This is a genomic window from Exiguobacterium sp. CH10 (assembly GCF_018617635.1).
GTDB lineage: Bacteria > Bacillota > Bacilli > Exiguobacteriales > Exiguobacteriaceae > Exiguobacterium > Exiguobacterium aestuarii_A.
On sequence record NZ_JACSKO010000001.1, the window covers coordinates 518,018 to 575,688 of the forward strand.

The 57,671-nt window shown below is 48.1% G+C and carries 57 protein-coding genes, 1 pseudogene and 1 riboswitch (2 of these 59 running past the window's edge); of the genes and pseudogenes, 13 read left to right on the forward strand and 45 right to left on the reverse strand.

Annotated features, from left to right (window positions below; translation table 11 throughout):
• The 8 genes from KNP04_RS02695 to KNP04_RS02730 form a co-directional block, all read right to left on the reverse strand.
• A protein-coding gene (locus tag KNP04_RS02695; RefSeq protein ID WP_214874583.1) for a Gfo/Idh/MocA family protein crosses the window boundary here: on the reverse strand, nt 1-538 show its 5' portion. The gene continues 455 nt to the left of window position 1, outside the view; 538 of the gene's 993 nt are visible here — the first part of the coding sequence; its start codon is at nt 536-538; its stop codon lies beyond the left edge, outside the window.
• A gap of 100 nt (nt 539-638) precedes the next feature.
• The gene (yugI, locus tag KNP04_RS02700; RefSeq protein ID WP_074033496.1) at nt 639-1,031 is read right to left on the reverse strand and encodes a S1 domain-containing post-transcriptional regulator GSP13; all 393 of its coding nucleotides are present in this window, start codon (nt 1,029-1,031) and stop codon (nt 639-641) included.
• A gap of 197 nt (nt 1,032-1,228) precedes the next feature.
• Nucleotides 1,229-2,473, reverse strand: coding sequence for a lysine N(6)-hydroxylase/L-ornithine N(5)-oxygenase family protein (locus KNP04_RS02705; protein ID WP_214874584.1), 1,245 nt, complete (start codon nt 2,471-2,473; stop codon nt 1,229-1,231).
• Between the two features lie 58 nt (nt 2,474-2,531).
• The gene (locus KNP04_RS02710) at nt 2,532-3,716 is read right to left on the reverse strand and encodes an aminotransferase (RefSeq protein WP_214782077.1); all 1,185 of its coding nucleotides are present in this window, start codon (nt 3,714-3,716) and stop codon (nt 2,532-2,534) included.
• Entirely contained in the window at nt 3,713-4,207 is a 495-nt protein-coding gene (locus KNP04_RS02715) for an Lrp/AsnC family transcriptional regulator (protein ID WP_074033499.1), read from the reverse strand. The genes KNP04_RS02710 and KNP04_RS02715 overlap by 4 nt, the downstream gene beginning before the upstream one ends.
• Before the next feature lie 2 nt (nt 4,208-4,209).
• Entirely contained in the window at nt 4,210-5,010 is an 801-nt protein-coding gene (locus tag KNP04_RS02720) for a glycosyltransferase family 2 protein (protein ID WP_214874585.1), read from the reverse strand.
• On the reverse strand, nt 5,007-5,255 hold the full coding sequence (locus tag KNP04_RS02725) for a NifU N-terminal domain-containing protein (RefSeq protein ID WP_012726804.1): 249 nt from the start codon (nt 5,253-5,255) through the stop codon (nt 5,007-5,009). The genes KNP04_RS02720 and KNP04_RS02725 overlap by 4 nt, the downstream gene beginning before the upstream one ends.
• Before the next feature lie 12 nt (nt 5,256-5,267).
• Complete coding sequence (locus KNP04_RS02730) at nt 5,268-5,498, reverse strand: DUF1871 family protein (RefSeq protein ID WP_214874586.1); 231 nt, start codon at nt 5,496-5,498, stop codon at nt 5,268-5,270.
• 546 nt (nt 5,499-6,044) lie between these two features.
• Between KNP04_RS02730 and KNP04_RS02735 the strand changes: the two genes are divergently transcribed.
• The 3 genes from KNP04_RS02735 to KNP04_RS02745 are packed head-to-tail and all read left to right on the forward strand — an operon-like array spanning nt 6,045 to nt 9,838.
• Entirely contained in the window at nt 6,045-8,285 is a 2,241-nt protein-coding gene (locus tag KNP04_RS02735) for a ribonucleoside-diphosphate reductase subunit alpha (RefSeq protein WP_214694010.1), read from the forward strand.
• A gap of 49 nt (nt 8,286-8,334) precedes the next feature.
• On the forward strand, nt 8,335-8,841 hold the full coding sequence (locus KNP04_RS02740) for a flavodoxin domain-containing protein (RefSeq protein WP_214693399.1): 507 nt from the start codon (nt 8,335-8,337) through the stop codon (nt 8,839-8,841).
• Nucleotides 8,798-9,838, forward strand: coding sequence for a ribonucleotide-diphosphate reductase subunit beta (locus KNP04_RS02745; RefSeq protein WP_074033504.1), 1,041 nt, complete (start codon nt 8,798-8,800; stop codon nt 9,836-9,838). Before KNP04_RS02740 ends, KNP04_RS02745 begins: the two co-directional genes overlap by 44 nt.
• A gap of 87 nt (nt 9,839-9,925) precedes the next feature.
• On the opposite strand, the gene KNP04_RS02750 is transcribed toward KNP04_RS02745, so the two are convergent.
• The gene (locus tag KNP04_RS02750; RefSeq protein WP_251129810.1) at nt 9,926-11,833 is read right to left on the reverse strand and encodes an N-acetylmuramoyl-L-alanine amidase family protein; all 1,908 of its coding nucleotides are present in this window, start codon (nt 11,831-11,833) and stop codon (nt 9,926-9,928) included.
• A 132-nt stretch (nt 11,834-11,965) separates the two neighbouring features.
• The gene (locus KNP04_RS02755) at nt 11,966-12,748 is read right to left on the reverse strand and encodes a MazG nucleotide pyrophosphohydrolase domain-containing protein (protein ID WP_251129811.1); all 783 of its coding nucleotides are present in this window, start codon (nt 12,746-12,748) and stop codon (nt 11,966-11,968) included.
• 85 nt (nt 12,749-12,833) lie between these two features.
• Between KNP04_RS02755 and ytvI the strand changes: the two genes are divergently transcribed.
• Nucleotides 12,834-13,967, forward strand: coding sequence for a sporulation integral membrane protein YtvI (gene ytvI, locus KNP04_RS02760; protein ID WP_214874589.1), 1,134 nt, complete (start codon nt 12,834-12,836; stop codon nt 13,965-13,967).
• Nucleotides 13,968-13,977: 10 nt separating this feature from the next.
• Here ytvI and KNP04_RS02765 read toward each other — a convergent pair whose 3' ends face one another.
• Both KNP04_RS02765 and KNP04_RS02770 read right to left on the reverse strand, forming a co-directional pair.
• Nucleotides 13,978-14,637: a DUF429 domain-containing protein gene (locus KNP04_RS02765; protein WP_214874590.1), complete on the reverse strand. Its 660-nt coding sequence runs from the start codon at nt 14,635-14,637 to the stop codon at nt 13,978-13,980.
• Nucleotides 14,638-14,769: 132 nt separating this feature from the next.
• A complete protein-coding gene (locus KNP04_RS02770) occupies nt 14,770-16,212 on the reverse strand; it encodes a leucyl aminopeptidase (protein WP_214874591.1) in 1,443 nt (480 codons plus the stop codon).
• A 325-nt stretch (nt 16,213-16,537) separates the two neighbouring features.
• Here KNP04_RS02770 and ptsP point away from each other — a divergent pair, with 325 nt between their 5' ends.
• Complete coding sequence (gene ptsP / locus KNP04_RS02775) at nt 16,538-18,256, forward strand: phosphoenolpyruvate--protein phosphotransferase (protein WP_074033510.1); 1,719 nt, start codon at nt 16,538-16,540, stop codon at nt 18,254-18,256.
• A 50-nt stretch (nt 18,257-18,306) separates the two neighbouring features.
• Here the strand turns inward: ptsP and KNP04_RS02780 are convergent, their stop codons facing one another.
• The 6 genes and pseudogenes from KNP04_RS02780 to KNP04_RS02805 all read right to left on the reverse strand — a co-directional run bounded on the left by KNP04_RS02780 (nt 18,307) and on the right by KNP04_RS02805 (nt 25,770).
• Complete coding sequence (locus KNP04_RS02780) at nt 18,307-19,140, reverse strand: aldo/keto reductase (RefSeq protein ID WP_214874592.1); 834 nt, start codon at nt 19,138-19,140, stop codon at nt 18,307-18,309.
• 127 nt (nt 19,141-19,267) lie between these two features.
• Nucleotides 19,268-21,307 (reverse strand): glucose-specific PTS transporter subunit IIBC, encoded by a 2,040-nt coding sequence (gene ptsG / locus KNP04_RS02785; protein ID WP_214746287.1) that lies wholly within the window; start codon nt 21,305-21,307, stop codon nt 19,268-19,270.
• A 136-nt stretch (nt 21,308-21,443) separates the two neighbouring features.
• Nucleotides 21,444-22,943, reverse strand: a pseudogene (gene ptsG / locus KNP04_RS02790) (glucose-specific PTS transporter subunit IIBC); the annotation flags it as partial.
• Between the two features lie 221 nt (nt 22,944-23,164).
• Complete coding sequence (glcT, locus tag KNP04_RS02795; RefSeq protein ID WP_481804559.1) at nt 23,165-23,998, reverse strand: glucose PTS transporter transcription antiterminator GlcT; 834 nt, start codon at nt 23,996-23,998, stop codon at nt 23,165-23,167.
• 115 nt (nt 23,999-24,113) lie between these two features.
• On the reverse strand, nt 24,114-24,431 hold the full coding sequence (locus tag KNP04_RS02800) for a YuiB family protein (protein WP_012726819.1): 318 nt from the start codon (nt 24,429-24,431) through the stop codon (nt 24,114-24,116).
• A gap of 127 nt (nt 24,432-24,558) precedes the next feature.
• Nucleotides 24,559-25,770 (reverse strand): NAD(P)/FAD-dependent oxidoreductase, encoded by a 1,212-nt coding sequence (locus KNP04_RS02805; RefSeq protein WP_214746276.1) that lies wholly within the window; start codon nt 25,768-25,770, stop codon nt 24,559-24,561.
• A gap of 263 nt (nt 25,771-26,033) precedes the next feature.
• On the opposite strand from KNP04_RS02805, the gene KNP04_RS02810 reads away from it, so the two are divergent.
• On the forward strand, nt 26,034-27,011 hold the full coding sequence (locus tag KNP04_RS02810) for an NAD(P)/FAD-dependent oxidoreductase (RefSeq protein WP_074033516.1): 978 nt from the start codon (nt 26,034-26,036) through the stop codon (nt 27,009-27,011).
• A 39-nt stretch (nt 27,012-27,050) separates the two neighbouring features.
• Here the strand turns inward: KNP04_RS02810 and KNP04_RS02815 are convergent, their stop codons facing one another.
• Nucleotides 27,051-27,905, reverse strand: coding sequence for an NAD-dependent epimerase/dehydratase family protein (locus tag KNP04_RS02815; RefSeq protein WP_214874594.1), 855 nt, complete (start codon nt 27,903-27,905; stop codon nt 27,051-27,053).
• A gap of 112 nt (nt 27,906-28,017) precedes the next feature.
• Nucleotides 28,018-28,374, reverse strand: coding sequence for a HesB/IscA family protein (locus KNP04_RS02820; protein ID WP_074033519.1), 357 nt, complete (start codon nt 28,372-28,374; stop codon nt 28,018-28,020).
• A 98-nt stretch (nt 28,375-28,472) separates the two neighbouring features.
• A riboswitch (FMN riboswitch) is annotated at nt 28,473-28,615 on the forward strand.
• Between the two features lie 163 nt (nt 28,616-28,778).
• Between KNP04_RS02820 and KNP04_RS02825 the strand changes: the two genes are divergently transcribed.
• A complete protein-coding gene (locus KNP04_RS02825; protein WP_214693438.1) occupies nt 28,779-29,366 on the forward strand; it encodes an ECF transporter S component in 588 nt (195 codons plus the stop codon).
• A 70-nt stretch (nt 29,367-29,436) separates the two neighbouring features.
• The gene (locus KNP04_RS02830; protein ID WP_214874595.1) at nt 29,437-30,009 is read left to right on the forward strand and encodes a nucleotidyltransferase family protein; all 573 of its coding nucleotides are present in this window, start codon (nt 29,437-29,439) and stop codon (nt 30,007-30,009) included.
• A 40-nt stretch (nt 30,010-30,049) separates the two neighbouring features.
• Here KNP04_RS02830 and KNP04_RS02835 read toward each other — a convergent pair whose 3' ends face one another.
• Nucleotides 30,050-31,261, reverse strand: a complete 1,212-nt coding sequence (locus tag KNP04_RS02835) for a NupC/NupG family nucleoside CNT transporter (protein ID WP_214874596.1) — start codon at nt 31,259-31,261, stop codon at nt 30,050-30,052.
• A gap of 202 nt (nt 31,262-31,463) precedes the next feature.
• On the reverse strand, nt 31,464-31,700 hold the full coding sequence (locus KNP04_RS02840) for a YuzB family protein (RefSeq protein ID WP_074033523.1): 237 nt from the start codon (nt 31,698-31,700) through the stop codon (nt 31,464-31,466).
• 98 nt (nt 31,701-31,798) lie between these two features.
• Here KNP04_RS02840 and KNP04_RS02845 point away from each other — a divergent pair, with 98 nt between their 5' ends.
• Nucleotides 31,799-32,854: an NAD(P)/FAD-dependent oxidoreductase gene (locus KNP04_RS02845; protein WP_214746262.1), complete on the forward strand. Its 1,056-nt coding sequence runs from the start codon at nt 31,799-31,801 to the stop codon at nt 32,852-32,854.
• Between the two features lie 242 nt (nt 32,855-33,096).
• Nucleotides 33,097-34,527, forward strand: coding sequence for a S8 family serine peptidase (locus KNP04_RS02850; protein WP_214874597.1), 1,431 nt, complete (start codon nt 33,097-33,099; stop codon nt 34,525-34,527).
• 91 nt (nt 34,528-34,618) lie between these two features.
• Here KNP04_RS02850 and KNP04_RS02855 read toward each other — a convergent pair whose 3' ends face one another.
• Both KNP04_RS02855 and KNP04_RS02860 read right to left on the reverse strand, forming a co-directional pair.
• Nucleotides 34,619-35,905, reverse strand: coding sequence for a globin-coupled sensor protein (locus KNP04_RS02855; RefSeq protein WP_214820536.1), 1,287 nt, complete (start codon nt 35,903-35,905; stop codon nt 34,619-34,621).
• 174 nt (nt 35,906-36,079) lie between these two features.
• Nucleotides 36,080-36,367, reverse strand: coding sequence for a YuzD family protein (locus KNP04_RS02860; RefSeq protein ID WP_214874598.1), 288 nt, complete (start codon nt 36,365-36,367; stop codon nt 36,080-36,082).
• Between the two features lie 128 nt (nt 36,368-36,495).
• On the opposite strand from KNP04_RS02860, the gene KNP04_RS02865 reads away from it, so the two are divergent.
• Nucleotides 36,496-36,723, forward strand: a complete 228-nt coding sequence (locus KNP04_RS02865; protein ID WP_012726833.1) for a NifU family protein — start codon at nt 36,496-36,498, stop codon at nt 36,721-36,723.
• A gap of 19 nt (nt 36,724-36,742) precedes the next feature.
• On the opposite strand, the gene KNP04_RS02870 is transcribed toward KNP04_RS02865, so the two are convergent.
• Both KNP04_RS02870 and KNP04_RS02875 read right to left on the reverse strand, forming a co-directional pair.
• The gene (locus tag KNP04_RS02870; protein WP_214693457.1) at nt 36,743-37,522 is read right to left on the reverse strand and encodes a TIGR01457 family HAD-type hydrolase; all 780 of its coding nucleotides are present in this window, start codon (nt 37,520-37,522) and stop codon (nt 36,743-36,745) included.
• A 4-nt stretch (nt 37,523-37,526) separates the two neighbouring features.
• Nucleotides 37,527-37,970 (reverse strand): DUF86 domain-containing protein, encoded by a 444-nt coding sequence (locus KNP04_RS02875; RefSeq protein WP_074033528.1) that lies wholly within the window; start codon nt 37,968-37,970, stop codon nt 37,527-37,529.
• 158 nt (nt 37,971-38,128) lie between these two features.
• Between KNP04_RS02875 and glpX the strand changes: the two genes are divergently transcribed.
• A complete protein-coding gene (glpX, locus tag KNP04_RS02880; RefSeq protein ID WP_047795127.1) occupies nt 38,129-39,109 on the forward strand; it encodes a class II fructose-bisphosphatase in 981 nt (326 codons plus the stop codon).
• Between the two features lie 43 nt (nt 39,110-39,152).
• Here glpX and KNP04_RS02885 read toward each other — a convergent pair whose 3' ends face one another.
• The 8 genes from KNP04_RS02885 to KNP04_RS02920 all read right to left on the reverse strand — a co-directional run bounded on the left by KNP04_RS02885 (nt 39,153) and on the right by KNP04_RS02920 (nt 46,101).
• The gene (locus KNP04_RS02885) at nt 39,153-39,824 is read right to left on the reverse strand and encodes a DUF975 family protein (RefSeq protein WP_214874599.1); all 672 of its coding nucleotides are present in this window, start codon (nt 39,822-39,824) and stop codon (nt 39,153-39,155) included.
• A gap of 103 nt (nt 39,825-39,927) precedes the next feature.
• On the reverse strand, nt 39,928-40,233 hold the full coding sequence (locus tag KNP04_RS02890) for a hypothetical protein (RefSeq protein WP_074033530.1): 306 nt from the start codon (nt 40,231-40,233) through the stop codon (nt 39,928-39,930).
• 155 nt (nt 40,234-40,388) lie between these two features.
• Entirely contained in the window at nt 40,389-40,757 is a 369-nt protein-coding gene (locus KNP04_RS02895) for a YutD family protein (protein WP_074033531.1), read from the reverse strand.
• Nucleotides 40,758-40,805: 48 nt separating this feature from the next.
• A complete protein-coding gene (locus tag KNP04_RS02900; protein WP_214874600.1) occupies nt 40,806-42,152 on the reverse strand; it encodes a bifunctional metallophosphatase/5'-nucleotidase in 1,347 nt (448 codons plus the stop codon).
• A gap of 9 nt (nt 42,153-42,161) precedes the next feature.
• Nucleotides 42,162-43,007: a DUF72 domain-containing protein gene (locus tag KNP04_RS02905; RefSeq protein ID WP_214874601.1), complete on the reverse strand. Its 846-nt coding sequence runs from the start codon at nt 43,005-43,007 to the stop codon at nt 42,162-42,164.
• Between the two features lie 11 nt (nt 43,008-43,018).
• Nucleotides 43,019-44,200, reverse strand: a complete 1,182-nt coding sequence (locus tag KNP04_RS02910; protein WP_214874602.1) for an MFS transporter — start codon at nt 44,198-44,200, stop codon at nt 43,019-43,021.
• A 105-nt stretch (nt 44,201-44,305) separates the two neighbouring features.
• Nucleotides 44,306-45,625 carry a branched-chain amino acid transport system II carrier protein gene (gene brnQ / locus KNP04_RS02915; protein ID WP_214746231.1) on the reverse strand — a complete coding sequence of 440 codons (1,320 nt, stop codon included), beginning with the start codon at nt 45,623-45,625 and terminating at the stop codon, nt 44,306-44,308.
• A 203-nt stretch (nt 45,626-45,828) separates the two neighbouring features.
• Nucleotides 45,829-46,101, reverse strand: a complete 273-nt coding sequence (locus KNP04_RS02920) for an acylphosphatase (RefSeq protein ID WP_214820552.1) — start codon at nt 46,099-46,101, stop codon at nt 45,829-45,831.
• A 92-nt stretch (nt 46,102-46,193) separates the two neighbouring features.
• Between KNP04_RS02920 and KNP04_RS02925 the strand changes: the two genes are divergently transcribed.
• Nucleotides 46,194-47,576, forward strand: coding sequence for an alanine/glycine:cation symporter family protein (locus KNP04_RS02925; protein WP_214874603.1), 1,383 nt, complete (start codon nt 46,194-46,196; stop codon nt 47,574-47,576).
• 36 nt (nt 47,577-47,612) lie between these two features.
• Here the strand turns inward: KNP04_RS02925 and KNP04_RS02930 are convergent, their stop codons facing one another.
• The 11 genes from KNP04_RS02930 to KNP04_RS02980 all read right to left on the reverse strand — a co-directional run.
• Nucleotides 47,613-48,596, reverse strand: a complete 984-nt coding sequence (locus tag KNP04_RS02930; RefSeq protein WP_214874604.1) for an L-lactate dehydrogenase — start codon at nt 48,594-48,596, stop codon at nt 47,613-47,615.
• Nucleotides 48,597-48,699: 103 nt separating this feature from the next.
• On the reverse strand, nt 48,700-49,122 hold the full coding sequence (locus KNP04_RS02935; RefSeq protein ID WP_251129812.1) for a DUF6678 family protein: 423 nt from the start codon (nt 49,120-49,122) through the stop codon (nt 48,700-48,702).
• Complete coding sequence (locus KNP04_RS02940) at nt 49,119-49,553, reverse strand: hypothetical protein (RefSeq protein ID WP_214874605.1); 435 nt, start codon at nt 49,551-49,553, stop codon at nt 49,119-49,121. The genes KNP04_RS02935 and KNP04_RS02940 overlap by 4 nt, the downstream gene beginning before the upstream one ends.
• Before the next feature lie 69 nt (nt 49,554-49,622).
• Nucleotides 49,623-51,020, reverse strand: coding sequence for a Fe-S cluster assembly protein SufB (gene sufB, locus KNP04_RS02945; protein ID WP_047795116.1), 1,398 nt, complete (start codon nt 51,018-51,020; stop codon nt 49,623-49,625).
• A 19-nt stretch (nt 51,021-51,039) separates the two neighbouring features.
• Nucleotides 51,040-51,474 (reverse strand): Fe-S cluster assembly sulfur transfer protein SufU, encoded by a 435-nt coding sequence (gene sufU / locus KNP04_RS02950; protein ID WP_026825487.1) that lies wholly within the window; start codon nt 51,472-51,474, stop codon nt 51,040-51,042.
• Nucleotides 51,464-52,684, reverse strand: coding sequence for a cysteine desulfurase (locus KNP04_RS02955; protein WP_214874606.1), 1,221 nt, complete (start codon nt 52,682-52,684; stop codon nt 51,464-51,466). The genes sufU and KNP04_RS02955 overlap by 11 nt, the downstream gene beginning before the upstream one ends.
• A 1-nt stretch (nt 52,685) precedes the next feature.
• Entirely contained in the window at nt 52,686-53,954 is a 1,269-nt protein-coding gene (gene sufD, locus KNP04_RS02960) for a Fe-S cluster assembly protein SufD (RefSeq protein ID WP_214693478.1), read from the reverse strand.
• A gap of 12 nt (nt 53,955-53,966) precedes the next feature.
• Nucleotides 53,967-54,728: a Fe-S cluster assembly ATPase SufC gene (gene sufC, locus KNP04_RS02965; protein WP_143180266.1), complete on the reverse strand. Its 762-nt coding sequence runs from the start codon at nt 54,726-54,728 to the stop codon at nt 53,967-53,969.
• A gap of 178 nt (nt 54,729-54,906) precedes the next feature.
• Entirely contained in the window at nt 54,907-56,121 is a 1,215-nt protein-coding gene (locus tag KNP04_RS02970) for an MDR family MFS transporter (protein ID WP_214874607.1), read from the reverse strand.
• A 100-nt stretch (nt 56,122-56,221) separates the two neighbouring features.
• Entirely contained in the window at nt 56,222-57,055 is an 834-nt protein-coding gene (locus tag KNP04_RS02975) for a MetQ/NlpA family ABC transporter substrate-binding protein (RefSeq protein WP_214874608.1), read from the reverse strand.
• 30 nt (nt 57,056-57,085) lie between these two features.
• Nucleotides 57,086-57,671: the 3' portion of a methionine ABC transporter permease gene (locus KNP04_RS02980; protein WP_012726857.1), read on the reverse strand. Its footprint extends 77 nt past the window's final position; 586 of the gene's 663 nt are visible here — the last part of the coding sequence; the start codon falls outside the window, past its right edge; it ends in the stop codon at nt 57,086-57,088.

The window sequence follows — 57,671 nt, forward strand, 5'->3', positions numbered from 1 at the left end:
TATGGACGCCGATATCGAGTAGTGCCCCTCCGCCTTGTAGTTCCTTGTTCGTAAACACGCCCCATCCAGGAATGCCGCGTCGGCGAAGGGCAAGTGCCGTTGTTGCATAGATGTCGCCCATCTCTCCTGCGTCAATCATCCGTTTCAAGAGAACCGTGTCGGCACGGTGCCGATAATGGAATCCATAATGGAGCGTCTTCCCCGCTCGTTTCGCCGCTTCTAACATCTCCACCGCTTCATCTTCCGATATGCCCGGGGGCTTCTCACAGAGCACGTGGCATCCCGCTTCTAGTGCAAGAAGCACTTGCTCTTTATGTAAGGCGTTCGGCGTACAGATACTGACCACATCGAGCTGTTCGTGCGCGAGCATCTCTTCGACCTTCTCATAGACGTTCGGGATGTTAAACTGTCGTGCGACACGTTCCCCATTCGCCCGTGTCCGGTTCATGACCGCTACCACATCCATCCCTGCTTTTACATAATTCGGAATGTGAGCGCTCGTCGCAATCCCGCCCGTTCCGATGATTCCAATCTTCATCTAATCTCCTCCTATTCGAGTTACAGTTTCGTCATATTCCCCACCGATTCCTGTAAAACAAAAAAAGGTGACCCGTATAAAACGGGTCACCTCGGAACACTTACTTCTTGAAGTTTGTGTTTTTGATCCAGTCTTCAAGTTTGTCCTTGAGGACTGTGAATCCTGGAGCTTCTTCTTGCTTGAAGTTTGAAGATGCTTCGTTGCGGCGTGGCGCACGACGAGCTGGCTTCGCAGACTTCTCGCGTTTTGGAGCTTCTTGAGTCGCTTTCATTGAAAGCTTGATTTTTTTAGAAGCTTCGTCCACTTCAAGGATTTTCACTTCAACTTCTTGACCAACTTGAACGTAATCGTTTACGTCTTTTACGTAGTCGTGTGAGATTTCTGAAATGTGTACAAGACCTTGAGTCTCGTCATCGAGTGCTACGAAAGCACCGAAAGGTTGAATTCCTGTTACTTTACCTGTTAATACTTGATCTTTTTCGTATTTTGCCATTACAAACAACTCCTATGCTAAATTCATCAACTTACTATAACATACTTTTTTCGATAAAGTGTACAAATTAGTAAAAAAGATTATTTTCGACGTGTTGATATGTTTTAAAGTCGAAGCGCGGGGTAAATACAAATCAAGCAAGACTTCAAGTATTCCCCCCTGATTCCGCTAGGCTACTCGCCTAGCCCTTTTTTTGTTCAAAAGGTCGTGAATGGCTTTTGATGGCGAATCGGATAGACCGTTTCCCCAGCCATTTCGTTCAACATCACCGCATTTCGATAGACGGCCATCCCTAGATTCGTTGCTGCGGGGCCATGGGAATGCTCCAAGTTCGTATGTGTGAACAACTTCCCACCTAACGACTCGCTCATCACCACTTCATATGTGTCATGCACTGCCCATTCTCCCTCTTCTTCCCATACTACCGGAAGCTTATCGACCCAAGATGGGATTACCGGGCGATACCCTGTCGCCACAACGACGAGGTCGTACTCTTTCTCAATCACTTCTCCTGTATAGCGCTGCGTCCCCTTCAAACGATGCGTCAACCAGTCATAGGAAATGGATTCCACCTCGACTTGCGTCAGCATCTCTGCTCGCTTCGGCTCACCTTCTGCAGTCCTGTGATAGAGCGCCTCATAAATCGCCGTCATCGTCTCAGGGTTGACGCCATGGCGGAAACGTTCAAATGACTGAAGCAATTTCTGACGTGCTTCGTAAGGTAAGCCGTGAAAATATTCGATGTAGTCCACACTAAAAATCTCGTCCCCAATCTTTCCTGCTTCAAGTGACTCGAAATGATCAGAACGTGTGATCCAGTCGACACGTTGTTCATCCGTCGCTTCACGAAACAGATCAAGAAACACTTCTGCCGCACTCTGTCCACTGCCGACGACCGCGACGCGATAACGATCTCGAAGGACGTCCCGATAGGTCAAATACTCGCTCGTATGGATAACTTGTTCAAAACCTTCCGGCACAAACGGTTCTGCCCCAGTTCCAAGAACGACATGTGTAGCTTGAACTTGAGTCGTTTCACCGTTTGATTCGACCGTCACGAGAAAACCATTTTCCTCGATCAACACATCCGTCACCTCGTGATTGAAGTGGATGTTCGACAACCGTTCAGCGACCCAACGCAAATATCGATTGTATTCCGTCCGAGGAATCTTATCCTGTTCTTGCGTGATGAACGTCTGGAGACGGCCTGTCTCACTCAAGTAGTTTAAGAAACTCGATGGGTTAGTCGGATCCGCGAGCGACACAAGATCTTGTAAGTAATGTGTTTGCATCGTCATCCCTTCGATGAGCATCCCTTCATGCCACATCATTTCCTCCCGCTTTTCAAAGCAAATTCCACGTAATGAAGCCTTTTCCGCGAGAGCCATTAACCCAAGATTGTAAGGTCCACATCCGATTGCCACAAAGTCAACTTGTTTCATTTTCTTCACCTCGCCCGTCTTTTCCCTTTCATTATATCGCTAAAACGGCAAAAGACCCTCACGAATGAGAGTCCTTGACCGCTGTGACTTCGAATTGCTGCATGAATCGGTGGATCCGTCGAATCGCTTCTTGTAACTGTTCGAGCGACGTCGCATAGCTCGCCCGAACGAATCCTTCCCCACTCTCGCCGAAGGCGTTTCCTGGGACGACGGCGACCCGTTCTTCAAGCAAGAGACGTTCCGCAAATTCTTCACTCGTCAACCCTGTGTGTCGAATCGACGGGAAAGCATAGAAAGCCCCACCCGGCACGTGTGTCGGGAGACCTGCCTCATTTAGCGCCTGGATGAAATAGTTCCGACGTTGACGATAGCTCTTCACCATGTTCGGTACGTGTTGATGACGTGAACGAAGTGCCTCGAGTCCGCCGAATTGAACAAGCGTCGGGGCACACATCATGCCATATTGATGAACCTTCAACATTTCCCGCGTCACGACTTCAGGGGCACAGGTGAAACCGAGGCGCCATCCGGTCATCGCGAACGCTTTTGAGAAACCATTGATGACGATTGTTCGATCCCGCATATCGTGAAGTGTCGCGAAACTCGTGAACGGCTCGTCATAGCAAAGTTCTGCATAAATCTCGTCACTGACAACCCAAAGGTCATACTTGGTCGCGAGTTCTGCGATTTGCGCGAGCTCGTCGGCGTTCATCGTCGCTCCCGTCGGATTGGACGGGAAGCAGAGGAGAATCGCCTTCGTCCGCTCGGTGATCACGCGCTCGACATCATCACGGTCGAGGCGAAAACCCTTTTCAGGACGACAGGCGACAGGAACAACTTTCCCACCCGCCATCTCGATGAGCGGTCCGTAAGATACGAAGGCAGGTTCGACGACGATGACTTCATCTCCTGGGTTCAGGAGGGCACGGAATGCGATATCGAGCGCCTGTGAGGCACCTGTCGTCACAATTAATTCCGATGCCGGATCGTATTTGACTGAAAATCGTTCTTTCATATAAGTAGCAATCTCTTCACGTAATTCGATGAGTCCTGCATTGGCACTATACGCCGTATATCCTTGTTCGAGTGCGACATAGCTCGCTTCCCGAACGTTCCAAGGCGTGATGAAATCCGGTTCCCCCACCCCGAGAGAGACCACGTTTTCCATCGTTTGCGCCAAATCAAAGAAACGACGGATGCCTGATGGCTTCATCGAGACGACTTGATTGGATAATGACTTCATGGCGTGATGTTCAACCGCTTGTCTTCAGTTTGTGGGGTAAACAAAATCCCGTCGTGCTTGTACGTCTTCAATTTGAAGTGTGTCGTCGTCGATAAGACCGAGTCAAGCGGTGACAACTTGTCGGAGACGAACGAAGCTACGTCCTGAAGCGAGCTCGCTTGAATGACGACTTGAAGATCGTAAGCACCTGACATCAAATAAAGGGCCGTCACTTCCGGGAAACGATAAATACGCTCGGCCACATCATCAAATCCGCGGCCTCGTTTCGGCGCAACTTTGACGTCAATAAAGGCCGTGACATCATGCCGGTTGATTTTTTGCCAATTGACCATCGCCCGAAAACCAAGCAAAATCCCATCTTGTTTGAACTTCTCGAGCATCGACTCAATCGTCTCTTCATCGAGCGCCAACAAATCAGCCAACATCTTCGTCTCCAGATAGCCCTTTTCTTCTAACAACTCTAATAGTTCAAGTTCTTTTGATGAATACATACTTATTCTCCTTCCGTCCGACCAGGTAACACGCCTGTGAACGTTCTCTCTGTCTGCCTCACATATGGACGTCGTTCCTCTTGGACCATATGGAAATTCTTCATCCCCATGTCTGTCAGCCCATGCTTCTGACAAAAGCGGTCAAAGTAACGACGTCTCGTTTCGTCTTGTTTTGCCGATAGGTTGTCCGTTCCATTGAATGCGTAGAGAACCGTCGCGCGAGCGGGATGGGACACGGTGAACGTCTCCATGACCCTCAAGAAGAAATCCCAGTCCCAATAATTATAGACGTCTTCATCGAAGAGACCGATTGTGTCATGGATTGATTTGCGATACATCGTACCGGACGGGATAAACGTCGAGTCCTTTCGCATTCGCTCACGGTCGAAGTCATATGCGAACGGTTCCCAGTCCGTCACTACTCGACGTCCGCCTTCCCATGTAAAACGGAATAGCTCGGCATCCGTATAGACGAAGTCCGCTTCTTGAAGATCGTGCAAACCGTCCTCGAGGTGAGTCGGCATAAGCAAATCATCATCGTCTAACAGTAAGATGACGTTCCCTTTCGCTTCGAGTACGCCACGATTCCGCGCACGGACGTGATGATTCTCCCCGACTTCAATGACACGCACATCCAATTGATTCAAAAAAGGCGCCAAAATATGCTGTTTTGGCGGCCCTTCATTATTCATGACCAAGACTTCGAACTGCTGAAACGTTTGGACCGTTAAGCTTTCAAGCAGCTCCGTCAATTCCATCTCGCGCTTATAGGCTGGAATGACGATCGAGACAATCGGGTTCATCCGCGATATGCCGTCTCAACGTGTGGAAGGATTGCTTCCCAACTCACACCATTCTCTTTTGAAACGGTTACAAAGTCGCCGTATGCGAATACACTCTCGACGCCTTCGATCTCGACAAGTTTCGCAAGGAGCGGCTGATCTGTCGCTTCTCCTGCTTTCACACTTTGGCTTTTTGCGCCGAATACGTTCTCTGGAAGTGTGACTTTCATTGCATTCGGGTTTGGTGTTGGATCAATTCGTAACATTATTCTTCCTCCTTATAGTTGGCAAGATGACGACGCGAATAGTTGCTGCGCCATCTTCATGATTTCTTGTTCAGGGGGAGACTCATCGAACGCCTCAAGAAGCGTGCGGCGAATCACCTCGGTCAATTGTTCTGGGGATTCGACATAGGTCAATGCCATCATCACCTCATCGAACTCCGGTCCGTATGAACCTGTTCCATAACCGAGCGGGTCCCATGTTAATAATAAGTCTTCTGTACGCACTTGTTAAACCCTTCTTTTCGTTGAAATCCGTGTCCTACCTCATCAATCTACCTTACTTTTTGCTCGGATACCAGCCTTGACAAATGGATTCATTCGTCACGGTTTGACGAAACACTATATCTAGTATTGATCGATTCATGCAGGTATTCTGATGATCGACGTCAAATACAATACATTCGTGCCTACATATAGCATTCAAATATCCCTTTTTTGCTGATGAAGTCGAATACATTTTTTGTGAAGAAACGCGCAATTAGAATCTATAAAAATTTTTCATCTCATTTCTTCGTCTCAAATCGGGCCATAAAGCCCTTTTCGAACAAAAGCAAAAGAGCGACTCGCACATTCGCGAATGTCAAGGATTGAAAAACTAAATATAGGTGTTTTATGATTAAAAAGATTAAAATGTGTCAATATATAGTTAACAGCTATTTTGGTCGTTGACACATTATTGTGACAGGTTAGGAAGTTCTTATTATACTTTCATAACGTCTACATCTATTAAAGGAGTGATCGATTTTGACATCCCCTATCCACCACGAGACGATGCTACCAGCGGCGCCAACGCTTGCTGATGTCTCTTCTCTTATTCAATCTATCCAAACACGGTATCCTCATTTAAGTGTACAGCGTTACGAGGAACGCGCGATTCGGGCGCTCGAGACGAAGACGCTGACACAAGATGTAGTATATGACTTATTGACGATGCATGCGCTCGATATGTTGAAAGCCGAAGAACCGGACTGGACGTTCGTGGCGACAGAGATGTATTTGAACCGTCTCTATCTCGAGGCGGCACGCAATCGTGGCTATGATGCGTCGATGCGCTACGGCAACTTCCATCACTTGATCGAGACGTTGACATCAAAACGCATCTTCACTTCAGCACTAATTGATACGTATTCAAAAGAAGATATGGACCACCTCGAGACATTGATTGACCCGTCTCGCGACCGTCTCTTCACCTACATCGGACTTCGCACGTTATCGGACCGTTACCTCGGCCGCGACCATGTGAAGAACTTATACGAGCTTCCACAAGAGCGCTTCATGGTCATCGCGATGACCCTCATGCAAAAAGAGGATGAGAAAACACGCCTCAAACTCGTCGAAGAAGCGTACTGGGCGCTCTCAAACCTTTATATGACCGTCGCGACACCGACGTTATCGAACGCCGGTAAGTCATACGGTCAGCTTAGCTCTTGCTTCATCGATACAGTCGACGACTCACTTCGCGGCATTTACGACTCTAACACCGACGTGGCGACCCTTTCAAAAGGCGGTGGCGGAATCGGTGTCTATCTCGGTAAAATCCGCTCACGCGGAAGTGACATCAAAGGATTCAAAGGCGTCTCGAGCGGTGCCCTTCCTTGGATGAAACAATTGAACAACACGGCCGTCTCTGTCGACCAACTCGGCATGCGCCAAGGTTCAATCGCCGTATATCTCGACATCTGGCATAAAGATATCTTCGAATTCTTAGATGCGAAGTTGAACAACGGGGACGAGCGTCTTCGGACACATGACTTGTTCACAGGAGTCTGTTTACCGGACCTCTTCATGCGTACGGTCGAGGCACGCGGTGAATGGCACTTATTCGACCCGCATGAGATTCGCACGGTGATGGGATATAGCCTTGAGGACTACTTCGACGAAACGGAAAACGGCGGTAGCTTCACCGAAAAATACATGGAGTGCGTCAATACACCTGAGCTATCACGTGTGACTGTACCTGCTATCGACCTCGTGAAGCGTTACATGCGCTCACAGCTTGAGACAGGTACGCCGTACATGTTCTTCCGTGACGCTGTGAACCGGGCAAACCCAAACAAACACGCCGGTATGATCTATAGCTCGAACCTCTGTTCAGAAATCGCACAAAACATGTCGGCAACGACGATTGAAGAAGAGTACACACAAGACGGAAAAATCGTCATCACGAAAACACCAGGTGATTTCGTCGTCTGTAACTTGAGCTCAATCGCACTCGCCCGTGCGGTGAAAGCGGACGTGCTCGAACGCCTAATCCCGATTCAAATGCGTATGCTCGACAACGTCATCGACTTGAACACCATTGAAGTGCCACAGGCGATGATCACGAACCAGAAGTATCGTGCGGTCGGTCTCGGCACATTCGGATGGCATCATTTGCTTGCCCTCGAAGGAATCCGCTGGGAATCGGTCGACGCCGTTCAATACGCAGAGAAACTTTATGAGAAGATTGCTTACCTCACGATTCAAGCTTCGATGGAACTCGCGAAGGAGAAAGGCGCGTTCGGCGTCTTCGAAGGATCGGAATGGCATACAGGGGAATACTTCAAGCGCCGGAACTATCGCTCGCACGATGATTTGGATTGGGATGGTCTCGCAGAAGCCGTCCACCAAAACGGTGTCCGTAACGCCTATATGATGGCTGTGGCACCGAACTCGTCGACTGCTATCATCGCGGGTAGTACCGCTTCGATTGACCCGGTCTATAAGAAAGTCTACTCAGAAGAGAAGAAGAACTATAAGATTCCAGTCACGGTGCCAGATTTGACACCTGAGACGAACTGGTTCTATAAATCAGCTTTCGAAGTCGATCAACTATGGAGCATCCGTCAAAACGCATCGCGTCAACGTCACATTGACCAGGCAATCAGCTTCAACTTGTACGTGAAGAACGATGTGAAAGCGACAGAGCTTCTCGCGATGCACTTAGAAGCTTGGTCTCTCGGTATGAAATCGATTTATTACACACGTTCAACGACCGTTGAAGTAGATGAATGTGAGTCTTGTGCTTCATAACTTGTTCGATTCATCATTAGTCCGTTTTTAATGAAAGGTGGTTAACGACATGAACATTGCAATCATTTGTCATTCGATGAGCGGAAACACGGAAGAAGTGGCGACGCTCATCGAGTCGACCCACCATCATCGTGGTGACCACGTTGTCCGCTACGACGCGGATCGGGTCGGATATCGGGAAGCCCAGTCTCTCGCGTCATGTGACCTCGTCTATTTCGGGTCTTACACATGGGCAGACGGCATCTTGCCGGATGAAATGAAGGACACGTTCCGTCTCGTGCTGAAAGAATTGAATGTACCGATTCGTCAGGCAGCCGTATTCGGAACAGGTGATAAAATGTTTGTTCACTTCTGTCGAGCGGTCGATGAGATGGCGTACCACCTTTCAAAATACGGAATCCCACTAGCCGGTGAACTGCTTAAAATCGAGCAGTCGCCTCGCAACCAACCGTTCAACGTCCAGCACTGGGCAGAACGGATGGCTCAGAATGTAGAAGAAGGAGTCATGCACCATGTCGATTCAGAAAATCAAATTATTGTCGCCCAAACATCCTAACCGGGCAACCGCCATCATCGGTGGCGAAACAAGCTCAATCGTGAACTGGAACGATATCGCATATCCTCAGTTTTATACGATTTATAAGCAGTTGCTTTCAAACTTTTGGATCCCAGATGAGATTTCGATGTCGAAAGACATGCAACAGTGGCCGCAACTAACGGAACGTGAACAAGACGCGTTCAAACGGATCATCGGACTATTATCGATTCTCGACTCTGTCCAGACACGATACATCCTCGAGTCGTCGATGTTCTCGTCAGACTCATCCGTGCACGCCGTACTTGCCGTCATCGCGCAACAGGAAGTCGTACACAATCAATCGTACAGTTACGTTTTATCAAGCCTTGTCCCACTCGCTGAACAAAATCGTATTTTTGATATTGCGAAAGATGACGAGATGGTCATGAAACGTAACCAATTCATCCTGGACTTATATGAAGAGTTCCGCGACACGCCAAACGCAGAGAATTTCGCAAAATCACTTGTAGCCTCGGTCATTTTGGAAGGCATCAACTTCTATTCTGGCTTCGCCTACTTCTATAACTTGGCCCGTCATCAAAAAATGGTCGGGACGTCAACGATGATCAGTTATATCCAGCGTGACGAGATGCAACATTCTTACTTCATCAGCCAGTTGCTCCGTGCCGTTTTGACTGAAAATCCAAAGATTGATGCGGATGGACAGTTCAGCCAATTCGTATACGATACGATGGCAGAGGCCGTCGACCTTGAGATTGAGTGGTGTGAATACGTCCTTCGCGACCTCGATGGACTCGACGTCAGTGAGATGCGTGACTACGTCAAATACTTGGCAAACAAACGCTTACGTGTAATCGGTCTGAACGATTTGTACGAAGGATATGACGAAGATGTCATGCCTTGGATTCGTGCATACTCAGACGACTCGCTCAACGCAACAAAATCTGATTTCTTCGAACAAAAATCGCGTTCGTATGCGAAAGTGACAGACGCCAACGGTTTCGACGATTTGTAAGATACGCGATCAACCGAACCTTTACATGGTTCGGTTTTTTTGTTGCATCAAAAAAACCTTAGACACGTTCGTCTAAGGTTTTTCGAATTAATGATAAGTTTGTACGTATTTAGCGATTCCTTCCGCAACACCCTCTGCCATACGTTGGCGGGATGCGTCACTGCGAAGATACGTCAAATCCGTTGGAGAAGAGATGAATCCGAGCTCTACGAGAGCTGATGGCATCGTATTATACGTAATGACGTAATAGTTTGCCGTCTTAACGCCTCGGTTTGACATCCCACTCATCTTTCCGACTAGGTTGCTTTGAATGTTCGAGGCCAACACGCTACTACGTGCACTGTGGGCCGAACGTGTCGAATAGAATGTTTCCAATCCTTTTGCCGCTGACGAACCTGCTGCGTTGACGTGCATACTCACGAATAAGTCACCACGCAACGACTTCGCTGCAGCGACACGTTGATCAAGTGTCAAGTAAACGTCTGTCGAACGTGTCAGACGAACTGTATAGCCGTATTTCGAACGAAGGTAGGCTTCCACACGTTGTGATACATCTAATACAATCGTCTTTTCATAGAGCGAACCGTTCAGTGCCCCTGGGTCTTTCCCGCCATGTCCAGGATCAAGAACGATGACAGCTCCAGAAGATTCACTCGGTTTCGATGCTGTGACGAAAGCTGAAGAAACGTAAGCATCTTTTCCATTGTATTTGATTTTGTGGAAACCATTTACCGTCCCATAATGAGCGACAGCCGTGCCATGATCGAGTTTCCCTACTACGCTTGAGTTAAGACTCGCTTGAGAACGAACATTCAACACATCACCTGGCGTGTTAATATATACCGTTCCTTTCGGTGCCGCTTCAGGCTCAGCCGGAGCTTTCCCAGCAGTCAACCATGAGCTTGCCGTGTAGTAGACTTTCGACCCGATGTGAACCGTCGACCAGCTTCCATTATACGATTTGTATGATACAGCTGTGTATTTCGGAAGCACAAGTTGCACTGGCGAACTTTGATGCGTTCTTCCGAACAAGTTGACGTTTCGGTTAGCATATCCCTGAGTCAATCCGTCGTTTGGTTCCGTTGTTGTAGGTGGTTGTGTTTCCGTTTTAGAAGTTGAGATCCAAGCTGTCGGTGTATAATATGTCGCATTCCCGATATACACGGTCGACCAACTTGAATTGTACTTACTTGAAACGACTGCAGTATTGATTGGCAATACTTTCGCTACGCTAGAACTTTGGCTTCGCATCACAAAAAGTTTTAACTCTCGGTTTGCGTATCCATTCTCTTTGACAATCTGTGGTTTGAGCGATCCAGGCGTAATCCACGCTGTCGGCGTATAGTATGTCGCGTTTCCGATATACACGGTCGACCAGCTCGAGTTGTATTTGCTCGAAGTGACGACTGTATGTTTCGGTAACACCTTCTGCACAGCTGAACTTTGACTCCGCATCGCAAACAGTTTCATTTCACGGTTTGCGTAACCTTCCGTTCGGTTCACTGTTGCATCTGTCAATTTTGGTGCAATGTACATCTTCGCAGCATAGTATGTCTTTCCGTTCAAATAGACTTTCGCCCACGAAGAGTTATGAACGGCATACTTGACTTCTGTCCCTTTTTTCAACGTCGTGACAATGCTGGCTGCACGATGTGATGTGACACGGATGTTTAAGTTTTCGGTTGTCACACCTGTTGAAGTTGCTGACTGAGTCGTCAACGAACTCGAAGGAGAAGAAAGTTTGCGGATGTATTGAGCCGATGCATAATATGTACGACTATCGACATACACTTTATGCCAGGACTGATTATACGTCCCGTATTTCACTTTCGTGCCTTTCGGCAATGTCTTGACGACTGTCCCGCTCAAACTTGGTGTTGAACGAATATTCAAATTCACAGTCGTCTCCCCATCGTACGTTGCGGCTTCAACTGAAGGAAGTTGCATTCCAAATAAGAGAACCGTTAAGATGAGTGCGATTTTTACAAGCTTCATTTTCATCCAAAATATTCCTTTCTTCTAGCGGCATTTCCTACTAACAACAACTTCATATTAGCATAATGCTTTTTTAAAAAAAGTAAATATTTGAAAAAAAGATGAATGTTTTTGATAAAAAGGTAAATGTTTTTATTGTTGGGGTTTGATGACTAAGAATTGATGATTTTCGTAAGTTTCTTCTACAATATGAAAGGTTTCAGGAATCCGATATTCATAACCATCTTCATATAAAAGACCATCTTTTGATTGTTGAATCACAAATCCATCAAGTCCCTCAATATGAGCAATTTTCAAAAAACGTTCGACGTGTTTCTCTCTCTCCATATATCGGTCAAACCGCTCAAAAGGTTTAGGATCAATCCCACCCCAATAGCGTCCAGACTGATACGTGACGTAGGTTCTGACGGAAGTTTCCGTAATCGGATCCGGTGTATGATCGAAACGCCCAAAGTCACGGGTCGATTTTTCATCAATTAATGCATACAATGAGTCAAACAATTCATAGTTGCACTGTTCCCCTAAAGAAATCACAGCACGTTGCAGTTGCTCGATATGAAGCTGTAACGACTCTCCTTGGCGATTTGGCTTCAGCTTTTTATCTCCTTCGTAAGCATTCAATATCCTCGCCACTTCGCCGGCCTCTTCTACGATTTGAAAATATAACTGTTCTTTCGTCACTTCTCTTACATCCGCTTCTTGTTGTTGAAGTGAGATGGCATACTGGTTCGCGAGACACGTGGAAATGACGAGCACATCGAGCAGTTCTTCTTTTAGCTCCTCCGCTGACTCTCTCCGCATCGCCCCTCCCACTTCTCCTACTTCTTCTAATAATCGTGCCAGCCCCGATAACGGTCTCCAGTAACCTCCCAAATGAAGAATCATCGTATCAATTTTTTGTTGAATCTCTCTCATGTTCATTCACCTATCTTTCTGCTTTATTTACCGTCTACATGATATACTATGCTCAATCTAACTGTCCGGAAAGGGTGGGTTTTTCATGTCTTCGGTAAGACTTTGGCAACTGCTTCGGTTCGTACTTGTCGTAATCGGCTTATTTTTGATTACATGGGTACTGAACATCCTCTTCGAATATACGTATCCTTTCGTGTTTGCCCTACTCTTATCACTCTTGACCGTTCCACTCGTCAATTTTTTCGAACGAAAAACCAACATGCCGCGTGCACTCGGGACACTGATCTCGTTGTTGATCGTCCTCAGTATCGTCGTCGGCATCATCACCATCGTCATCATCCAATTGATTCATTATGCGACAATCGCAGCGGAGCGACTTCCTGAACAAATCCAAACGTTCACTGAATATGTCCAGCGCTTGTTCAACGAAAAGATTGCACCACTCGTCAACGATGCGTACGAGAGCTATCAACAATTGAATCCTGGACAGACGACTTCATTAGAAGGCGGCATCACAGAGCTCGGTGTCCAACTCGCGGCCGCAATCGGTGTTTTATCCCGTGGTGTGGCAAGTGTCCTACAAGGCATGTTGGCAGCACTCCCACTCGTCCTGCTGCTTGTCGTCGTCATTGTGCTCGCCTGGTTCTTTATTACGAAAGACTGGCCCTCATACGTGACGTCTCTAAATCGCCTGAATAAACGCAAAGGTTTTAAAGAGTTCGAGGAAGTCATGATCAACCTGAAGTCCGCTTTATTCGGTTACGTCCGAGCACAACTGACGCTCATTTCCATCACCTTCGGAATCGTGCTGGTCGGTATGTTCATTCTCCGAGTCGACAATCCGCTCTCATTCGCTTTACTCGCAGGGTTCTTCGACCTTTTACCTTATTTAGGTGTCGGTACACTACTCATTCCGTGGGCCGCCTATGCCGCAGTATCGGGCGATTGGTTCGTCGCCATCGGATTGATTGTCCTATACATCATCGTCATCGTTCAACGAAACTTGGCTGAACCGAAGATTGTTGGTTCCCACATCGGGTTGAATCCGCTTGCCGCACTCATCTCGATTTTTGTCGGTCTAAAACTATTCGGTGTATTCGGCTTCATCTTAGGTCCCGTACTCGCCGTACTACTAAAGGCTGTATACAACGCTAAAGTCTTTCATTATATGTGGCGGTTCATCATCGGTCCGTCTGCCACGACAGCAAAAGAGCGATGAAATCAACATTTCATCGCTCTTCTTTCATTTGAGGTACAGCTACTTTCGGCTCATTCGCTTCAGCCGGGTGTAACGAAAGACCACTCGTCCCCGCTTCATAGGCGGCTACTGCTAAGATGCAAGCATCAATAATGTCATCGATTTGGACGTTCGACATTTTCCATTTCCACGGAGTGCTTTTCGAGTATTTTCGAAGTAACTCGATTCGTTCATCCTGCCCTTCGACTGTCTTTTTCGAATGACTTGCCTCATGCCCCATCATGACCGAGAAGCATACTTCTGGGTGAGATTCATAAACGTCCTCCGCTAACACATGCTGGAACTCACGGATACGCGGAACCAAATGCCAAGCCTGTTTGCTAATCCCTTTATCGATCAACAATCGACTTCGTTTGTTCGCTTCCTCATATGTCGCTTCATGAAGCACTTCTTGAATCGGCGGGGTGAAGACGGACGATTTCCGCTCGCCGAGTTGGCTCCGCATCCATGCGTCACACGCTCGACTCGGATGGTCGACCGTCCCTAAATCTTTCGGCATATCCACGAAATGCATCGCACCGTCAATGAGCAACTCCTCTAGCGTTTCTGAAATCGTCAAACATAAGGAAATGCTATCGTATGTGATGCGCACCCAGCCTCCGCGTGCGCCGTCAATTCCTACTCCTACCATGTCTTACCTCCTGTAACATCATCAACACGCCGAACACGGCGAAAAATACTGTACATCCTAACCAGATCCGGTTCGGCCAAACCGTATACGCAAAGCCACACAGAATCGCCAAACCGATCAAGAGGAGCGCTCTTAGCGCTCCCACGTTTCAATCATCCGTGCAAGCGTTCGGACCATGACACCAGTCGGGCCTTTCGGGCCGAGGTCGTTCGCTGCCGCACGTTCGCTCGTTCCTGCGATATCGAGGTGAAGCCACGGTGTATCGCCGACAAACTCGCCGACAAATGCTCCACCGAAAATCATGTGACCGAACCGACCAGGTGAGTTGTTCAAGTCGGCTACTTCTGATTTTCTCACTTTGTCGATGAACACATCAAAGTATGGCATTTGCCAAACGAGCTCATTCGTCTCGCGACTCGCTTCTTCGAGTGAGCGATAGAGGGTATCATCGTTCGTCAGACATCCCGTCACGTCCGTACCGAGCGCGACGAGTACGCCACCTGTAAGTGTAGCCACATCGATGATTGCTGTTGGCTCATACGTTTTCGCGAACGTGACAGCATCCGCTAGAACGAGGCGCCCTTCCGCATCTGTGTTGAGTACTTCGATTGTTTTGCCGTTCATCGCCGTGATGACATCATCCGGCTTGAAGGCATCGCCTGAAATCATGTTGTCTGTTGCACCGATGATTCCGATGACGTTTTTATTCGGTCGTGTGCGTCCGAGTGTCTCGAATAGTCCAAGGACAGTAGCCGCACCACCCATATCGCCTTTCATTCCGACGATGCCGTCTTTCGGCTTGATTGAATAGCCACCTGTATCGAACGTGACGCCTTTTCCGACAACCGCAATCGGAGCTTCTTCCTCTGCACCACGATATTCCAACACGATCAATTTCGGCGGGATCGTCGAGCCTTGGTTTACGGCGAGGAGTGCACCCATTCCGAGCCCTTCCATTTCTTCTTTTTCTAACACTCGGTATTTGAAATCATGACGTTTCGCTAATTCTACCGCATAATCCGCCAACGTCTCTGCTGTCAAAATATTAGCCGGCATCATCGTCAACGTTCGGGCGACATTGACCCCTTTCCCATAAGCGACACCTGCATCGATGTCTTCTTGTGACACATCCCCAAGAAGTGTGATGTTTGGCTCTTCGACCGTTTGTTTCGGCTCTGACTTGTATGTAGGATGAGCATACGTCGCCATTTCAAATGCTTCTGCGAAAATGCGAGCCGCGTCGTTTGTGAACGTGTCGAGTGCGACTGCAACGTCCTTTAATCCACGCGCGTAGACGAGCTTCGCCACTTTCCCGAACCAGTTCCGTACATTCTCTGTCGTGATGTCGTTTCGTTGTCCAAGTCCGACAAACAAGACGCGTGCCGTTTCCCCGGCGAACGTCGGCAATAACGTCACTTCTCCTGTTTTCGTCGAAAGGTCTCCTGATTGAATGAGTGCTTTCACTCGTCCACCGAACAATGTGTCGAGCCCTTCGTCGATCGAATCGGCCGCACCGATTCCAACAATCATCGTGTCATATGAATCTGTCCAATTTAATTGAGCAATTTGATACATCTTGCCACTTCCCTTCTTTATATATGGTAAGCATAGCGAACTTCTCCAAAATAATGAAATAGTATGCGTAAGAGTCAAGAAATCTTCGAATTCGTGGGCTATCTCCTCGTTGTGACGTTGTTTTATTTTATGATAGGATAAGAAAGTACGCAATCGGGCTTCTCTTCATCGTGAAGTGAGGCCAATTTGACTGGTCGAGGCTTCCCCTAGTCGTAGACCGTTGCTACTTTAACTTTCTTCGTTCTCGTTAATTCTTTTTTCTTTTCGGGTATGAAGTAACGAGGCAGGAAAGTACACTATTTCTTTGAAAAGAGGGACTACGCTTATGTCACACATTAAAGGTATTGGTGCATCTGCAGGGATTGCAGTTGCAAAAGCATTCGTCATGGAGACACCTTCATTCGATATCCCAACACACAAGATTGAAGATGTCGCTGCAGAAAAGGCACGTTTCCAAGATGCAATCGCACAATCTAAAACGGAGCTTGAAGAAATCCGCGAGCACACGCTTCGTGAACTTGGTCCAGACAAAGCCGAGATTTTCTCAGCTCACCTTTTAATCGTTGAGGATCCAGAAATCGTTTCGCAAGTGAACGATAAAATTGAAAGCGAAAACATGAACGCTGCGAAAGCACTTGATGAAGTCGCACAGACGATGATCATGATTTTCGAATCGATGGACAACGAATACATGCGCGAACGTGCAGCTGACGTTCGTGACGTGACAAAACGTGTTTTGGCACACATTCTTGGGGTGACATTCGTGACACCTGCATCGATCTCAGAAGAAGTGATCATCATCGCTGAAGACTTGACGCCTTCAGACACGGCACAACTCAACCGTAAATACGTCAAAGGGTTCGCGACAAACATCGGTGGACGTACATCACACTCTGCCATCATGTCACGTTCACTCGAAATTCCAGCGGTCGTTGGTACGAAAGTGGCCCTTGAAGAAATCAAAAACGGTGACCTCGTCATCATCGACGGTACGGAAGGTGACGTGTTCGTCAACCCTTCTGAAGACCTCGTCAAAGAGTACGAAGGCAAACGTGCTGATTTCGAAGCTTACAAAGAAGAGTTGAAGCAACTCGTCAACGAAGAGTCTGTCACTGCTGACGGTCATAAAGTGAAGCTTGCAGCGAACATCGGAACGCCAAACGACTTAGAAGGCGTCTTGAAAAACGGTTCAGATGCAATCGGTCTTTATCGTACAGAGTTCTTATACATGGACTCTGAAACATTCCCGACAGAAGAAGAGCAATACACAGCATACAAAACGGTTCTTGAAGGTATGGAAGGCAAGCAAGTTGTCATCCGTACACTCGATATCGGTGGCGACAAAGAATTGTCTTACCTCGACCTCCCGAAAGAGATGAACCCGTTCCTCGGCTATCGTGCGATTCGCCTTTGCCTCGAGGAAACAGATTTGTTCCGCACACAACTTCGTGCCCTTCTCCGCGCATCAGCTCACGGTAACCTCGCAATCATGTTCCCAATGATTGCGACACTTGAGGAGTTCCGCGCAGCGAAAGCTATTCTTCTTGAAGAAGAAGCGAAGTTGAAAGAAGAAGGAATCGAAGTCGGTCAATACGAAACAGGGATGATGGTTGAAATTCCATCGACAGCTGTCATGGCGAAACAATTCGCAAAAGAAGTCGACTTCTTCTCAGTCGGTACAAACGACTTGATTCAATACACGATGGCGGCTGACCGCATGAACGAAAAAGTATCTTACTTGTACCAACCGTTCAACCCTGCCATCTTGAACCTTCTCCATAACGTCATCACAGAAGCACACAAAGCTGGCAAATGGGTCGGCATGTGTGGAGAGATGGCTGGAGAAGAACTCGCGATTCCAATCCTTCTCGGTCTTGGACTCGATGAATTCTCGATGTCAGCTTCAAGCGTCCTCCGTGCACGTAGCCTCGTGAAACGCTTGACGAAGACAGAAACAGAATCGATTGTCAACGAAGTCCTCAACATGGACACAGCTGAAGAAGTCGTGAACTTCCTTAGCGAAAAGTTTGACATTAAAAAGTAACGTCAAAAGTCCTTCTCTCGAGCGAGAGAAGGACTTTTTTTACATACTATTTAAAAATCGAAGTCGTCCGGGTCTGGACCGACACGTTTATGTTGGTCGAGTGCGTCGATCCGTTCCATTTGTTCTTTGCTCAATTCAAAATCATGCAGGCTGAAGTTTTCTTCGATTCGATGCGATTTGACCGACTTCGGAATGATGACCCACCCTGTCTGAAGGTGCCAGCGCAATATCACTTGAGCGACAGAACGCTCCACTTCTTTCGCGATTGTAACTAACGTAGGCTGTTCGAACAATCCACCTTGCATGAGCGGTGCCCAAGCAACCGGTACGATGCCGTGCTCAGTCATATACGATGCTAATTCCGTTTGACGAAGCAGCGGATGCCGCTCGACTTGGTTCACGGCTGGAACGAGCTCACTGTTTGCAGCCAATGTCTCAAGGTGATGAATCTGGAAGTTGCTCACACCGACCGCTCCGACACGTCCTTCGCGATACAATTGTTCAAGGGCGCGCCAAGAGTCAACAATTTTGTCTTCCACCGGCCAGTGAATCAAATACAAATCCAATTGTTCTAAGCCGAGGCGTTCGAGTGAAGCTTCATACGCAGCGAGGGCTGATTCATACCCTTGATCGGCATTCCAAAGTTTTGAGGTGATGAACAAATCATCCCGGGAAATATTCGCCATCTCCATTCCTTTTCGAATTCCGATTCCGACACCTTCCTCGTTCTCATAAACAGCTGCCGTATCGATGTGGCGGTATCCTTGACGAATCGCTTCCACGACAGCATCGATGACCGTATCTCCGTCCTCTACTTTAAAGACGCCAAGTCCGATGGTAGGAATGGCTTTCTGACCGTGATTCAACTCTATAGATTGTTTCATTTGTACCCCTTCTTTCGTGAGAATTCTTCTTCACTATAAAGGGGATTCTCACTTTCCGGAATAAGGCACATTGAAGTAACTATACAAAAAGAGCCGCTCCATTACTGGAGCGGCGTGTGAAAATTGGTTATTCTGGACCTCTATCATCGGCTCTAAAGTCGAGCGCTTCTCCAGCGACGACCGTCTCACCGAACGGTACGACGACGACTTTTCCGTCTCCGTTCGTCCAAATGATTGGTGTGATGAGTGATGGTACTTTATCTCGAATCGCGTTGAGATCGACTTCGAGAAGAACATCTCCCGCTTCGACTCGGGCACCTTCCTCTACTTTCGAAGTGAATCCTTCCCCTTTCAGATTAACCGTATCGAGACCGACATGAATCAATAGTTCGCGTCCATCGTCAGCCAAGATGCCGATTGCATGTTTCGTCGGGAAGAATGTCGTGATTTGACCGGTCACCGGCGAAACGACCTGACCTGAGCTTGGTTCGATCGCAAATCCTTCTCCCATCATGCGACCAGAGAAGACTTGATCTGGCACATCATCGAGTGATAACAATACACCCGACATCGGAGCGAGGAAGCGATGATCGGCTTGTTCAGCCGCTTCCGGTGTAATCACCGCTTTTTCAACTTTTTCTTTCGGTTTATACTCGCCACCTTCGATGATGGTCGCGATTTGTGATTTAAGCGTATCCGATTTCGGTCCGAAGATGGCCTGAATGTTATCCCCTACTTCAAGGACACCAGCAGCACCGAGATCTTTTAATAGGTCTTTGTCGACTTGTTTGACGTCGTTCACGGTGACACGAAGTCGCGTGATACAGGCATCCAAGTGTTTAATGTTTTCAGGACCACCGAGTCCGACGAGCACTTCATATGGCAAGTCGTCCCCAATACCGGCTTTGTCCCCTTTCGCGCCGGTCTGAACGTCACGTCCAGGAATTTTCAGGTCGAACTTCGTAATGGCGAAACGGAATCCGAAGTAATAGATGACCGCAAAGACGAGTCCGACCGGAATGACGAGCCACCAGGCGGTTCGGTTCGGCAAGACTCCGAAGAGAAGATAGTCAATGAGACCGCCAGAGAATGTCATCCCGATCTTGACGTTCAGTAGATGCATCGTCATAAAGGAGAGACCTGCAAAGACGGCGTGAATTCCAAAGAGAAGTGGTGCAACGAAGACGAATGAGAACTCGACTGGTTCTGTGATACCTGTCAAGAATGACGTGAGGGCAGCTGAGAAATAGAGACCTTCGACGTCTTTCCGACGTTCTTTCGGAACCGTGTGGAACATGGCGAGACAGGCAGCAGGTAACCCAAACATCATGAACGGGAATTTCCCGGTCATGTACGTACCAGCTGTGAACTCGACGCCGTCACGTAGTTGCGCGAAGAAGATCCGTTGGTCACCTTGTACGAGATCACCGGCTTGGTTCGTATATTCCCCGAATTGGAACCAGAACGGAGAATACCAAATATGGTGAAGACCGAACGGAATCAAGGAACGTTCTACCAATCCAAAGATGAATGCTGATAAGGCAACGTTTGCCTCGATGACCGTACTTGAGAACGTATTGATCGCATTCCCGATCGGTGGCCATATATACGCGAGCGCAATCCCGATAATCAAACTGAATGCGGCCGTCGCAATCGGGACGAACCGCTTCCCGGCAAAGAATCCTAAGAAATCTGGCAACTTGATGTTGAAATACTTGTTGTACGCATAAGCTGCAACAAGACCTGCGATAATACCCCCGAATACCCCCATTTGGAGCGTCGGGATACCGAGAACGGTTGCATACTGCGGGTCGCCTTGAGCGATTTCCGCGGTAATCCCGTTCCACGTGCTAATAACTTTATTCATGATCAAATAACCGACAATGGCTGCTAGACCAGCAACCCCATCCCCGTTCGCCAGGCCGATCGCGACCCCGACGGCAAACAGTAACCCTAAGTTTGCGAAGACGATGTCCCCGGCATCTGTCATGACTTGCCAAATCAGGACAAGTGAGTCATTCGCCAGAAACGGGAGCAATTCAACGAGGTCCGGGTTTTGGAATGCGGTACCAAACGCCAAGAGAAGACCGGCTGCCGGTAAGATCGCAACCGGAAGCATGAGTGCTTTCCCGACCCGTTGTAAAACGCCAAACACTTTCTTCCACATCATGGTTCCCTCCTTTGTCAGAATACTTACTTTTTCCCTCTAACGTTTGGATGAAACCGTTTCATATAAAAGAAAAAGACCAACCCCGAAGGATTGGTCTAGATGATGATTAGTTTGCTTTCTTTTCGTTACCTGAAGCGATAACTGCTTGAATCTCTGATTTCAATGCATCCGAACGTGGTCCGAAGATTGCTTGAATGTTGTTACCAACTTCAAGGACACCAGAAGCGCCAAGGCGTTTCAACTCATCTTTGTTTACGTTTGCTTTGTCTTTAACTTCTACACGAAGACGTGTGATACATGCATCGAGGTGCTTGATGTTTTGTGAGCCACCAAGACCGACGAGGATATCTTGTGCAAGTTCCGAACCAGTAGCTGTTGATTGTTCAACAACCTCATCTTCACGACCTGGTGTTTTAAGGTTGAACTTACGGATAACGAAGCGGAATCCGAAGTAGTAAACAACCGCGAACACGAGACCGACTGGAATGACGAGCCACCAAGCCGTACGACCTGGAAGAACTCCGAAGAGCAAGAAGTCGATCAAACCACCTGAGAACGTCATCCCGATCTTAACGTTCAAGATATGCATCGTCATGAACGAAAGACCTGCGAATACTGCGTGTACTGCGAAGAGAAGCGGTGCTACGAACAAGAATGAGAACTCGATTGGTTCTGTGATACCAGTCAAGAACGATGTAAGGGCAGCAGAAGCCAAGAGACCACCGACAACCGCTTTACGCTCAGGACGTGCTTCATGGTACATTGCGAGTGCTGCTGCAGGAAGACCGAACATCATGAACGGGAATTTACCAGTCATGAACGTACCTGCTGTCAATTCAGCACCGTCACGAATTTGTGCGAAGAAGATCGCTTGGTCACCACGAACGACGTTACCCGCTGCATCCGTGTATGAACCGAATTCAAACCAGAACGGTGAGTAGAAGATGTGGTGAAGACCGAATGGAATCAATGAACGTTCGATCAAACCGAAGACGAACGCTGCGAATGTACGGTTTTCTTCCAACATGATTTTTGAGAATGCGTTCAAACCATCTTGTACTGGTGGCCAGATCAAAAGCATGACGAAACCAGCAACGACTGCTGCAACTGCTGTTACGATTGGAACGAAACGTTTACCAGCGAAGAAACCAAGGAACTGTGGCAATTCGATATTAAAGTACTTGTTATAGGCCCATGCGGCGATAAGACCCATGATGATCCCTCCGAATACCCCTGTTTGAAGTGTTGGGATACCGAGTACGTTCGCGTAAGCAGGGTCACCTTGAGCTAACACTTCAGGTGTAAGTTCGAGCCAAACACCCATTACTTTGTTCATGATCAAGAATCCGACGATTGCTGCAAGTCCGGCTACCCCGTCACCTGCTAAACCGATGGCAACACCGACTGCGAACAAGAGCGCCAAGTTCGAGAAGATGATTCCACCTGCTTGCTCCATCAATTGAGCGAATTTCACGACGCCTTCGTTCGTTAACCAACCAGCGCGTGATGTAAGTTGTGGGTTTTGCATTGCGTTACCGAATGCAAGAAGAAGACCGGCTGCCGGCAAGATCGCAACAGGAAGCATAAGTGCTTTACCGACTTTTTGAAGAACACCAAAGATCTGCTTAAACATCAACATTTCCTCCTTTTTTTAAGTACGTATAAACAATATGATAGCGGTGTAGATGTCAGACAACCGACGTATCTAAACGTTTTCATAAATCACGTTTATAAAAACAGAAAAGGCATGAATAAGGATAGAACGTAGACCTCTCCCAACGGAGAAATCACATAACGTTCCACTCCTTACTCATGCCTGATCGAATCAGTAACACGTAAGACACGTGGTATCATTTATCTACTTGTTAGGCGCTGGAGATGCATCGTCAAATATGTCGCTTCACCTCGTGGGACGGGACGCTTTAATTCGCGTTCCATGATGCCCATCAGCTCCCAAGCAGTACTATAGCATAGCGGATATTCGTCGCGCAACACCTTTTCAATTTTTTGTGGTGCCTCGACCATCTCACCCGTCGCAACCCGCTCAACGGCGTACCTTAAATGCCGAAGTAAGCGCTTATAATCGAGTGAAGTTCGGTCCAATTTTACGTTCAAACGACTCTCAATCGTCTGGACGATTTGGCCGATGATTTGGTTATGACGATTCACTTCCAGGACATTTTTGAACGTCGTCGCCGAGTGAATATGGAGGGCAATGAACCCAGTCTCCGCATCAGGTAGGAGTACGTTCAATCGTTCATGGAACATATCGACAATCCGTTCCGCGAGCGCAAATTCGTTCGGATAAAGTGATTCTGTCTCAAGTAAAAACGGATTCGTCACTTCCATCCCTTGCTCGATTCGTTTCATCGTGAAGAACAAGTGGTCGGTCAAGCCGATATGAATGTGCTCATCGACTTTCTTACCCGTACTCGTCTCGATAAAGCCGACAATCTCTTGCATGAACGCAATAAAATCCTCATCGACATGTTTGACGAGCTCTTGATACTGCGACTGTTCTTCTTTATCTGTCAGTTGATACACTTTCTCCGGGACGCTGGCCGGGTCGACGAGGTCGCCTGGTTTTTTACCAAAGCCAATTCCCTTCCCGAGTAGAATGACTTCCGGATCCGTATCATGTTGACAAATGACAACGCTATTATTCAACACTTTTTTGATCGTATACATCGGTAATGTCATTCGCATCGCATCCCTTACTAAAATCGTTTCGCTATCTAGTATATCGGTTCATGCCCTAAAAAAGTAGGGACAAAACAAAAAAGGCGAACATTTCTGTCGCCATTTAAAACATTGAATAACCGCTCTTCCGTAAGAAACGAATCGTCACACCAGCTAAGATTGCACCAAGCAACCCGAAACCGAGCATGAACAAATCGAGAAGTTGCAACCCGACGAGTCCTTCATAGATTCCCGTGAGTGCAGTTGACGTCTCGGTCACGTAACTCGAAAGTTTGACATTATCAATCATCATGATGACAAAAATCGGATAAATGAACACAAGTGTCCACGTCTTTTTAAGTAACATATTTAAGATGAAGCCGATACTGAAAAAAATCGTCATATATAAGACGGCCCCAATGACTGCTTGGATAATATGCATGTGATGTCCCCCTTGTCCGCTCTCCATTATACAAAATTTCGACCGACGTGGTCAAAGAACTTCCTATGACAATTTCGAAAGAAAACAGCTCGTTCTGAATCAGAACGAGCCGTACGTTAATCGAAAATTAGAACTTTCCTTTTTTGAGGACGAGTCCGTATTTTTTCAATTCGATGAAATGTTTGTTGTCGATCACTTTCTTCATGAATGAAGCGTTGCGACCGAAGATTTTTTTACCCATGACGATTCCGATTCCATCGTTATGACCGAGTGAAGCAACTGTCCCTTTGCTCTCGTAAGTGAACTTCGAAGTCGATTTGCCATTGATGAGTGCCGCGATGTTTTTCGCAACGTTGTGCGCTTGTTGTGTTGCGATTTGTGCCGTCGGTGGGTATGGACGGTTCGAAGCAGGGTCCATGACTGCCGAGCAGTCACCGATAATGAAGACGTTGTCGTGACCTGGTGCACGGTTGTCCGCTTCCACCATGACACGGTTACGAACCGCTTCAAATCCTGATTTTTCGATGATCGGGCTACCACTTACGCCACCTGTCCAGATGATCGTGTTGGCATGAATCGTCTCCGTCGTGTCACCTTGAAGTGGACCAAACGTAACGACACCTGGCTCAACACCTTTGATTCCGTTACCGAGTTTCATCTCGACACCGTTACGCTCCAACCATTTCTGCGCGTACGTTGTGAGTTCTGGGTCGAAACCTGGAAGAACCGTTGGCGCTGCTTCAATATTGACGATGCGAACAGCTTCGCGTGGTACGTCATATTGTTTGCAAAGCTCTGGGATTCGGTTGACGATTTCACCGAGGAATTCGATTCCTGTGAATCCAGCACCACCGACAACGATCGTTACGAACGAGCTGTCAGAAGAACCGTTTGTTTTATATTGAGCGAATGAGTACTCGATGTGCTCTTTAATTTTACGAACGCTGTTCAATGAGCTGATTGTCATGGCGTTTTCTTTCAAGCCTGGGATACCGAATGTTTCCGGTACACCGCCGAGGCCGATGACAACGTAGTCGTATTCGACGACAGAACCATCTTCAAGCGTGACTTGTTTCGCAGCAGTATCGACGCGATCGACGATCCCTTTGACAAGTTTCACACGTGATGGGTTCACAATATCGTTAATGTAAATGCGTGCTTGGTCTGGGTTCATCGTTCCAGCAGCTGGTTCGTGAAGCCAAGTTGTTTGGTAGTGATAATCATGCTTGTTGATGAGCGTGATGTTCGCGTCACCTGCAGCGAGTGTCTTTTGAAGGTTGACGGCTGTGATGAGTCCGCCAAAGCCCGCGCCAAGAATAACAATGTTAGGTCGTTTCATGTTCATTTCCACCTTGTTTAAAGTTTTGTTTTTTTGAACAACTATGTTGTGTGTTTCTTCACATAGATGTTCACAATAAAGCCCATTCTTGTTCAACATCTGTTCACAATTGCTTCTGTTTCATTGTACGCTCTTTAAATTGAATTCTCAATGGAAAAGCTTATCTTCTTGAATTTTTTTTGAAAGTGTTGCATGTTTGTACTGAATGGATTTAATTCAATAAACTCTCTATAGTAAATGTATACGCTTTGAGGAGGAATTCGATGAAGACGACGAAAGATGTAATCATCATCGGTGGAGGTCCGGTTGGACTGTTCACCGCATTTTATGCAGGCATGCGCCAACTCGATACGACGTTGATTGAAAGTTTACCGCAACTCGGCGGTCAATTGTCAACGCTCTATCCTGAAAAATATATTTATGATATCGCTGGCTTCCCGAAAGTGAAAGCACAGGATTTGATTGATCAATTAAAAGCACAGGCTGATCAATTCGAGCAGGACTATCGCCTCGGCGAAACCGTTGAAACGGTGGAACGTCTCGAGGACGGCACGTTCGTTTTAACGACGAATAAAGAAGAGTACCATACGAAAGCGGTCATCATCACTGCTGGAAACGGTGCCTTCTCGGCTCGTCCACTCGGTCTTGACGGTTGCGAAGATTACGCAAACCTTCATTACTTTGTCGATAACATGGAGAAATTCCGTGATCGCCGCGTCATGATTGCCGGTGGTGGCGACTCTGCTGTCGACTGGGCACTCATGCTCGAAGGCATCGCAAAAGAAGTACACATCGTTCACCGCCGTGATCGTTTCCGTGCTCACGAACACACGGTCGAACAAATGAAGGCATCGACGATTAATGTCCTTACGCCGTACAACATCGAGTCACTCTCAGGTGAGACACACATCGAATCTGTTGAATTGACGGATAAAGACGGCGAGTCAAAAATCGTTGAGATTGATGATTTGATTTGTAACTACGGATTCGTGTCATCTCTTGGTCCAATCAAGAATTGGGGAATGGAATTTGAGAAGAACACAATCCGTGTCGACTCACGCATGGAAACAACAGTTGCCGGGATCTTCGCTTGCGGTGATATCGCCACATATGAAGGAAAAGTGAAGCTGATCGCAACAGGTTTCGGTGAAGCACCGATTGCCATCAACCAAGTGAAGCAACTTGTGGATCCGACTGCCCGTCACCCGCAACACTCGACATCTGTATTTGCCGGGAAATAATGATCAATCCTCTGTGGACTGTGTCCACAGAGGATTTTTTCATTTCCGCATCGTTTGAATGATGACCCGGTCAATCCAGTCATCGAGTTGCGTGAACACGAAGCCCGCCTTTTTCGCTTCAGCAATCGACATGTAATAGTCGACGTCCGAATCATATGGGGACGACTCCCCATCTTTTATGATATGGACAGGTTTTCCGACATGTTGCCCGATTCGCTCCATTAAAGCACCCATGGAGATGAGACCGTCACTCGCAGCGTTGAAGGGTCCAGTCACGTTCGCACGTCCCACCCATTCTAAAAATGCTGCTGCTTCCGCGCTCGAGATGAAGCCCATTTTCGCTTCTGGACGATGCAACACAATCGGTTCCTCGTTGCGAATCGCGTCCACATAAAACTTGAGTCGATCTGTATAATCATCTGGTCCGAGGACAATCGGTAAGCGTACGGTCGCAACTGGGAACGAAGCTCGGTGGAAGAAGAACGACTCTGCCTCTCGCTTCCCTTGTCCGTAGTCATGCTCGGCTTCTAGATGATATTCATAATGGAGCGGATTAAAGTCACTCTCTTTTAAATCAGGTCCCGGCGCGTATACCGACATTGTAGACGTCAGGACATACTTTCCGACTTTGTCCATAAACGCATCCGAGGCGATTTTTGCCTGATACGGGGTAAAGCAAATATTGTCGTAGACGAGGTCATACCGTTCTCGTGCCAAGTCTTTCATCGTCGCGACCGATTGTCGGTCTCCTTTAATGGACCGTATCCCTTCGGCTTCTGGTACTTGCAACTGTCCCCTCGTCACAATCGTCACATCGTCCCCCGCCTCCGCGAGTCGTAAGGCAAGTCGTTTCCCGAAATAGCGCGATCCTCCAAAAATCAATACTTTCCTCATCAGCCTAGCCCCCTTCAATACGATTCTCTTCCCTACATTCCCTTTCCCCGACGTTCCGTAACTGGTCGAATCGCACAAAAAAAAGACTATGGCGCTCCATAGTCTAAAATAATTAACATTCTCCTGGTGTCCCGGCGTTCGTCGCCGTCCGGAAACTCGAACCACAACCGCATGTAGCAATGGCATTCGGGTTTTTAATCGTGAATCCCCCACCGAGCATCGATTGCTTGTAGTCAATCTCAAGCCCATCGACGACACCGTGATCGACTTCCGCAACGATGACGCGGACGCCGTGATGGTCGAATTGAATATCTTTATCCGTCTTTTCCTCATCAAAGCCCATTCCATATGAAAGTCCTGTACATCCGCCACCTTGGACCTTCACTCGCAAATATTGTGCATCCGGGCGTTCGGTCTGTTTCATCATCTCTTGTACTTGAAGTGCTGCTGATTCTGTCAAATGAATCATCTGAACTCCTCCTCATTTTATCTTCAATTCAAGTCAATTGACTTGTAGTTTTGTGCATTATCTTGTATAACTAAACTGTAACAAAAAAAATTAAATCGTTCCATCTTCGGGGCAGGGTGAAATTCCCGACCGGCGGTATTGAAGAATTTATTCTTCTCAGCCCGTGAGCGAGCAAGGCGTTGCTTGCTGATTTCGTGAGATTCGAAAGCCGACAGTACAGTCTGGATGGGAGAAGATGGCGGCATCCGACCGATATCCGGATGTTTTCTTTGACGTGGACTTTTCCACCTCGGAAAACATCTATTTCGTATGCGCGTAAACTCTCCCGATTGTCTTCATTGCAATCGGGTTTTTATATGCGACGGATGCCATTCATCGAGGAGCGACCTAAAGGAGAGATTCTGATGAAAACTACGCGCAACAAACGATTGACAACTATGGTGACTTTGGCGATGCTCGGGACGATTTCGTTCGTACTCATGCTATTCAACTTCCCGCTCCCATTTTTACCGCCATTCCTCAAAGTGGATTTCAGTGACATTCCTGCACTCATTGCTGGGATCGTCTTTTCTCCACTCGCAGGTGTCGTGGTCGTCGGATTGAAAAACGTCTTGTACTATGTCTTTAACGGTGGCGGTGTCCCGGTCGGAGAAGTCGCAAACTTCTTCGCAGGTGTCGCATTCATGTATCCGGTCGCATGGTTCTACCACAAACGGAAGACGAACAAAGCACTCGCTTCTGGACTACTCGCCGGTACAATCACGATGGCACTCAGCCTCGCCATTTTAAACTATCTCGTCATCTTGCCAGCCTATGCCTTCTTCTTCGGAATGGCAGACATGGCCGACCCGGCCGTGAAGACGGACCTCGTCCTTTACGGGATCTTACCGTTCAACTTGATTAAAGCGATCTTGATCAGTGCGCTCTTCGTCCCACTCTTCTTGAAATTGAAGCCGTGGATCGAACGTCAGCGCGTACAACTTCAAGCATAATCGATATACGAGCATCTAGGCGTTGCCTAGGTGCTTTTTTCAATCCGATGGATCAGGAGGAGTTTGAATAATGAAACATGAACAGGATTTGATTGATTTCTTACAACAAGATGCAGAACTTATGAACCTTCTTCGCACCGTTGCTACCCTTCATCTGCCCGACTGGTGGATTTGCGCGGGCTATATTCGCGCAAAAATATGGGACCATCTTCATGGATACGATGCACCGACCCAAACGGACGACGTCGATGTGATTTATTTCGACCCTACTCAGTCAGAAGAATCCATCGAAAAAGAATTAGAACAGGTGTTGAATCAACTCGACCCGAGCGTACCTTGGTCTGTAAAAAACCAAGCGAGGATGCATCATGTGAACCATTTGCCACCATATACGTCATCGGTCGATGCGCTAGCGCACTTCCCCGAGACGGTGACCGCAATCGGGGTACGTCTCAATGTAGACGGTGAGCTCATTCTCTCAGCACCCTATGGCGTTCAAGACCTTCTCACACTACAAGCTAGACCTACACCATATTTTGAAACAAGCACCTCAAAACATCCAATCTACTTGAAACGAATGGCTCAAAAAAATTGGCCAGCTCAATGGCCGAACGTCAAATTGTATACATCATCCCTACACTAAAAAACGCGACCACCGAAGTGATCGCGTTTTCTTATACTAATTAGAGAAGAAGTCCAGCCAATGTAGCTGACATCAAGTTTGCAAGCGTACCTGCGAGAATTGCGAGGACACCCATACGCGCGATGTCACCACGACGGTTTGGTGCCATACCACCAAGACCACCGAGAAGGATCGCGAGTGATGAAATGTTGGCGAAACCACAAAGTGCGAATGCAATCATTGCTTCTGTACGAGCTGACAAATCACCAGAACCGATGATTGGTGCAAACTCAGAGAAGGCAACGAATTCGTTCAAGACTAGTTTTTGACCGAGGAAGCTACCAAATTGTACTGCATCTGCCCACGGAACACCGATAACGAATGCAAATGGCGCGAACACATAACCAAGAATCAATTCGAGTGACAAGCTATCAAATCCGAAGAGTCCGCCTACTGAACCAAGGATCAAGTTGACGAGCGCAATCAATGAAACGAACGCGAGAAGCATTGCACCGACGTTCAAAGCAAGGAAGAGACCGTCAGAAGCACCACGTGCCGCTGCATCGACGAAGTTCGCCGCTCTGTCTTCTTCTTCCTCTACAATCTCGATGTCATCATCGTATTCTTCTGTTTCTGGAACGATGATTTTCGCGAACAAGAGACCAGCCGGCGCTGCCATGAAGCTCGCTGCGAGCAAGTACTCGAGCGGTACACCGAGTGCTGCGTATCCAGCAAGTACAGAACCGGCAACTGATGCAAGACCACCGACCATAACTGCGAAGAGTTCAGACTGTGTCATCGTAGGAAGGTAAGGCTTGATGACAAGCGGTGCTTCCGTCTGACCGACGAAAATGTTTGCTGTTGCTGAAAGTGACTCTTTACGTGACGTTCCTAACGCTTTCGCGAGTGCCGTACCAAGGATACGGATGACCCACTGCATGACGCCAAGGTAGTAGAGTAACGCGATTAATGATGACATGAAAACGATAATCGGAAGGACTTGGAATGCGAAAACGAAGTTGTCGCCGCCGACCGCTGTTCCGAATACGAACGCGATCCCGTCATTTGCCGTGTTCAAGATTGCTTGAACCCCGCTCGAGATCCATTCAAGTGCTGCACGTCCCCAAGATGTGTACAGAACAAGGAAAGCAAACGCGAATTGAACAGCGAACGCTGCCAAGACCGTGCGCCATTTGATGGCTTTACGGTTGGTAGAGAAGATGTAAGCGATTGCAATTAGTGCCAAAATACCAACCACACTCATGATTTTCATTGATGTTGTGCTCCTTTCATATTAAACAAAGCTATTATATGTGTCATACCCGAAAAGAGATGTGCCCTACCGTTTGAAACGCTTTCTTTTTCTCGTTGTTAAACGTCAGACAACCTACATTCGAACCTCTTAGAATATAACATCCCTCTTTTTAAAATGCAACGGGTGAAATAAAAAAGTTTGAGGTCATCCCTCAAACTTTTCACCATGCCATCTCTTCAATTTTTTCATACACCTTCGTCACCAACTCATCCGGCGTTTCACCGGTCACAACTTCCCCGTCGACGAGGCAAAAGAGGTCGAGGGAACAGACGCCACAGTAGCCTGTACAGCCGTATTCGACTACATCGAGATCAGGGTCTGACTCTAATTTTGCTCGGGCCACTTGTGAGCCCATCGCTAAATTCGAGGCGCAAAATTCGATGATCGGATTCATCATATATGTCACCGTCTTTCTTTACGTGAATTATCGGAAAATGGTTCTTCTACGGCAGATTATAACATGATACAGTTGAAGAGTAACAAAGGGGGATTATTATGCGCAAATTAGTCGTCTTAGGGGGCGGTTACGGGGGTATGCGTGTCATCGAAAGAGTTCTTGGACATCAGTTGAAGGACGTATCGGTCACGCTCGTCGATCGCTTACCTTATCATGGATTAAAAACAGAGTATTATGCGCTCGCTGCAGGAACGGTCTCGGACCGCGATATTCGCATCGATTTTCCGGAAGAAATTGACTACATATACGGACAAGTCACGGATATCGATACGGAAGACAAGATGGTTCTTCTCGCGAGTGGAGAAAAAGTACCTTATGATGACCTCGTCATCGGATTAGGCTGTGAAGACAAGTATCACAACGTCCAGGGGGCAGCAGAGTTCACGTACAGTATTCAAACACTTGAAGAATCACGAAAAACACAGCAAGCGATCAACGGGTTACGGCCCGGATCGGTCGTCTCGGTCGTTGGAGCCGGATTATCCGGCGTCGAACTCGCAAGCGAACTACGCGAGAGTCGTCCTGATTTGACGGTTCGATTGTTTGACCGTGGACCTTCCGTATTATCATTCTTATCCAATCGTGTCTCCATGTATGTGCAATCTTGGTTCGAAGAGCACGGAGTCGAAGTCATCAACAACGCCAATATTACGCGCGTCGATGCCGATGGATTATGGAACCATGAAGATTTGTTCCCTTCCGACTTGACCGTATGGACAGCCGGTATTCAACCGGTCGCTGTCGTACGCAATCAAGGATGGGAGCTTGATGGAGGCGGACGTGTCAAACTGACAGAGCATCATTTCGTCCCTGGCCTACCAGACGTATTCGTCGTCGGAGATAACGCGAGCTTGCCGTACGCACCTTCTGGACAACTCGCCGAAGCTCAGGCCGAACAAATCGTTCAAGTGCTCCTCTGTAAATGGAAAGGCCTTGCCTATCCAGAGTTACCAGACATCAAATTGAAAGGGACGCTCGGTTCCCTCGGGAAGAAAGCAGGCTTTGGAGTGTTCATGGGGAAACAATCACTCACCGGCAAAGTCGCCCGCTTGTTGAAGTCCGGCATTCTTTGGAAACATAAAGTCATCAAGTAAACAATTGCGAATGGACCTGACGGGTCGATTCGCTTTTTTCATGCACCGCATCACCGATTTTCTGTTACCGTTACGTCCTCTTGAGTCAAAAGTCTTGTATCTGAATCCCCTGTATCCTTATCTAAATATTCAGATTTTTAATGCCATCGACATATTCTATCCGTTGGAAATACTTGTTACTCTATGAACACGGCAGTACGACATCCTGTCATCTTGCCTACTACCTTAAAGGAGGAAACAAGTTGAAGAAAATCTGTAGCACCGTCCTTGCATCATTGCTCGTCTTATCAACCGTCCCAGGAGGCGCGGAAGCCGCCCCGAACAAGGAGAAAGAACGCGTCCTCGTCGTCTTCAAAGAAACGGCAAAGAAAATTCCGCTCTCGATTGAAGGCATGGAAGTTAAACAACAGTATTCGAATATTCCTGCAGCAGCACTTGAAGTTCCGAAAGCTGCCTTGAACGGACTGAAGAATAACCCGCATGTCGCACACGTGGAAGTCGATCAAACGGTACATATCGAGAACCAAAGCCAGGATTGGGGAATCCCTAAACTTCAAGCTCCTTCCGCTTGGCAAAGTGGGTTCACTGGGAAAGGTGTCAAAGTATCCGTCGTCGATACGGGTATCTCCGCTCATCCTGACTTAACGATTGCTGGTGGTGCCTCGTTTAGTACGGTCACGAGTTCTTACGCCGATGATAACGGTCACGGTACGCACGTCGCCGGGATTATCGGAGCCCGTAACAACAGCATCGGTACGGTCGGAATCGCTCACGAGGCAAGCATCTATGCCGTCAAAGCACTTGAGGCGAACGGTAGTGGTAGTCTATCAAGCATCATCGCCGGCATTGACTGGTCGATCACAAATGACATGGACATCATCAACTTGAGTCTTGGGACGACAAGCCCTTCGACGACACTCCAACAAGTCGTGGATCGTGCGAATAACGCAGGCATCCTTGTCGTTGCGGCAGCCGGAAACAACGGACGTACCGATGGGTCGGGCGATCTCGTCAACTACCCAGCGCGTTACAGTTCGGCAATCGCCGTCGCTGCAACGGATATCAACAACAACCGTGCCTCGTTCTCAGCGACAGGCGGCACAGTCGAAGTCGCGGCACCTGGTGTCAGCATCAATTCAACCCTCTCAAATGGCGGCTACGGTCAAATGAGCGGAACATCGATGGCGACGCCTTACGTTGCAGGTAACCTCGCACTCATGAAGCAAGCCTTCCCAACGTTATCGAGCACGCAACTCCGTACGAAATTATCTCAAGATTCGATTGACCTCGGTACGGCAGGTCGAGACACTTGGTTCGGAAATGGACTCGTCCAAGCCCCTACTTCTGGTGGTACGACGCAACCGGTACAAGCACTCACAACGACAGTATCGACTTCGAAGTCAAACTACTACGCGGGTGAAGTCGTCTCGATTTCTTCAACAGTACGTAATTCGACTGGCCAAGCGGTCGCAAACGCTGATGTCCGTGTGACGGTCACACAACCGAACGGGGCGACGCTCGTCGGTACAGGCAAGACGAATGCTTCAGGTGCCATCACGTTCACACTCTCTACGAACTCTTGGTCACAGCGTGGAACGTATCAAGTGAAGTCTGACGCGACGCTTACAGGTTACACGGCTGGTTCAGCAACGTCATCGTTCCAACTTCTCTAAACAAAAAAAGTCGAGCGCTTCGCTCGACTTCACTGATTGACGAATCACGTCGCATCATACGACCTGGTTCGTCTTTTTGTAGTGTGAACATCTACAATCGTTGCGCCGTATCCATCAACTGTGTCGAAGATGTCGCAATTTGTGTCGTCGCCCGCTTGAGTTCGGCAATCGACTCCACAATCTCATCGATGTCCCCGGCGAGGCTCCCCATCTGTCCGTCGGCATGTTCCGAGTCACCAGAGATCTGGAGGAAGGCATCCGTCACTTGATTGATTCGTCCCATCGTCTGCTTCATCTCTTGCTCGGTTGAAAGCACTCGACTCGATGTCTCTTCCATTTGATTCGTCAGGCGCTTCACCAAATCCTCAACTTCTTCCGCTGCTTGCTTGGACTGACTCGCAAGCGTCCGGACCTCGGAAGCGACGACTTGGAACCCTTTCCCTTGCTCTCCAGCCCGTGCTGCTTCGATGGCCGCGTTCAAACTGAGCAAGTTCGTCTGATTGGCAATCTGCTTCACCGAATCCGCAATCGTCATGATCTCGTTCATCAACTTTTCGAGCGCTTTGATTTCTTGGGCAGAATCCGAAAGGTCTCGTGTGATTTCATCGAGACGGCCTGTCTCGGACAAGATGGCGTCTTTCCCGCTCACCGATGAATGAAGCACCGTCCTTAACTTCGTCTGAGTCAATGAACTCGAATGTTTCATATCATCTGCTCTCTCGTTCATCGACTGGAAACTGGCCATGACCTCTTGGGAGAGTGCCGCCAAATCTTCGCTCGCCTGTTGGATCGTTTGACCAATCTCATCTTTCACAAGTTGCATTTGGTCACGAACGACTTCAGCCTCATCATCAAACATCTCGAGCACGATCTGTTGCTCGAAATTAAAGATTTTCGAAACGGCCATCATCAACTTCATTTTTGATTCGGCGTCGAGCTGCTCATCTTGAATCGATAAGACGAGTGTCTCAAATATTTTTTGGAAGGCAGCCATGTACCATTTTCCTTTTAAGCCGATTAAATAATGACGTTTGGCAATCACGAGGCGTCTGTTAATATACGCTTCATTCAACTTCCCTTCAAACATCTCCATGATGTGGTTCGAGAGGGTCAGTTTCAATTTGTCCGAAGACGAGTGTTGCCGAATCAAGTCTTTCATCTCATCAATCTTTTCGAGCTCCTCATAAAACACATCAACTAAACGGGGTGTCAACTGACGTAGTTCATGTTGATAGGCACGCAAATACGCGAGATCTTCACGTTCGAGGCGAATCAACTGACGTTGTCTTTCTAAATCCTCCGGTAACGCGATCAACAAGTGCTCCATTTGGGACGAAGTGTCTAAATGGATCGGCATGTTTCGTTTTCGGGCAAACATTGAACAGTCCTCCTTCAATGAATGTTTTCGTTAAATTTTCAAAATATTATAAAAATTATGCAGGTTATGTTCAGTTTAGCTCGTTAGTCAAAAGTTGTAAAATCGATTTCGGAAGAATAGGTAAACAAAAAACGAACCTTGCATTCGCATGGTCCGTCTGTCGTCAATACTCATTTATGATTGCTTCGCTTCAATCGCCGCATATACTTTTCTTAACTGAACGACGCCTTCGTCAATCACTTCCCCGTCTAACAAAACGAGCGGATAGAACCATTCGTCCTCTTTAAGTGCCTGGGCGAACTCGTCTTCACTTTGTTCGAAATCGATGTATTCGAACAAAAAAGATTGCTCTGGATACTTTCGTCCGAGTGCACTTTGCAACCATTCATACGTCTCGGTCGAACTCGGTGCACCGACACAACTCGCACATTGAACTTCAGCCCCATATACCGTAATTTTCATCTTCATTCCCCCTCAAAACCATTATACAAAATCCTTCCCTTACTCGATGATGAAACGCTCAGCGTAAATGATTGAGAAACACTCTCAAACTTGCTAGAATAAAGTAGAACGAGAAAGGGGTAGATACCATGGAAATGTTTGATCAAGTCCAAGAAGTGCTCGATAAATTGCGTCCGTTCTTGCTTCGTGACGGCGGAGACGTCGAACTCGTAGATGTCGAAGAAGGCATCGTCAAGCTCCGTTTGATGGGTGCTTGCGGCAGCTGCCCGTCTTCAACAATCACGCTAAAAGCCGGTATTGAGCGTGCGCTCATCGAAGAAGTACCAGGCATCGTCGAAGTAGAACAAGTATTCTAAGCAAAAAGGGAGACATTCGTCATCCCTTTTTTTCATGCTTCCATTCATCTAAGCTCTCGACCATATAGGTTGGGAGTTTTTCTTGTTCTTGGATAAATGCCGGTCCATGTACACCTGAGTTCACATGGAGCGTACGAATGCCACCATTGATTCCAAATAAAATATCTGTGTGATAGTTATCCCCTACCATGACGACATCTTCTTTATTCAACCCAATCATGTCGAGTGCGATGTCGATCATAACCGGTTCCGGCTTTCCGATGAAGAAAGGATCTTTCTCCGTCGTCACGGTCAACACGGACGTGAGTGATCCGTTCCCCGGTAAAAATCCACGTTCGGTCGGAATGGCGATATCCCCATTCGTCGAGATGAATCGAGCCCCCGAGCGGATGGCGATTGCGCCTCGCGCCAACTTCTCATACGTGATGTGTCGGTCGAGTCCGATGACCACGTAGTCCGCCTTCGGTTCGTCTGTGACATGAAAACCGCGAGACTCTAACGCGAGACGAAGTCCGTCTTCCCCAATCATATAGACGGTTGCTCCTGGCGACATCTTCTCAATATAAAAAGCCGTCGCCATCGCGCTCGTCAAGACGTTTTCCGCCTTCACGTTTGCGCCCATCGCAATCAATTTATCCGCGATCTGTTGTTGTGTCATCGATGCGTTGTTCGTGACGAACAAATACGGGACGCCCGTCGCTTCTAGTTCGTTGACGAAATCAACCGCTGCCTGAACGGGTTCTGTACCGGCATACATCGTGCCGTCTAAATCAAACAAATATCCTTTAATCGGTTCCATCCAATCACTCGCTTTCTGGTAAGAATGCGGACACTGGTCCAAGCTCGACTTCTAAGTAGTGACGAACTTGTGCGGAGAATGCCGTGAAGTCTTGTTTTGACGTCTTCACCCACTCATCAAATTTTGATGCGTCGGCGTGCACAAACTCACGAACGTAGTAGGCACGTAATCCGACGAGCGCTTTCGTCGCGTTTGCCGTCGTTTCATCAAGTACACGCTCATCCAATAAGATGTCGACAATGTCTTCATAACTGCCCGGATCTCGCATAATGAACCCGTCAATCATCGAGTTCCCAACATCGATGACACCTTCCATAAGAAGGACGGCCATTCGCTGTTTCGCAAGCTCCACCGTGAACGCATCCCCCGTCAATTGATCGGTGTGCGCTAACATCGTCTCCATTTGTTCCAGTGTCTGATTAATCTTCTCTCTATTCACAAAATACATGATGATCCCCCCTGCTGTTAATACTAATCTTTTTTCGGTCAGGAGAAAAGAATCTGTCCTATTTACATCATTTATAAAATTGTGATACACTAATCAACGGATTTAAGCCGTAAAAAGTATAACACATTGAATAGAGATAACGTGGAGGGTACAACACTATGGAACGTGAATTAGCATTAGAAATCGTACGGGCAACAGAAGCAGCAGCACTCGCATCATCGAAATGGATTGGACGCGGGCAAAAGAACGAGGCCGATGATGCGGCAACGTCAGCGATGCGAGAAGTTCTCGGAACGGTCAACATGGACGCGACTGTTGTCATCGGAGAAGGTGAACTCGATGAGGCCCCGATGCTCTACATCGGGGAAAAACTCGGAACGACATTCGGCCCGAAAGTTGACATCGCCGTCGACCCACTCGAAGGGACATCCATTGTCGCAAAAGGCCTTGGAGATGCGATGGTCGTCATCGCCGTTGCTGATGAAGGTGCCCTCCTCCACGCACCAGATATGTACATGGACAAGCTCGTCGTTGGTCCAAACTTAAAAGGGAAAGTCTCACTCGACGAACCGCTCGAGTCAATCATTGAAAAAGCTGCGAAATATAATAACAAGCGTATCGAGGAAGTAACGGTCATCATGCAAGACCGTGACCGCCACGAACATCTTCGTCAAGCTGTCATGAATGTCGGCGCACGCGTCAAGCTCTTCGAGGATGGCGATGTGTCTGCGGGAATCGCTGCCGCCGTCAAATCGAACCCGATCGATATTTTCATCAGTACAGGCGGAGCTCCTGAAGGAGTCATCACAGCCGCTGCTGTCAAAGCGCTCGGTGGAGACATGCAGGCCCGTCTACATCCGATGAACGAAGAGGAATCAGCTCGCGTCATCTCGATGGGAATTGAAGACCCACTTCAACTCCTTACGCTCGACGACCTCGTCAAGAGCGACGACTGCATCTTCGCCGCGACGGGTGTCACGTCTGGTGAGTTGCTCGATGGCGTCAAGTTCTTGACGGATGATATCGTCGAGACGACGTCACTCGTCATGCGCTCGAAGACACGCACGATTCGTAAAGTCGTGGCTGAACATCACTTGTCATTGAAGCCATACTTACAAAAAACTGAAGTCAACGCCTAAAAAAAACGCCTTGCTCAATAAAATGAGCGAGGCGTTTTGTTGGTTAGAATCCTTGTTCCGTTCCGTGTACCGGCTCGTCCGAACCAACTTGATTGTCGCGAATCGAGTCATAGAACGTCGCATACGTTGTCGAGAAGTAAGGCCCGATGAAGAAGAACCCAATCCCTAATGTTAAAATCCCGACGAGGAACCATCCGAAGAACGACAAGAAGAGCATGAATGCTTCCATCTTGTGCCCGTCCATGAGACGACGCGATTCCGTGATCGATTCGAGTGCCGAAAGCTCAGGCTGATCACGTAAGATATACGGCGTAAGCGAGTACGAGAATCCTTTGATGATTCCAGGTACGATGAGCAATAACGTCCACAATACGAGGAACACACCCATCACGAAAGACGTGATGACATGTTTAACATAACGTGTTTGGAACGGTTTGAACAATGTCGAAAGCGAGGCACCATTTCCGCGTGATACGTTAAGCGCGAGCCATGACCAACCGATGGCAAGTGGCGCAATCAAGATTTGAAGCACATTCGACACAAAACTTAACGTGACGTCTGTCGATGTGAGTGGCTCTGTAGAATTTGGGTCCACACTTGGAGCAAATCCTTGTGGAATACCGTTGATGATCATGAACAAGAGCGCCAACCCAGCCATGAGCCACCATTTTCCTTTCAGTGCTTGTCGTGCATGTTGTTTCCATTCAGATCTCATTGTAACCCATCCTTTTTTATAGTCTTCTCTACAGTGTACGTGAAAAGGTTGAAGGACGTTTCAAAAAAACATAAAAAAAGGGAAAGGATTTTTTCCTTTCCGCTTAACGAATCATTACGTTACCTAAAAAGAACTGAGACATGGATAAGATCAACAAGAGCACTCCGAGCGAAAACGCAAGGTGAGATGTAACTTTGAAAACGCGACTCCGTAAAAAAGAGTGGCTGTATTCAAAGCGACGGACGATCAACACATGAATGAGTTCAAAAAGAATGACTGCCGCCGTAAAATAGAAGGTCATCATGATATGAAAACCAAAAAAGAACATGGCCAGTATCCCTAGTCCAAGATTATGAATTCGATTATGGACGTCATCCCGATCCCCGACGGTCGTTTGTACATGTTGCATCCAATCACCTCACTCTAAAAACCAAAACTACGTAGCTATCCTTAATGACAATTTATCACATTTTTCCAACCCTTAAACTCGAAGTCATGACTTTTTACCTAAACGAAATATTTGGAAATTAACTGTAATAAAAAAAGTGCTGATCGCTCAGCACTTTACGCATTCGTCTCTTCAGTCTTGTTAAACTTCCGCTTCAACTTCAGTTTCTGCTTCGTTCCACCAAAGACAGGACCACTCTCTTCTTCGTTAATGTCCGTCTCCTTCTTCAGAACGAAATAAGGACATCCGAAATTGCAATACTCGTATACATAGTCCATCACGTGATCAATCCGGTTCTCATACGTCGCTAACTTTGATTGCGGTTCATAGAACCCCTTCAAACGCAGCTGTCCGTGTCCCCAGTCACCGACAATATAGTCGTATTTATCAAGCACGTCACTATACCTTGCGATAAACGCTTCTTCATCAAATCCGTCGCGCTTCTCTTCTAAAACGGTATATCCGTGGCGATTCACTCGAATCATCGCTCCCACCTCCACTCTACTATCATAGCATGTCCCGCTATGACGGCTCTATCCTTTTCGAATGACCTCATGACGAGCGACAATTGTCTCTCGCAACACATCCCGTAGTAATTCCGGCATGAAATATCGCTTCGGCTGGTCTGCTAAGTATGGAAGGAGCGGGCCAAACGTCAACATATCGACTGTCGCGACGCGATATGTCCGATTCGGTTCTAGCTTTTCTCCCATTACATAGTACTGACCGTCCCGCTGTTCGATTTGATAGTAACTCGGCTCACCGAGTACGGTGCCTCTGAATCCTAGACCTCTGACGTGCATATTCGTGAACGTTTCCTCATTTACGTCATGTAAAAATCGTTCGAGCGTCTTACCGTCAAGTGTCAGGACACATGGGTTGATTGGATGTGGACAGATCCGATGCAACATGTTCAGCGTGACTTTTCCTGGAGCGAGACCGTCTAGGACGACTCCGGACGGAATAATCCCGACATCGGCTGCACACCATTCGACCATCCCTTCTACAAGCAACTCACCAAGCGGAGAATGCCCGAACCAATCAGATGCATATCCTTCTGTTTCTGCAATTATGATATCAAGGAGGCGTTCGGCATCTGCCCCTTCTGTATCTAACAAGGCCAACGTATCTGGACTATCCGATTGCTGTGACAGTTCGTGGAGGCGAGCTTCTTTCGAAACGACTCCTGACTCATCGAGCGTCAGCGTCACTTCCCCGACATACTTCCCATATTTCCCGGCTTGTGCAATGAGCACTCCGTTCGTCGTCACGCCTTCATCTAAAACGTGATGCGTATGGGCCCCGAGAATGACGTCAATGTCAGGATACATGTCTGCTAATCGTTCATCCCCGAAGAAACCGAGGTGACTGAGTGCGATGATGACATCACAATGTGCCAACCGCTCTAACGCTCGCTTTGTCGCTTCGTAAGGCGATTCGATTTGCCAACCAAGTTCGGGATACAACTCTTCATAAGGGGCTGTGACACCAAATAAGCCAATTTTCAACCCATCACGCTCAAGAACAAGCGTTTCTTCGACCCAATGTGGTCGCGACCCGTCTGCTTCATACACATTCCCAAGCAAAATCGGGAACGTCGCCTCTTCATACAACTCGGCTAACCAATCGTGCGGAAACGTGATGCCTTCATTGTTTCCAATCGTAACGGCCGTCGGTTGAAGTCGCTCGAGTAAGCGAACGTTCAACTTCCCACGCGTCACTTCAGTCGCCGGATGTGTGCGATCGGCATGATCCCCTAAATCAAAGTAGAGGGTATCGTCCGTACGACGTTCTTCTAGAAATGAAACAAGTTTCGGCCATTGGTCGAACTTTGAGTGAAGATCATTGTAATGAAAAATAGTAAGTTTCGTCACGGCCATCCCTTCCTTCTAAAACAGACTAATTTGTCTAGGTGCAAGCTCGTATTCGAGCCCGAGAATTTCAATCAAACGTTTGGCGTTCGGAGCCGCGTCCCCGGCCGAGTTGTTGTTAAAGTATACATACACATCTTTCGCTTCACGGTCAATCTCACGGAGCGAGGCGGCGAGTTCCTGAAGTTCTTCCTCACTATAGCGATATAGACAACGGACGTGTCGCCATTCTTGACTCGTCATGCCCGGCTTTTTGAGCCACCCTGACGTATTACGTCCATGTAATCGAACGACGGCTACCTCAGGGTGTGTCACGACCGGCACGAACGGAATACTGCTCTCTTTCGTTTGTGGCTCATCACAAATCGTGTTGATGAATCGCTGTTCCTTTAAAAATTGAAGCGTACGATCCCGGAACGCTTCAGAGAACCAAGTCGGATTACGAAACTCGATAGCAATCTCATAATCGGAGAGTTCGGCACGGAGTGTTCGCAAATAGTCGAGATGTGGTTTCGATACGTCGAACCAAGGCGGAAGTTGGACGAGCACGGCACGTAACTTCCCTGCCTGTTTCAATGGGTCAACAGAAACACGATAACGCTCAAACAACTCAAGAAGGGGCGTTTTCGGTTCACGGTCATGCCCGCTCATTTCCCGGGAAACTTTGACGACGAATTGGAAATGGTCCGGCGTCTCGGCATCCCACTTCTCGAAATTTTTCACGGGCTGTATCGCATAAAATGTCGAATCGACTTCAACGGTCGGGAAGTGACCCGCGTATGTCGATAGTTTATGTTTTCGTTCCTCTGGGGTTGTATATAACAGATCGTGGTCACCCCATCCAGTCACACCAACGTAAATCATAGTGTCCTCCTTTATGACTCCGAAATGACGGTCGCTTTCCGTTTCGACCAGTTCCATGTGCCTGTATACGTAATGAGCAACAAGACCAGTCCCATGATGAACGGATAGCGCATATCAATATCAAACGCAATACCCGCGAGTGTCGGTCCTAAAATATTTCCGATACTCATATAGGCGTTGTTCATCCCCATCGCGAGTCCCTGCTCGTTTCCGGCAAGTTTTGAGACGAGCGTGTTCAATACCGGGCGCAAGATGGACGTCGACAAGAAAATGACGAGTGTCACTGCAAAGAACAACATATACGTTCCTGCGAAGAGCGATAATAAGAAACCAAACGCCGCGAGTGCGATGAAGGCGAGGACGACTTTGACCTCTCCCATCAGCTCGACTAAACGGTCGACCGCGAACAATTGGACGATGACGCTGACGATGCCCGTTCCCGTCACCATGATGGCAATCTCTTGAGGCGTCGCGCTGAACATCTCGCTGACGTATAATCCAAGCACTGATTCATACGCCATGAGTCCGAACGCCATGACCAAGTTGATCAATAACACGAAGAAGTATGGCTTGCGTGTCGACATGACCAATTGTGTCGGTAAAGATTCCTTTATTTTCGGTGCCACGTAAGGAGCACGGTCCGGTTCTTTTAAAAGAAGGACGGATGAAATGACAGCAATGAACGAAACGATTGCTGAGACGAGTAATGGTGTCTTTAGCCCGAACTCGGCAAAAAATCCACCAATCCCTGGTCCGACGACAATCCCTAGCGACATTGCCGCGGAAATATAACTATTCCCTCGTGCTCGTTGTTCGAGCGTCGTGATATCCGCGACATAGGCAAAGATGGCAGGAATCAATAACGCTGCCCCGACTCCCCCAATGGCACGCGATACGAGCAAGATTGTTAAATTATCCGATAGGTAGAAGACGCCCATCGAGATGGTAAATCCAATGAGACCCAAAATAATCATCAAGCGACGACCGTACACGTCTGCCCATTTCCCCGCAATCGGTGACATGACGAGCTGAGCACCCGCGAATACGGAAATCATCAACCCGGCGGCGGTTCCCCCTTCGCCAATCATCTTTAAGTAATCCGGAATAATCGGGATGATGATCCCGAAGCCGGCGACGGCGATAAACATATTTAACATGAGGATCGCCAATTGATTTTTTTGTTTTGTTGTCAACGCATGTCACTCCCTTTTCATCTTTCCATTTTACTGTTTGAGCTCACATATGGGCAAACAATAAGACAGAAAAAAGCCCATCCTTGACCAAAGGATGGGCTAGACTTATGAGATGCGTGACTGAGCAAGTGATTCTTGCGATGCACCCTTCGGAAGAAGGAGTGTGATCGCATAGACAATCATCGTTGGAACCGCCCAAGCAAGACCGATTTCCGCCATTGGCAAGCTTGAGATCCAAGACGTGACCGCAGACGGCTGGATGCCATTCCACGTCTCAAACAACGAAAGAACGAGTGCCGTGTAAATCGTAGCCTTCATCGCCACACCAGGGTTGCGTTGAAGTCGTTCTGTCACCGACACGAGCACGAGCGCGATCATGACCGGATAGAGAAGCGTGAGAAGTGGGACCGCGATTTGGATCAACGTGCCCAATCCGACGAGTGAGATCAAATAGCCGAACAATGTAGTCGCGATGACGACATGGTGGTATTTGAGTGAATCAAACTGGTTGCTGATGAAGCGTGAAAACTCCGAGATGAGTCCGACCGCTGTCGTCAAACAAGCGAGGAAGACCGCTAACCCGAGAGCGAGCATTCCGACTTGTCCGTATGACGTACCAGCGAACGCTTGGAGAAGGCTTGCGCCACTCGTTGTTCCTTCTGCGACCGTCATATTCGCACCGATTGATCCGAGCGAGATGTAGACGAGCATCAAACAGGTAACCGCGAGCATCCCTGCAGAGCGAAGGAGTGAAGACGCTTCTTTTTGGTCACTCAATCCATTGGCTTTCAACGTGACGAGGACGATTGCCCCAAAGACGAGGGCCCCGAATACATCCATCGTCAAATAACCTTGTTGGAAACCTTGACCGAGTGCGCCAACCCATGTCTCAAACCCTTCTGCTGGAGCTCCTGGCTCTCCGAGAGGAGCGACAAGGTTCGTGATTCCAATCGCTGCGAGCAAGAACAAGAGGATTGGTGTGATGATTCGTCCGATGACTTCAATCAACTTTTGAGCACGAAGCGTTAAGAAGAACGTCAACCCGAAAAAGACGGTCGAACTCATCGCAAGTGTCAAAGTTGAAGGTGCATCGAGAAACGGAACAAGTCCCATTTCATACGTGACAGCAGCCGTACGCGGGATTCCGAAGAATGGTCCGATGGCTACATACATCAATCCCGTCAAGACGAGCGCGAGACGTTTTGGAATATAACGAGCAATTTGGTCTGTTCCGCCGCCTACCCGAGCGACTGCGAACAAAGCAAGAAGCGGTAAACCGACACCCGTAATGACGAACCCGATCATCGCCGGTACGAGGTTTTCCCCCGCCAAGGCGCCGAGTTCTGGTGGGAACAGCAAGTTCCCGGCCCCAAAGAATAAAGCAAAAATCGTAAACGCTAACGGGAACAATGTCGATTTTTTCATACAACTACCTCCATACACTTGATAATCCGAACGACTTAACAAAAAAATAATAACTAAATTTTCTGACAATATATCGCTTGGTCTATTCCATTATACACACTTCCTATCGTTTGACCACCCCATCTCCAAAAATCGAGGTTTATTTTTTTGAAATGTGGATTTCACTAAAAATCCTCCTTCACTACGAAGGAGAATGTAAGCGTTTAATAGCGAATTTCGAACTTCCGAAATCCTTGATCATCTGTTTTCGCCTCGTCAATTCGCTCGACGCCGACGAAACGATTTCCATCTTTTAAAGCTTTTTGAAATGACTCGATGTCTTCATTTGTGCCTTCTACGTGAAGTTCGACCGTTCCGTCATTCAAGTTTCGCACCCATCCTTTGATTCCGTATTGGCGAGCGGACTCTTGGGAAAAGTATCGAAACCCGACGCCTTGGACACGTCCAGATACGATCAAATGTTTGGCGACTCTCATTCTATATTCCTCCTTTATTTTGACAAAGATGTTTAGAGGTCCTTACTTTAGGAAACAGTATTTAAGTAAAATAATGGAATTGGAGTGGTTATATGAATGCAGTTATCGATATCGTTACGAGTTTTTCGAATTGGCTTTGGGGCGTGCCGATCATCTCGTTACTCGTCTTGTCCGGTGTGTTTCTCACCATCAAACTTGGTTTCTTTCAGTTTCGCTATCCAATCTACATATTTAAGCAAACATTCGGCAGTATCTTTAAAAAACCAAAAGGTGAGGGCGACATAAGCCCGAGACAAGCTTTAACGTCAGCGCTCTCTTCAACAGTCGGGGCCGCGAACATCATCGGTGTGCCTGCAGCGATCATGTTCGGGGGACCGGGTGCCATCTTCTGGATGTGGGTCATCGCCATCATCGGCATGGCCATCAAGTTCTCGGAGAGCGTACTGGCCGTGCACTATCGTGAAAAGAATGACGCCGGCGAATTTGTCGGTGGACCTGTCTACTACATATCAAAAGGCCTTCGTTGGAAGTGGCTTGCGACTTGGTTCGCCTTCGCCCTCATGATCGAACTCATCCCGAGTATCATGGTACAAGGGAACGCCGTCAGCTCTGCAGTCCGTGAGACGTTCAACGGAAACACGCTCATCACCGGCATTATCGTTGCCGTTCTTGTCGGCATCATCGTCTTCGGTGGTCTGAAACGAATCGCGAAAGTGACCGAGATCGTCGTTCCTGGGATGGCACTCGTTTACGTCGGGGCCGGACTCATCATCGTGTTGATGAACCTGTCTGAGATTCCAAACGTACTCAGTCTTATCTTCTCTTATGCGTTCGAGCCGATGGCCGCGTTCGGTGGTTTCGCCGGAGCCGCAGTCGCCGAAACAATTCGTTGGGGTTTCGCCCGCGGACTCTATTCGAATGAAGCCGGTCTTGGGACGGCACCAATCGCCCATGCCGCTGCACAGACGGATCATCCGGTACGCCAAGGATTCTGGGCGGTCATCGGAATCGTCATCGATACGTTGATTATTTGTAGCACGACAGCCTTCGTCGTCTTATCTTCAGGTGTGTGGACGGCGGATGGGGCAATGGAAGACCCAGCAGCGTTGACGACGATCGCCTTCCGTGAATACTTTGGGTATACGGGAAGTTTACTCGTCACCATCTCCCTCATTTTCTTCGTGCTCTCGACAATCATCGTCATCATCTTTTACGGCTCGCGTCAGGCCGAGTACTTGTTCGGTTTGACAGCAGGAAAAATCATGAAGGCGGTCTATATCGTCTCCATCGTCATCGGTTCAATCGGTGGAGCACAAATGATCTGGAACTTCCTCGACTTGATGCTCGCGATGATTCTAATCCCGAATATGATTGCCGTATTGTTACTCAGCAGTGAGGTGAAGCGATTAACGACCGAATTCTTCACGTCCGAGAAGTACTATAAGAAAGATATCGTTGAAGAAGAGGCGTCTTAACCAACAATCCGACTGCTCACGCAGTCGGATCTTTTTTTAGGATGCCGGTTCAACTTTCTCGATTCCAGCCTTGATCGCTTGTACCGAGGCATCAAACTTCTGTTGTTCTTCGTCCGTCAATTCAATCTCGATGATCTTGCGAATGCCGCTCCGGTCAATCAAGGCCGGTACACCGATATGCACGTCATTCGCCCCATACTCGCCTTCTAAATGAGCCCCAATCGTGACGACAGAGTTTTCATTTCGAACGATGGCTCGAATGATACGTAGCAAGCCAACCCCAATCGCATAATAAGCGGCACTCTTATATTCAATAATCTGATAAGCAGCGTCTCGCACATCTGTATAGATGGATTCCAAGTCCTCAAACTGATACTGTTCGTTCTCTGCCAACAGTTCATCGATACTCTTTCCATAGATGCGCGCGTTGTTCCATGCGACAAATCCCGTATCGCCGTGTTCTCCCATATAATAGGCGTGGCAGTTTCGTGGCGACAGTTCGAAATAGTCTCCAAGTTTGTAGCGGAGTCGTGCCGTATCGAGGACAGTCCCTGAACCGATGACACGTTCTTTCGGTAGACCCGATGCTTTCCAAGCGACGTGTGCCATGACATCAACCGGGTTCGTCGCGACGACCAAGATGCCGTCAAATCCACTCTTCATCAAGTCTTCCGTCACGGTGCGGACGACTTTCGCGTTTTGCTCGACGAGGTCCATGCGTGTTTGGCCGAGTTTTTGCGCGGCTCCTGCCGTGATGACGACGATATCTGCGTCTTTACAATCCGAATAATCGCCTGCCCAGATCCGGACCGGTGTCGGAGCAAAGGAGATGCCGTGATTCAGGTCCATTGCCTCCCCTTCCGCCTTGGCATGATTCGAGTCGATTAAGACGAGCTCCTCACAAAGGGCTGCCGTCGATAATTGATAAGCAAAACTGACTCCGACCCAACCGGCACCGATCACGGCGATGCGGGTGATGTCTTTCGGGTCAATATCATCTTTATGCGGAATACGTGTCATGTAGATCCTTCCTTTCTATATATCATTCTCTTTTTAGCATACCCGACTCTTCCATCTTTAACGACAAAAGCCGCATGAAAAATACATGATTACGTTAAATATCCTACTTCGGTTCAAAGATTCCTGTATTCCGAATATAACCGAAAATTTGAATTGTCTCACTTTCCAAGGTGAACGGAATTCTTTCTCTCTCTAAAATTGAAATGAGTTCGGTGGACATATCACAAACGTCTGGGTCAAGAATCACTCCCTTATAGAGCAGTACGCTTGGTCGCAAACGAATCCATTCGATGGACCGTAAACGGGATTCCAGCCAGATTTCATCCCACTCTCCCCACAATATTTCATACTCGGATAACGAATCACTTGGAAATAACGTATCCTCCCCTAAGTATTTCATTTGATACGGCGGCGCATGCGTCAACGTTTCAGAAATAGCTCGATTGATACGTTGCCATTTTGTCTCGTTCATCACCGATGTCAATTGGTGTCTCTCTATGTATTGGATTTCCTCTCGTCGGTTCATGCTGTTGAACCTTCTATCGTAAGCTCTAATTTTTCAATCGTTCGTAACACTTCTTTACGGTTCCGCTTGCTTTTCATCCAAGCGGGTAATCGACTTTCGAGACTACGGTTCGTTCCCTCGCTCGTCCGAATCTTCGCCTCGATATAATCCTTAATATAGTTGAGGTGTTCACGGTTGTAAGCCCATAACACATGACCACAACAACCTGTTTGTAAAAATAGCGGCAAGCTAAAATGAACATCGATTGCTTCTCCGACGTATTTAGCACCGCTCTCCTTTGTTTGCAAATGACTGCAATGAAGACAACTTAGGCGCACCTCATCATTCTTTTCCCACACATCGGCCTGTCCCCCACATCTCGGGCAAATGACAAGCATGGGATTCATGAATGAATAAATCTCTCGGCTCTCTACTAAAAATCGATGGGTCACGTTATCGCCTCCTTATTTCATTATACAAAAAACCAGCGAAGCTTAGCTTCGCTGGTTTCAAAGTCACGATTATCCAATCGAACCTTCCATCTCGAACTTGATGAGACGGTTCATTTCGACCGCATATTCCATTGGCAATTCTTTTGTGAATGGCTCGATGAAGCCCATAACGATCATTTCTGTCGCTTCTTCTTCCGAGATTCCACGGCTCATAAGGTAGAAGAGTTGCTCTTCTGACACTTTTGAGACTTTCGCTTCGTGCTCGAGCGACACTTGGTCGTTCAAGATTTCGTTGTACGGGATTGTATCTGACGTCGACTCGTTGTCCATGATGAGCGTGTCACACTCGATGTTCGAGCGCGCGCCCTTCGCCTTACGTCCGAAGTGGACGATTCCACGATACGATACTTTTCCGCCTTGTTTCGAAATCGATTTCGAGACGATTGACGAAGATGTGTTCGGTGCGAGGTGAATCATTTTCGCTCCAGCGTCTTGGTGCTGCCCTTTACCAGCGAGGGCGATCGAGAGTGTCATCCCACGTGCGCCTTCCCCTTTCAAGATGACAGCCGGGTATTTCATCGTGAGTTTCGATCCAATGTTTCCATCGATCCACTCCATTGATCCACCCGCTTCACAGACTGCACGTTTCGTTACCAAGTTGTAGACGTTGTTCGCCCAGTTTTGGATTGTCGTGTAACGGCAGTATGCATCTTTGTTGACGAAGATCTCAACGACCGCTGAGTGAAGCGAGTTCGTTGTGTAAACCGGTGCTGTACATCCTTCGACGTAATGAACCGATGCGCCTTCGTCGACGATGATGAGCGTACGCTCGAACTGACCCATGTTTTCCGAGTTGATGCGGAAATAAGCTTGGAGCGGTTGCTCGAGTTTTACACCTTTTGGTACGTAGATGAACGAGCCACCCGACCAAACAGCTGAGTTGAGGGCCGCGAACTTGTTGTCTGTCGGCGGAATCAACTTACCAAAGTACTCTTTGAAGATTTCTTCGTCTTCTTTGAGTGCTGTGTCTGTATCTTTGAAGATGACACCTTTGGCTTCGAAGTCTTCTTGCATGCTGTGGTAGACAACCTCAGACTCATACTGAGCCGAGACACCTGCCAAGTATTTTTGCTCTGCTTCTGGGATACCGAGCTTGTCAAACGTACGTTTGATTTCTTCTGGTACCTCATCCCATGAGCGTTCTGTCTTTTCAGATGGTTTGACATAGTAAGTGATTTCGTCGAAATCAAGTGCCGAGAGGTCTCCGCCCCATGTCGGCATCGCCATCTTGTTGAAGTGATCCAACGACTTCAAACGGAAGTCGAGCATCCATTGTGGCTCTTCTTTCATGCGCGAGATCGTCTCTACGATTTCTGTCGTCAAGCCGCGGCCTGAACGGAAAATCGAAACGTCCCGATCATGGAAGCCGTATTTATAATCGCCAATTTCCGGCATGTTCTTTGCCATATCGGTCTCCTCCTTCTCCTTACGCGTCCTCGTCTACTCCTTTTTCAAGCGCCTTCCACGCGAGCGTGGCACACTTGATTCGAGCCGGGAATTTCGATACGCCTGAGAGCGCCTCGATATCACCGAGGTCAAACGTATCCGTGTCGTACTCTTTGCCTTGAACCATTTCAGAGAAGATGTTAGCGAGTTGAAGCGCCTCTTCTACTGTTTTTCCTTTGACGATTTGGGTCATCATCGATGCCGAGGCGAGACTAATCGAGCAGCCTTCTCCTTCAAACTTCGCATCTTTGACGATGTCGTCTTCGACTTGTAGTTGAAGACGAAGCGAATCCCCACATGTCGGGTTGTTCAAGTCCACCGTCACGCCATCTTCGATGACGCCACGGTTTCTTGGGTTTTTATAGTGATCCATGATGACCTGGCGGTACAACATGTCGAGATTATTAAAACTCATAATTGAAATACTCCTTCGTTTGACGTAATCCCTCGATGAAACGGTCGACCTCTTCTTTTGTGTTGTACAAATAGAAGCTCGCCCGCGCCGTCGATGATTGCTTCAAAAGACGCATGAGTGGTTGTGCACAGTGGTGACCGGCACGAACCGCGATGCCTTGCATATCGAGAACGGTCGCGAGGTCGTGCGCATGCACGTCTTTCAAGTTGAACGTAACGAGACCGACGCGATCTTCAGGACCATAAATCTCGATTCCTTCAATCGTTTTCATCTGCTCGATCGCGTAAGAAGCGAGTTCACGTTCGTGTGCTTCGACGTTCTCAAGCCCGATTTCTTCTAAGAAATCGATGGCTGCCGCAAGTCCGACCGCCCCAGCAATGATTGGTGTTCCCGCTTCGAAGCGGTAAGGGATGTCTTTCCACGTCGATTCATACAAATCGACATAGTCGATCATCTCGCCACCGAACTCGACCGGTTCCATGTTTTTGAGAAGTTGTTTCTTTCCGTATAAGACACCGATTCCAGTCGGTCCGAGCATCTTATGTCCAGAAAAGGCAAGGAAGTCACAGTCCAGTGCTTGAACGTCCAGTTTACGATGCGGTGCACTTTGTGCGGCATCGACGACCATGACAGCACCTTTCTCATGTGCGAGTCGAGCGACTTCGGCAATCGGATTGATTGTACCGAGCACGTTTGAGACGTGGCTCATCGCGACGATTTTCGTCCGATCCGATAAGACGGCTTGAACGGCATCCAGTGTGACACGTCCGTCCGACGTGAGTTCGACGTAACGAAGCGTCGCGCCTTTGCGCTTGGCAAGTTGTTGCCACGGAATCAAGTTCGCATGGTGTTCCATCGGAGTGAGGACGATTTCGTCGCCTTCACCGACATTCGCATCTCCGTAGCTCGACGCGACCAAGTTAATGGCCGTCGTCGTCCCACGTGTGAAAATGATTTCTTCAGGAACCGCCGCATGGATGAAAGAACGGACGCGTTCGCGTGCTCCTTCATACGCATCCGTTGCTTGCGTCCCGAGCGTATGGACGCCACGATGCACGTTCGAATGGTTGCGACGATAATAGTCCTCGATCGCCTCGATGACAGCGAGCGGCTTTTGTGAGCTCGCCGCGCTATCAAGATAAACGAGCGGGTGTCCATTGATTTCCTGATCTAAAATCGGAAACTGTTCACGAATCGAGGCGTTCAACATCTTAACGTACTTTCCCTTCGATGACTTCGCGGAGACGGTCTTTGACCGAATCGATCGCGAGTTCTTCGACGACAGGCGTCAAGAATCCGTGGATGATTAAACGCTCTGCCTCTTGGCGAGACAAACCACGGCTCATCAAGTAGTACAATTGAACATCATCGACACGGCCGACTGATGCCGCGTGACCTGCCATAACATCATCTTCATCGATGAGAAGAATCGGGTTGGCATCCCCACGTGCCTTTTCAGAGAGCATCAAGACGCGCTCTGTTTGAACACCGTTCGATTTTGACGCACCGTGGTGAATCATCGATGTACCGCTGAAGATCGCAGTAGCTGCGTCTTTTTGGACACCGTGAATCAAGATGAACCCTTCAGATGCTTTTCCGAAGTGGTCGGTACGGATGTTGAAGTTTTGTTTTTGTGCACCGCGACCGATTGTCACAGCTTTTGTATCCGAATACGTGTTGTCTCCGACGAGGTGAGTCTTCGTCTCAACGACCGAGTTCCCGTCGTTCATGTGACCGAGCGCCCAGTCAAGGCGACCGTTCGCATAGACGACACCGCGACGGTTCATGAACGTAAGTGCAGATTCAGCGAGCTGATCGACACCACCGAAGACGACTTTTGCGTTCTCTCCAGCGAATACTTCCGTCACGACGTTGACCGTGTGCGGTTCGTTCGTACCAGAAAGGAAGTTTTCGATGTATGTCACTTCACTACCTTCGTCAGCGACGAGAATCGTGTGGTGATAGAGGGCACCGTTCGCCTGTTCCATCGTAAAGATCGCTTGAAGCGGATCTTTCAACTGTGTGTTTTTCGGTACGTAGATGAACGCCCCACCGTTTGTGAGGGCAGCGTTCAACGCCGAAAGACGCTCTTCATCGACACGTACGCCTTCCGTCATGAAGTATTTCTCAACGAGCTCTGGGTGTTGCTCCATCGCTTCTTTGATTCCCATGAACAAGACGCCTTCTGGCATCGACAATTCGTTATAGACGACATGACCGTTGCGTTCAACGAGCACGTTTGTCCGGTGGTCTCCGAGAAGTGATTCGATGTCAGCTGTCAAACCGTCTTTCGGTTCGAGATTGACATCACCTGCTGCGAAGTCCCACTTATCAATCTTAATCTTTTCAACTTTTGGCAAAGCAAGTGTCGGCGCAAGTTCTGCTGCCTCTTTACGACGGTTGACCATCCATGCTGGTCCGCCGAGCGCTTCTGCACGTGCCGACAACGCTTGTGCATCCAATTCAAATTGTACGGTCATCGTACAGCCTCCTTACGCTTCTGTGTCTACTGTCATTCCGAGTTCTTGCTTCACCCAGTCGTAACCTTCTGCTTCGAGTCGCTGTGCGAGCTCTTTGCCACCAGACATGACGATTTTCCCGTCCATCATGATGTGTACGAAGTCTGGCTCAATATAGTTGAGGAGACGTTGGTAGTGCGTGATGATCAAGCAGCCGAACTCTTCTGAACGCATTTCGTTGACACCTTTTGCGACAACTTTAAGGGCATCGATATCAAGACCTGAGTCGATTTCATCCAAGATGGCGATGTTCGGTTGGATCATCATCATTTGAAGAATTTCGTTACGCTTCTTCTCACCACCTGAGAATCCTTCGTTTAAGTAACGGTGTGCCATTTCTGAAGGGATTTCGAGAAGTTCCATCTTCGCATCGAGTTCACGGATGAACTTCATGAGTGAGATTTCCTGACCTTCTTCACGACGTGAGTTGATTGCTGAACGCAAGAAGTCTGCGTTTGTCACACCGCTGATTTCAGCCGGGTACTGCATCGCAAGGAACATCCCTGCTTGTGCGCGCTCGTCGACTTCCATCTCGAGGACATCTTCGCCGTTTAATTCGACGCTTCCCCCAGTGACCTCATAAAGTGGATGACCCATGAGTGCTGATGCGAGTGTTGATTTACCAGTCCCGTTTGGACCCATGATGGCATGAATTTCGCCACCTTTAATTTCTAGGTTAAGACCTTTGACAATCTCTTTTCCTTCGATTGAGACGCGGAGGTCATCAATTTTCATTTGTGGTACGTTAGACATTCGGATACCCCTTCCGTATTTTCTCGCCATAGTGAATGGCGTAGATTAGATATATTCTAATCTTAGACTAGTCATTTTTTTATTTCAAGCGACTCACCTTAGAATTCATTCTCAATAAAATGATAAAAGTTGAGAATGCTAATAGTAGGAAATCAAGACATTATCCGGCATTCTCTTCGACAAGTGCGAGGACGGCTTTCCGCTCCCTCACAGCAGCCGCGAAGAAGAAGGCACCACATCCCGTCAACACCGCCAAACTTCCGAACACCGGAAGCGATGATTGGCCAAACGTATCGAGTAACACCCCACCGATAATCGGTCCGATTGTCTGACCGAGTGACGTCAATCCCATCGCCCCAAAATAAGTTCCCCGTAAATGTTCGGGAGCCAGTTCGTCCGTCAATACGTCTGTCATCGTGAACATCAACACTTCGCCGACCGTGAAAATGGCCATCGCAACGAATAACACCCACTCCACTGTCGCAAATCCGATGAGCAAGAGTCCGAACGACAATGTTGAGATTCCAAAAAAGAGTGACTTGATCGGAGAGACACGAATCCCGAAACGCATAATCGGATATTGCACGATGAGCACCGTGATTGCGTTCGTCGTCAATAAGTAAGCGAACAATCTCGAACCGTCTTCTAACCCGTCGCGTAACGCGATGAATTGAGGAAGCGTCGAATTGAACTGACTGTAACCGATAATCGCGAAAATCATCCCGATGATGACTGCACGGAATGTCCGGTCGTCTCGTAAAACGCGAAACGTCTCCGTCAAGCGTGGCCGTGCTTTGACCCCGTCTCCTTCTTCAAACGGATACTTATAAAACAAGATCGAGATGATGATTCCATACAATATGTATACTGCCGTCACGACAAAGAATGCGGTCTTCACTCCGGTGAGCGATAAGACGACCGCCAAGAGTGGCCCGATGGCCGCGGCGATATTGATCATGAAGTAACGGACGTTATAGACGATGACCCGTTGGTCTGCCTGCGTCGTGTCACTGATGAGTGCCCGCGAAGCCGGTTCTAAGAAAGATCGCGACATGCCCATCAACATCGATAACATATAAAACCAAAACAGTTCGGTCGCGAGCGCGAGACCAGCGAACGTGACGGCACTGAGCACGATGCCGATCAACATGAGCTGTTTTCGCCCATATCGGTCAGAGAGTGTCCCCCCAAAGAAGCTCATGAACAGACCCGAAAGTGCCGTCACGGCAAAGATTGTTCCAATCACACTCGCCGAAAAGCCGAGCGTGGCCAGATAGATTGCAAAAAATGGCATGACAAAAAACGTCGCCAGTCGTGCAAAAAATGTCCCGAACAGGACGCCCCACGTCAGTGGATGAATCTGTCTGAGCTTCATCCAAATCCCCCCTTTTCTTTCATATATGTAGTGTACTTCTCTTTATGAAAGAACACTAGACAAAAAAAGACCCAGGGGATGACCCCTGAGTCGAGACTGCTTATTGTTGTACCGGTACGACCGCACCTTTGTATTCGTCTAAGATCCACTGTTGTGTCTCTTCAGAAGTCAATACTTCGAGGAGTGCTTTGACGCGCTCATCTTCTTCGTCCCCTTCACGTGTGACGATCAAGTTGACGTATGGTGAGTCTTCGCCTTCAAGTGCGATGGCATCTTCAAGTGGGTTAAGACCTGCGTCGATTGCGTAGTTCGTGTTGATGAGGACCGCATCGCCTTCTCCGTTGTTGTAAGCTGTCGGAAGAAGTGCTGCTTCAACGTCTGTTTTGAACTTCAAGTCTTTCGGATTGTCGACGATGTCAGAGACTGTCGCATCGACCGTCTTGCCTTCAGCAAGTGTGATGAGACCTTCTGATTGGAGCATCGTGAGAATTCGTCCGTGGTCAGCGACCGATGAACTCATGATGATTTCTGCGCCTTCAGGAAGTTCGTCGAGCGATTTGTATTTTTGTGAGTAGACACCGATTGGCTCAATGTGAACACCACCCGCAGATGCGAATTTGTAGTCTTTGTTTTCAGCCATTTGTGACTCAAGGTACGGCTCGTGTTGGAAGTAGTTCGCATCGAGCTCACCGCTTGCGAGCGTCTTATTCGGAAGCACGTAGTCTTGGAACTTCTTGATTTCGAGTTTGTAGCCTTTTGCTTCATATTCTTCTTGTACGTGCTCTAAAATCTCAGCGTGCGGTACGTTCGACGCACCGACGATCAATGTTTTTTCATCGCTAGAACCTGTTTCTGCCTCTTCTCCGCCGCAAGCCGCGAGAACTGTGAATGCTGATAAAGCTGTCAATCCGAGTACTGTTTTCCAAGTTTTCATTATGAATCCCTCCAAATGGTGTATGTGTAATTAAGCTGAACGTTTATCAATTTTTGTGACGAGTCGGTCACCGATGAACTGGATGACGAACACGATGATCAAGATGAGCACCGTCGCCACAAACGTGACGTCATTTTGTGAGCGTTGGAACCCTTCCAAGAAGGCCAAGTTCCCGAGTCCGCCGCCTCCGACGACACCGGCCATCGCCGTATAACCGACGATTGCAACGATGGTCACCGTGAGTCCTGAAACGATTGCCGGAAGAGCTTCCGGAATCAAGACTTTATAAATAATTTGCCATTTCGTCGCGCCCATCGATTCCGCTGCCTCGATGACGCCACGATCGACTTCACGAAGGGCAAGTTCGACCATTCGGGCGTAGAACGGTGCCGCTCCGATGATGAGTGCCGGAAGCGCCGCCGTCGAACCGAGCATCGTACCGAGCAGGAACAACGTGAACGGGATGAGTAAGATGATTAAGATGATGAACGGGATCGAACGGAACACGTTGACGATCGCGCTGACGAAGACGTAAATTGGACGATTCTTCAATAATAGCGATTCGTTTGTAATATAAAGAATCAAACCTAAAGCGAGTCCAATCACAAACGTCGCG

Bases quoted from the DNA above. Each gene is read 5' to 3' on its own strand.
- yugI (WP_074033496.1), bottom strand. From the start codon at position 1,031: ATGGCAAAATACGAAAAAGATCAAGTATTAACAGGTAAAGTAACAGGA.
- KNP04_RS02705 (WP_214874584.1), bottom strand. From the start codon at position 2,473: ATGAAACAAGTTGACTTTGTGGCAATCGGATGTGGACCTTACAATCTT.
- KNP04_RS02710 (WP_214782077.1), bottom strand. From the start codon at position 3,716: ATGAAGTCATTATCCAATCAAGTCGTCTCGATGAAGCCATCAGGCATC.
- KNP04_RS02715 (WP_074033499.1), bottom strand. From the start codon at position 4,207: ATGTATTCATCAAAAGAACTTGAACTATTAGAGTTGTTAGAAGAAAAG.
- KNP04_RS02720 (WP_214874585.1), bottom strand. From the start codon at position 5,010: ATGAACCCGATTGTCTCGATCGTCATTCCAGCCTATAAGCGCGAGATG.
- KNP04_RS02725 (WP_012726804.1), bottom strand. From the start codon at position 5,255: ATGTTACGAATTGATCCAACACCAAACCCGAATGCAATGAAAGTCACA.
- KNP04_RS02735 (WP_214694010.1), top strand. From the start codon at position 6,045: ATGCTACCAGCGGCGCCAACGCTTGCTGATGTCTCTTCTCTTATTCAA.
- KNP04_RS02740 (WP_214693399.1), top strand. From the start codon at position 8,335: ATGAACATTGCAATCATTTGTCATTCGATGAGCGGAAACACGGAAGAA.
- KNP04_RS02745 (WP_074033504.1), top strand. From the start codon at position 8,798: ATGTCGATTCAGAAAATCAAATTATTGTCGCCCAAACATCCTAACCGG.
- KNP04_RS02750 (WP_251129810.1), bottom strand. From the start codon at position 11,833: ATGAAGCTTGTAAAAATCGCACTCATCTTAACGGTTCTCTTATTTGGA.
- KNP04_RS02755 (WP_251129811.1), bottom strand. From the start codon at position 12,748: ATGAGAGAGATTCAACAAAAAATTGATACGATGATTCTTCATTTGGGA.
- ytvI (WP_214874589.1), top strand. From the start codon at position 12,834: ATGTCTTCGGTAAGACTTTGGCAACTGCTTCGGTTCGTACTTGTCGTA.
- KNP04_RS02765 (WP_214874590.1), bottom strand. From the start codon at position 14,637: ATGGTAGGAGTAGGAATTGACGGCGCACGCGGAGGCTGGGTGCGCATC.
- KNP04_RS02770 (WP_214874591.1), bottom strand. From the start codon at position 16,212: ATGTATCAAATTGCTCAATTAAATTGGACAGATTCATATGACACGATG.
- ptsP (WP_074033510.1), top strand. From the start codon at position 16,538: ATGTCACACATTAAAGGTATTGGTGCATCTGCAGGGATTGCAGTTGCA.
- KNP04_RS02780 (WP_214874592.1), bottom strand. From the start codon at position 19,140: ATGAAACAATCTATAGAGTTGAATCACGGTCAGAAAGCCATTCCTACC.
- ptsG (WP_214746287.1), bottom strand. From the start codon at position 21,307: ATGTGGAAGAAAGTGTTTGGCGTTTTACAACGGGTCGGGAAAGCACTC.
- glcT (WP_481804559.1), bottom strand. From the start codon at position 23,998: ATGTATACGATCAAAAAAGTGTTGAATAATAGCGTTGTCATTTGTCAA.
- KNP04_RS02800 (WP_012726819.1), bottom strand. From the start codon at position 24,431: ATGCATATTATCCAAGCAGTCATTGGGGCCGTCTTATATATGACGATT.
- KNP04_RS02805 (WP_214746276.1), bottom strand. From the start codon at position 25,770: ATGAAACGACCTAACATTGTTATTCTTGGCGCGGGCTTTGGCGGACTC.
- KNP04_RS02810 (WP_074033516.1), top strand. From the start codon at position 26,034: ATGAAGACGACGAAAGATGTAATCATCATCGGTGGAGGTCCGGTTGGA.
- KNP04_RS02815 (WP_214874594.1), bottom strand. From the start codon at position 27,905: ATGAGGAAAGTATTGATTTTTGGAGGATCGCGCTATTTCGGGAAACGA.
- KNP04_RS02820 (WP_074033519.1), bottom strand. From the start codon at position 28,374: ATGATTCATTTGACAGAATCAGCAGCACTTCAAGTACAAGAGATGATG.
- KNP04_RS02825 (WP_214693438.1), top strand. From the start codon at position 28,779: ATGAAAACTACGCGCAACAAACGATTGACAACTATGGTGACTTTGGCG.
- KNP04_RS02830 (WP_214874595.1), top strand. From the start codon at position 29,437: ATGAAACATGAACAGGATTTGATTGATTTCTTACAACAAGATGCAGAA.
- KNP04_RS02835 (WP_214874596.1), bottom strand. From the start codon at position 31,261: ATGAAAATCATGAGTGTGGTTGGTATTTTGGCACTAATTGCAATCGCT.
- KNP04_RS02840 (WP_074033523.1), bottom strand. From the start codon at position 31,700: ATGATGAATCCGATCATCGAATTTTGCGCCTCGAATTTAGCGATGGGC.
- KNP04_RS02845 (WP_214746262.1), top strand. From the start codon at position 31,799: ATGCGCAAATTAGTCGTCTTAGGGGGCGGTTACGGGGGTATGCGTGTC.
- KNP04_RS02855 (WP_214820536.1), bottom strand. From the start codon at position 35,905: ATGTTTGCCCGAAAACGAAACATGCCGATCCATTTAGACACTTCGTCC.
- KNP04_RS02860 (WP_214874598.1), bottom strand. From the start codon at position 36,367: ATGAAAATTACGGTATATGGGGCTGAAGTTCAATGTGCGAGTTGTGTC.
- KNP04_RS02865 (WP_012726833.1), top strand. From the start codon at position 36,496: ATGGAAATGTTTGATCAAGTCCAAGAAGTGCTCGATAAATTGCGTCCG.
- KNP04_RS02870 (WP_214693457.1), bottom strand. From the start codon at position 37,522: ATGGAACCGATTAAAGGATATTTGTTTGATTTAGACGGCACGATGTAT.
- KNP04_RS02875 (WP_074033528.1), bottom strand. From the start codon at position 37,970: ATGTATTTTGTGAATAGAGAGAAGATTAATCAGACACTGGAACAAATG.
- glpX (WP_047795127.1), top strand. From the start codon at position 38,129: ATGGAACGTGAATTAGCATTAGAAATCGTACGGGCAACAGAAGCAGCA.
- KNP04_RS02885 (WP_214874599.1), bottom strand. From the start codon at position 39,824: ATGAGATCTGAATGGAAACAACATGCACGACAAGCACTGAAAGGAAAA.
- KNP04_RS02890 (WP_074033530.1), bottom strand. From the start codon at position 40,233: ATGCAACATGTACAAACGACCGTCGGGGATCGGGATGACGTCCATAAT.
- KNP04_RS02895 (WP_074033531.1), bottom strand. From the start codon at position 40,757: ATGATTCGAGTGAATCGCCACGGATATACCGTTTTAGAAGAGAAGCGC.
- KNP04_RS02900 (WP_214874600.1), bottom strand. From the start codon at position 42,152: ATGGCCGTGACGAAACTTACTATTTTTCATTACAATGATCTTCACTCA.
- KNP04_RS02905 (WP_214874601.1), bottom strand. From the start codon at position 43,007: ATGATTTACGTTGGTGTGACTGGATGGGGTGACCACGATCTGTTATAT.
- brnQ (WP_214746231.1), bottom strand. From the start codon at position 45,625: ATGAAAAAATCGACATTGTTCCCGTTAGCGTTTACGATTTTTGCTTTA.
- KNP04_RS02920 (WP_214820552.1), bottom strand. From the start codon at position 46,101: ATGAGAGTCGCCAAACATTTGATCGTATCTGGACGTGTCCAAGGCGTC.
- KNP04_RS02925 (WP_214874603.1), top strand. From the start codon at position 46,194: ATGAATGCAGTTATCGATATCGTTACGAGTTTTTCGAATTGGCTTTGG.
- KNP04_RS02930 (WP_214874604.1), bottom strand. From the start codon at position 48,596: ATGACACGTATTCCGCATAAAGATGATATTGACCCGAAAGACATCACC.
- KNP04_RS02935 (WP_251129812.1), bottom strand. From the start codon at position 49,122: ATGAACCGACGAGAGGAAATCCAATACATAGAGAGACACCAATTGACA.
- sufB (WP_047795116.1), bottom strand. From the start codon at position 51,020: ATGGCAAAGAACATGCCGGAAATTGGCGATTATAAATACGGCTTCCAT.
- sufU (WP_026825487.1), bottom strand. From the start codon at position 51,474: ATGAGTTTTAATAATCTCGACATGTTGTACCGCCAGGTCATCATGGAT.
- KNP04_RS02955 (WP_214874606.1), bottom strand. From the start codon at position 52,684: ATGTTGAACGCCTCGATTCGTGAACAGTTTCCGATTTTAGATCAGGAA.
- sufD (WP_214693478.1), bottom strand. From the start codon at position 53,954: ATGACCGTACAATTTGAATTGGATGCACAAGCGTTGTCGGCACGTGCA.
- sufC (WP_143180266.1), bottom strand. From the start codon at position 54,728: ATGAAAATTGATGACCTCCGCGTCTCAATCGAAGGAAAAGAGATTGTC.
- KNP04_RS02970 (WP_214874607.1), bottom strand. From the start codon at position 56,121: ATGAAGCTCAGACAGATTCATCCACTGACGTGGGGCGTCCTGTTCGGG.
- KNP04_RS02975 (WP_214874608.1), bottom strand. From the start codon at position 57,055: ATGAAAACTTGGAAAACAGTACTCGGATTGACAGCTTTATCAGCATTC.